The sequence below is a fragment of the Hydrogenophaga sp. genome, from assembly GCF_050250835.1.
Classification (GTDB): domain Bacteria; phylum Pseudomonadota; class Gammaproteobacteria; order Burkholderiales; family Burkholderiaceae_C; genus Hydrogenophaga.
The window spans coordinates 335,034-391,625 of the sequence record NZ_JBFWNX010000002.1; the positions used below are offsets into that span (position 1 = coordinate 335,034).

Genomic DNA, 56,592 nt, shown 5'->3' on the forward strand with positions numbered 1-56,592 from the left:
AGCAGTGCGCCGATGAGCGCACCGGTGGTGGAGCCGAGGCCGCCGATGATGATGACGATGAAGATCAGGACGTTGACCTGCGCGCCCATCTGCGGAATCACGCTCTGCTGGTACAGCCCCCACATCACGCCGCCCAGGCCGGCCAGCGCGCTGCCCACCACAAACACGCCGATGAAAAGCTGCCGGATGCGGTAGCCGAGCGACTCGACCATCTCGCGGTCATGCACGCCGGCGCGCACCAGCAGACCCACCTTGGTTCGGTTCAGCGTCCACACCATGGCGGCGAACACGGCCACGCCCACCAGCACCGCGAGCAGGCGGTATTTCTCAACCGCCGCGTCGCCAAAGATGAACGAGCCGCGCAGCGCCTCGGGCAATGGCAATGCAATCTGCTCGGGGCCCCACACCACCTTGATGAGCTCTTCCCCGATGATCATGCCGCCCATGGTGATGAGGATCTGCTTGAGGTGCATGCCGTACACGGGGCGAATGATCAACCGTTCGAACACCCAGCCCAACGCGCCGGCCACCGCCATGGCCACCAGCATGGCCGGCAACAGCGCCGCCAGGTTGAGCCACAGGCTGTCGGCCGTGGTGAAGCTGTTCATGCTACCCAGCACGGTGGTGGCCACGAAGGCGCCAAGCGCGATGAACACGCCATGGCCGAAGTTCAGCACGTCCATGAGGCCAAACACCAGGGTGAGGCCCGAGGCGATGATGAAGATGATCATGCCCATGGCCAGGCCCGCCACGGTGAGCGTGATCCATGTGGAGCCGCTGCCCACGGCCGGCAGGGCCAGCAACGCGAGCGCTGGCACCAGCGCCAGCGGCTTCCAGTCGAAGTCGGCTTCGAGTTTCATTGATGCGCTCCCAGAGACAGGCCGAGCAGCTTCGATTGCAGGCTCTCGTCGGCCGCCAGTTCGGCCATCGAACCGCTGTGCACCACGCGCCCGTCGTCCATCACCGCCACGGTGTCGCCGAGCTGGCGCGCGAAGTTGAAGTTCTGCTCCACGAGCAGGATGGTGGTCTTCGCTGCCTTCAGTTCGCGGAAGGCAGCGATCATGTTCTGGATGATGGCGGGCGCCAGGCCCTTGCTGGGCTCGTCGATCAACAACAGCTTGCGCGGCTCGACGATGGCGCGCGAGACGGCCAGCATCTGTTTCTGCCCGCCGCTGAGCTTGCCGGCTGGGTGCAGCCAGAATTTCTTCATGGCCGGGAACAGGCCGAAGATCCAATCGAGGCGCTGCGTGTCGATGTCGTCGAGCGTGCGCGCACCGCGCGCGGCCAGCAGCATGTTCTCGCGCACGGAGAGGTCCGCGAAGATGCCCATGCTTTCTGGCACGTACGCCACGCCGCTCTGCGCAATGTCGGGCGTAAGCCGCTTCGTGATGTCCACGCCGTCGAGTGCGAGCGTGCCCTGGCTCGCCTGCCACAGGCCCATGATGGTCCGCAGCGTGGTGGTCTTGCCTGCGCCATTGCGCCCGAGCAGCATGGTCGTCTGGCCTTCGGGCACGGCCAGGTCCACGCCGTGGAGGATGTGGTACGCGCCGATGTGCGTATGCACGCCCTGGAGGGTAAGGAGGTTGCTCATGCGCTCACCTCCTCTTCAGGATTGATGCCCAGGTAAGCCTGCTGCACCACCGGCGATGCGATCACTTCAACCGGATCGCCATCGGCCACCAGTTCACCGTTGTGCAGCACGATGATGCGGTCGGAGAGTTCGCGCACCACGTCCATCTTGTGCTCGACCAGCAGAATGGTCTTGGTCTTGTCGTTCTTGAGTTGCCGGATCAGGTTCAGAATCACCGGCACCTCGTCCACGCTCATGCCGGCGGTGGGTTCGTCGAACATGAACACCTGCGGCTCCAGCGCCATCAGAATGCCCACTTCCAGCTTGCGCTGGTCACCGTGCGGCAGGCTGGACGCCAGCGCGTCGCGCTTGTCGGCCAGGGCCACGGCTTCCAGCACCTCGTCGGCGCGCTCGAGCAGGTCACGCCGGTCGCTCCAGATGCGCCACAGGTTCAAGCCCGCACGCGCCCTGGCCTGCACGGCAAGGCGCACGTTCTCCTGCACCGTGAGGCGTGGAAACAGGTTGGTGAGCTGGAAGGCGCGGCCCAGGCCTGCTTGCGCGCGCGCCGGTGCGCCCAGCGTCGAAATGTCCTTGCCACCCAGCAGCACCCGGCCTGCGCTGGCCTTGATCTGCCCGGAAATCAGGTTGAAATACGTCGTCTTGCCCGCCCCGTTGGGGCCGACGATGGCCGTGAGCGTGCCCGGTGCAAACGCGCACGAGACAGCACTCACCGCCACGTGCCCGCCAAAGCGGACCGTGAGGTCTTGGGTTTCAAGCATGGAGAATCCTCGGAGAGAGGCAATGTCCGTTCGCCCTGAGCCTGTCGAAGGGCCTCCACGCGTGGATGGGCTTCGACAGGCTCAGCCCGAACGGATGCAAGGGGCGCCAGGGAAGAGAATCAGCGCTTGTTCCGGATGGGAATCGCCAGGTCTTCCGGCTTGATCTCCCGCACCAGCTCAGGCACACCCCACGCGAACGCCGGGTCGACCTTGATCTTGAAGTGGTACATGCTCTGCATGGCCTGGTGGTCTTCCTTGCGGAAGGTCATCTTGCCCTTGGGCGTGTCGAAGCTCATGCCCTCCATGGTGGTGATGAGCTTTTCGGTGTTGGTATCGCCGTTGGTCTTCTTGAGCGCGGTCACCACGGCCATGGCGGCACTGAAGCCACCGGCGGTGAAGAAATCTGGCGGCGTCTTGAACTGGCGGTAGTGCTCCGAGACCATGGCGTCGTTCACCGGGTTCTTGGGGATGCCGAAGTAGTAGTACAGCGCGCCTTCCATCCCCGGGAACTGTTTGTAGGCCACCATCGCCGGCAGGATGTTGCCGCCGGTGGCGAGCTTGATGCCGTAGCGCTTGTCCAGCTCCATTTCGGCGATCTTGCCAAATGGCGTGGGCGCACCCGACCAACCCACCGAGATGTACTTGTTGCCCGGCTGGTCCTTGAGCTTGTCGACGATGCGCAGCAGGCCGGCGGTGAAGTCGGTCGTGCCCACGGGCAGGTATTCCTCGTGAACGATCTTGGCCTTCTTGATGAAGTCCTTGGCGGCCTTCACGCCGTCGCGGCCAAAAGCGTTGTCGTTGGCCAGCGTGGCCACCACGTTGCCCGGCTGGTCCAGCGCCACGGCGTTGGCGGCGGCATCCTGGCTGCTGTTGCGGCCGGTGCGGAAGATGTACCTGTTCCACTTGTCGCCGGTGATGGAGTCGGCCACGGCGGGCTCCACCAGCAGGATCTTCTTGTATTCCTCGGCCACCGGCAGCATGGCCAGGGCCACAGGCGAAGCGGTGGGGCCAATGGCCAGGTCCACCTTGTCGTCGGCGTAGGCGGCGGCCAGCAGGCTCTTGCCCACGTCGGGCTTGCCCTGGTCGTCTTTCTCGATCACCACGATCTTCTTTCCGCCGACCATCATGGTGCCGGCGGTGGCGTAGTTCAGGCCCATCATCAAGCCAGCCTGGGTCTGCTTGGCATACGCTTCCAGCGGGCCGGTCTTGCTGTGGATGTGGGCGATGCGGATCTCACCCTTGTTGGCTTGCGCGGATGCGAGGGTGGTGCCGAGCGCAGCGCTGCAGGCGAGGGCAATGACCGCCAGACGGCGGGTGGTGTGGGTCATGTCTTGTCTCCTGGTTGGAACGGTCACAGCGCGATGCGCCGTGCCGTCTGCTTTGCAGGCTTCGTGCCAACAGCAGACACCTTTGATTTCAAAAGATTTTCAGGTGAAGATCACCCGAAACGTCCGATTTTCAGACGATTTGAATCGCCTGGATTTTAGACATACGTCTGATTTTCAGACGATTCACCCATGACGGCCAGGCGGTCGTACAGGCTCGCCCGCGAGATGCCCAGCAGCCTGGCGGCAGCGGTCCGGTTGCCCCGGGTGCGAGCCAGCGCAAGCTGGATGGCGCGCTGCTCCAGCTCGGCGATCTGCTCGGGCAGGGGGCGCAGCACCTCCCCTGTGAGCTGGCGCGACTCCACACGAACCACGGCGCTCGGGGCCAGGTCGGGCAAGCCAGCTTCGCGCAGCACCGAGCTCACTTGCGCGGCCTCGATGTGGTGCGAATCACTGCGCAGCGCCAGTTGTTCCAGCACGTTGCGCAGCTCGCGGATGTTGCCGCGCCAGGGCTGCGCGGCCAACAGCGCCTGAGCGTCGGCCGTCAGCTCCAGTTGAGCGCCGCCGCCGCGCGCGGCGATGTCTTCGCAAAGCGCCTCGATCAGCAGGGTGATGTCGTCCTGCCTTTCGCGCAGCGGCGGCACGCGAATGGGCAGCACGTTGAGGCGGTAGTACAGGTCCTCCCGGAAGCTGCCGTCTCGCACCATCTGCTGCAAATCGCGCGAGGTGGCCGCCACCACGCGCACATCAAAGCGCACCAGCTTGTTCGAGCCCAGCGGCTCGATCTCGCCCTCCTGCAAGGCGCGCAGCAACTTGACCTGCACGGACATCGGCATGTCGCCGAGCTCATCGAGAAACAGGGTGCCGCCGTCGGCCAGTTTGAACTTGCCGTCGCGGCCTCGTCTGTCGGCACCGGTGTAGGCGCCCGGCGCCACGCCGAAGAACTCGGCCTCCAGCAGGGTGTCGGGCACGGCCGCCATGTTCACACTCACGAACGGGCGCCCCGCGCGCGGCGAAGCCGCGTGGATGGCGTGCGCCAGCAATTCCTTGCCAGTGCCGGTTTCGCCCAGCAGCAGCACGGGGCTGGCGGACTGCGCGGCGCGGCGCGCCTGGCGCTTCACCTCGAGTGCGGCGGCACTGCTGCCAACGAAGCTCGCGAAGGTGTACTTGGAGCGCCGCTGGCTGGCGAGTTCTCGGCGGGCCTCGCTCAGGTCCTGCTCCAGCCGCGCGAACTTGCTGATAAGAGGCTGCAGCGTGGTTTCGGGGTGGTCGAACAGCACGATGCCCAGCACGCCAATGACCTCGCCCGCGTCGTCGCGCAGCGGAATGCGACTGACCACGAAGGTGCCGGCGCGGTTGGTGAGCAGGTCAATCAGGATGGGCTTGCCGGTGGCGAGCACCTGGTGCATCTGCGTGTTCTGCACCACGCGTGAAACCGGATGGCCCACGAAGTCCTCCTCGCGCTCGAAGCCCAGCGCGGGCAGGAAACGCCGGTACTGGTCGTTGATCCAGACCACGCGGCCATCCCGGTCCACCAGCATCATGCCTTCGCTGGCATTGGCAAACAGGTCGAACATCGACCTCGCGGCGAGTTCGAGGATGCGCTCGCCGTCGCGTGGCAGGGTCTTCGCGGTGGGCGGTGGGTCCGTTGAGGCCATGGCGCATTATGAGTCGCCGTGCGGCACGTTCGTCGAGGCACACGTCAGTGCCGAATTCCCCCTGGTCCGGCGCAGAAACCGGCTCATTGGTGCCTTGTGGTGCACCAGCCACACACGCCGTGGCACAAAAGAGGCATCCACTGCACCGGGGCCAGATCATGAACCTGAACCTGCTTGACTACTTTCGCAACTGGCAACTGACCAGGCAAGGCGTACCCGAAATCGCCTACATCGACAACACCTGGGACACCTCTCCGAATGCGCCCAGGGTGATGGCGGTCAGGCGCGGTGCGTCAGAGATCTTTCCGGTCGATACCACCTTGTCGGCGGCGGCGCTCAATCAGGCCGTGGGTGTGGACTGGGAACAGGCCGAAGCCCTACAGGCCACGGCCTTCGTTTCGCTACTTCGCCGTTCCGGCGCCCTGTAGCCGGGCCAGCAGGCGCGGCAGCACCAGCACCAGCACCACAACGGCCAGCAGCGTGGCCGACATAGGACGCTGCAGGAACACCATCCAGTTGCCTTCGCCGATGGACACGGCGTTGCGCATCTGTGCCTCGGCCATGGGACCCAGGATCAGGCCCACGATCACCGGCGCGGTGGGAAAGTCGTAGCGGCGCATCACCACACCGAGCAAGCCCAGGCCGTACATCAGGAACAGGTCGAACGCGCTCTGGCGCATGCCGTAAACGCCGACCGTGGCGAAGATGAGGATGCCGGCGTAGAGCTGTGGGCGCGGAATCTTCAGCAGCTTGACCCACAGACCCACCAGCGGCAGGTTGAGCACCAGCAGCATCACGTTGCCAATGTAGAGCGATGCGATGAGCGCCCACACCAGGGCGGACGAGGTCTGGAAGAGTTGTGGCCCGGCGTTGATGCCGTAGTTCTGCAGCGCGCTCAGCAAAATGGCCGCCGTGACCGAGGTGGGGATGCCCAGCGTGAGCAACGGCACCAGCGTGGCCGTGACGGCCGCGTTGTTTGCCGCCTCCGGCCCGGCCACGCCTTCGATGGCGCCGGTGCTGCCGAACTCGGCCTGGTGCTCGGGGGAGGCCAGCTTGCGTTCGGTGGCGTAGCTCAGGAAGGTGGGAATTTCGGTACCGCCGGCCGGGATGGTGCCAAACGGAAAGCCAATGGCGGTGCCGCGCAGCCAGGCCGGCCACGAACGGCGCCACTCGCTGCGCGTCATGTGCGCCTTGGTCATCTTGTTCATGCTGGCCTCGCTGCGGCCTTCGTAGAGCGCGTTGTAGAGAGCCTCGGCCACTGCAAACAGACCCACGGCCACCAGCACCACCTCGATCCCGTCCATGAATTCCAGCACGCCCGCCGTGTAGCGCACCTGCGCGGTGATCTGGTCGATGCCGATGAGCCCGAGCGCGAGGCCGAAGAACAGCGCCGTGAGCCCACGCAGGGTGCTCTGGCCAAGCACCGCGCTGACCGTGGTGAAGGCCAGCAGCATGAGGCAGAAGTATTCGGGCGGACCAAGCTGCACCGCGAACTGCGCCAGCACCGGCGCGAACAGCGTGACCAGGATGGTGGCGATGCTGCCGGCCACGAAGGAGCCAATGGCCGCGCTGGCCAGCGCCGCGCCGGCGCGCCCGCTCTTGGCCATCTTGAAGCCCTCCAGGGCGGTCACCATGGTGCCGGTCTCGCCCGGTGTGTTGAGCAAGATGGAGGTGGTCGAGCCGCCGTACATGGCGCCGTAGTAGATGCCGGCGAAAAAGATCATCGACGCGGTGGGCTCGACCTGGCCAGTGATGGGCAGCAACATGGCCACCGTGACCGCCGGACCCAGACCCGGCAACACGCCAATGGCCGTGCCCAGCGCACAGCCGGCAAAGGCCCACAACAGGTTGATGGGCGTGCCCGCCGTGGCAAAACCACCGAGCAACTGGTTGAGGGTGTCCATCATGGCGTCAGATCCATCCAGAGGCTGTGATGCCAGGCAGGTTGACCGCCAGCACCTTCGTGAACAGCCAGAACACCGGCGCGGAAATGACGATGCCGATGACGCAGTCCTTCAAAGTCTGCTGCGCCCCGCCTGCGGGCTTGCCTTCGCTGGCACGCAGGCCGCGCACCGCGAGCACGAAGCACAGCGAGCAACTGAGGATGAAGCCGATGGTGGTGATGAGCGCTGCGTTGAGCAGCACACCCGCGGACACCCAGGCCAGCGAGCGCCAGTCACCGCGCGCGGCGCCCGAAGGCTCCGGCATGTTGCGGTAGCCACCGCGCCACACCTCCCACAGCAGCATCACACCGCACAGGCCCAGCGCCACGCTGATCACCCAAGGCAGAAAGTTCGGGCCCACACCCGCGTAACCCGAATCCGACGAAATATCGGTTGCGCCATAAGCGAGCACGGCAGCGACCACCAGCGCCCCCACGGCCACGGCCAGCTGGCCGGTCCGATGCGTGTTCTGAGGTTGGGGATCGAGAGTTTCCATGTCAGTGTTCATCGAAAGTCGGCGGGGCCGAGGCCCTCACCCCAACCCTCTCCCGGAGGGAGAGGGAGCGAAGACAAGCAACAAGCGAAGTGTCCCCGTCCAGAGACAGCAAGGGACGGCTACGCCGGCCCAAGCTGTCGTCCCCCCTCCCAGCGCCAAAGGCGCGCCAGAGAGGGAGGAAGCCGCGTCAGGGGCGCAGGGGGAAGACCGAATTCAAACCATGCCGGCGCGCACCATCGTGGCGCGCAGCGAAGAGAAGTCCTTGTCCACGAACTCGTCGAAGGCTTTGCCGGTGAGCAGCGCTGGCGTCCAGTTGTTTTTCTCGATGGCGGCGGCCCAGGCCTTGCTCTGCGTGGCCTTGATCACCATGGCGGTCAACGCGTCGCGCTGGGCCTGTGTGATGCCGGCCGCGCCGTAAACGCCGCGCCAGTTGCCGATCTCCACGTCGATGCCCTGCTCTTTCAGCGTGGGCACGTTGATGCCTTTCACGCGCTGGCCCGAGGTCACCGCGATCGCGCGCATCTTGCCGCTCTCGATGTACTGCTGGAACTCGCTGTAGCCGCTGCCTCCGATGGTGACGTTGCCACCCAGGATGGCTGCCGTGGCCTCGCCGCCGCCACGGAACGGCACGTAGTTGATCTTGGAAGCCGGCACGCCCACCGCCTGGGCGATCTGCGCTGCCGCGATGTGCTCGGTGGCGCCGCGTGATCCGCCCCCCCACTTGACGCTGCCCGGGTCCTTCTTGAGCTGCTCGACCACGTCCTTCATGGTCTTCAGGGGCGAGTTCTCCGGCAGCACGAACACGTTGTATTCGGTGGTCAGCCGCGCAATGGGCGTGAGCTGCGTGACGGACACCGGCGGCTTGCCGGTGATCAGGCCGCCGAGCATCACGGCGCCCATCACCATCAGCGCGTTGGGGTCGCCCTTGCTGGCGTTGTAGAACTGCGCCAGGCCAATCGCACCGGCGGCACCGCCTTTGTTTTCGAAGGTGACCGAAGAGGCCACGCCCGCATCGCGCAGGGCTTCGCCGAGCGCGCGGCCCGTGCCGTCCCAGCCACCACCGGGGTTGGCGGGAATCATCATCTTGATGTTGGCGTTGGCCCAGGCCGCATTCGGCAGGGCACCGGCGGCCGCCAGGGCGGCCAGGGATTTGAGGAAGGTATCGCGACGCATGGCTTGTCTCCTTGGGGGTGAATCGACCAGTCGCATGTTGCGCCTGCACGCTGTCAGTTCGCTGTCCGACGCCTACGGACAAACCCTAGGCCGCAGGCCCGGTCACCCGTTCCACGCCCCCATAATCGCTGCCAGATGAAGCTGCTGCTGATCGAAGACAACCCCACCATGCAGACCACTCTGCGCCGCAGCTTCGAGCGGCGTGGCATGCAGGTGCTGGGCTGTGACGACGGCGCCCGGGCCCTGGCCCTGTGGCAGGCCAGCCTGCCCGACGCGGTGCTGCTGGACCTGAGCCTGCCCGGGCTGGACGGCCTGGAAGTGCTCAGCCAGGCCCGTGCGGCCGGGCTCACCACCCCGGTCATCATCCTCACGGCCCGCGGCACCGTGGGCGACCGCATCCTGGGCCTGAACACCGGGGCCGACGACTACCTGCCCAAGCCTTTCGATCTGGACGAACTCGAAGCCCGGTTGCGCGCCCTGGTGCGCCGCACCGCCAGCACAGCGCCGGCCACGCCGTTGTGGTGCGGCATGCTGGTGGACAAAGACAGTGGCGCCGTGTATTTCGATGGCCAGCCCATGGAACTGGCACCGCGTGAACTGGCCTTGCTGCGAGCGCTGCTCGGCAAGCCCGGGCACGCCATCGCCAAGGAGCGGCTGTTCGAACTGGTGTTTCCTGGTGAAAGCCAGGTTCAGCCCGAAGCCATTGAGGTGGTGGCCTACCGGCTGCGCAAGAAGATCGCGCACACCGGCGCCCAACTGGTCACGCTGCGTGGACTGGGCTATCTGCTGAAGTCCGACCCCTGATGAAACGTCCTGCGACCACCTCGCTGCGCCGCACCCTGTTGCTGGGCATCCTGCTGCCCGTGTTTGCCTTCGTGCTCATCAACACCGTGGTGCTGTACCGCCAGGCGCTGGCCGCCGCCGACACGGCCTACGATCGCACGCTGCTGGCCACGGCCAAGTCGCTGGGCGAGCAGTTGCAGGTGTCGGGCAAGGGCGAAAGCGCGAGCGTGCAGTCCACCCTGCTCTATTCGGCGCTTGAAGCCTTCGAGGCGGACAACCGCAGTCGGTTGTTCTACCGAGTGAGCGGCTTTGACGGTGAAATGGTCTCCGGCTTTGAAGACCTGCCTCCCTGGCGCGGCGACATCCCGGCCAAGAACATCTACGCCGCTCTGGTGAATTTCTACGACGACGAGTACCGAGGCGTTCCAGTGCGCATGGCGGTGCTGCTACAACCCGTGGCCGGTGTCGAAGGGCTGGGCATGGCCACCATCCAGGTGGCCGAAACGCTGGAGCTGCGGCAGACACTGGCCCGCCAGATCCTGATCGACACGCTCTGGCGGCAGGCGGTGCTGGTGATCGTGATCGTGCTGGTGGTGGTGTTCGTGGTGCAGCGCGCGACCAAGCCCGTGCGCGCCGTGAGCCACGCCCTGGGCGCGCGCAGCGAGAACGACCTGTCCCCGTTGCCTACCGATGGTGCGCCACGCGAACTGCGTCCTTTGCTGGATGCCACCAACCAGCACATGCAGCGTCTGGCCCACCTGCTTGATCACCAGAAGCGCTTCGTGCGCGACACCTCGCACCAACTGCGCACGCCGCTGGCGGTGCTCAAGACACAAGTCCAGTCGGCCCGGCGCGGCGACGTCGAGCCCATGCAGGCGCTGGAAGAAATCGGCCACACCGTGGACCGCGCCACCGAGCTGGCCAATCAAATGCTTGCGCTGGCCAAGGTGGAACAGCTGCGACAGGAAAAGAGCACACCGGTGGTGGACTGGTCGGACGTGTTGCGCGCCGTCGCGCTCGACCTCTCTGCGCTGATTGCCGATCGCTCGCTCGATTTCTCGCTCGACGCGCGCGCTGCGCCGGTCCAGGCGCACGAATGGGCCCTGCGCGAACTCAGCCGCAACCTGCTGCACAACGCCATCAAGAACACGCCCGTGGCCTCGCGGCTAGCGGTCTCGCTCATCACCGATGGACAAACCGCCGCCCTCACCGTGAGCGACGACGGGCCAGGCATCTCGCCGGCCCTGCGAGAACGGCTGTTCCAGCCTTTCGCCACCGACCACAGCCGGGGCCCCAGCCTGTCCGGCTCGGGCCTGGGACTCGCCATCTGCCGCGAGATCGTGAATTCGCTGAACGGCAGCATCGACCTGGACAACCGCGTGCAACACGGCCAGGTTCGCGGGCTGGACGCCACCGTTCGCCTGCCCCTGTCGCTCATACCCACCGAGACATGAAGACCTCTCCTGACACCTCCACCAAGGTTCGCCTGGACAAATGGCTCTGGGCCGCCCGCTTCTACAAGACACGCAGCCTCAGCAGCGAAGAGATCGACAAGGGCCGCGTGAAACTCAACGGCGCGAACGTGAAGCCCTCACGCGATGTGAAGACCGGCGACGTGCTGGAACTGCGCATTGGCCACGAAGTGCGCACTGTGGTCGTGCGGGGCTTGAGCGGTGTGCGCGGCCCGGCGCCGGTGGCCGCCCTGCTGTTCGAGGAAACCGCCGAATCGCTGCTGCAGCGCAGCGCGGCCGCCGAGTTGCGCCGCCTGGCCCCCGAACCCGCCCACAGCCAGCCGCTGGGTCGCCCGACCAAGCGCGACCGCCGCCACATACAGGACTTGCGCGACACGCCGCCCGACTGGAACGACCGCTGGAGCGCCTCGGTCGACCCCGAGTAAGGACCAGGCTCAGCCTTTGCGCAAGCCGAGCCACATCACCGTGGCCACCACCACCAGCCCGCCGGCCACCTGCACCAGCGCGATCGACTGGCCAAGAATGGCCCAGGCCAACACCAGCGCAAAGATGGGCTCGATGTTCATGATGGCCGAGTTCCCCACCACGCCCAGCCTGGGCAACACCGTGAACATGATGGTGAAGGCGGTGCCGTAGAGGAAGGTGAGCCCCAGCAAGCCCACCCAGCCCATGGGCGCCTGCGGCAGCGCCAGGCCACCCTGGAAGCTGGTGGCGATGAGCGCCATCACCGCCACGATCGCCATGGTCGTCGTGGTGCGCAGTCGCCCATCGAGATCGGCCGTCTCGTGCTGTGTGACCACCAGCGCCATGCCGAAGGTGGCGGCGGCGGCGAGCGCAAAAGCCACGCCCACGCCGATGCGCGACCAGTGGCCCGATGCACCCAGGCCCGAGGCGGCGCCAGACACATCCAGCGCCAGCGCCAGCCCGATCAGCATCACCGGCATCGCGCGCAGCACGCGTGGCGCGGCGCGCTGGCCATAGACCACGCGCGCCCACAACGCCGTCCACAGAGGGTAGGTGTTGAAGGCGAGCAGCGCCAATGCCACCGGCAGCCGCGCCACCGAGGCGTACAGGCAGAGGCTTTGCATACCCACCAGCAGGCCGATGACCGGCAGCGCCTTGCGGTGCCGCGCCTGCAGGCTCATCGGAACCCGGTAAGCCACCAGAATGAGGCCCACCACCAGCGCGGTGACGCAACTTCGAAAAGCCACTGCCGTGGCCACGCTCACCCCGCTGTCGAATGCCAGCCGAGCTGCAACGTGGTTGGCTCCCATCATGAAAGCGATGAGCACCAGCGTGGCGAAGGCGGTCGTGGAGATGGCGGCGGTGGGGCTGCTTGGCATGCGGGGATTGTGTCAGCAGGGGTTTTCAACGATATTGTTCGCTGGCATTTCACCCTCACAGGAGCATGCAATGGGATTCCATCAGCAGCAACGCGGCGACTCGGAGGGCTACCGTGGCATCCCGACCCGCCCGGCCCAGAGCCTGGACGAAGCCATGGGGCGTGGTGCGGGGCAGGCGCGAAGGGACCAGGAGATTCTCCAGGGCGCCGCTTCCTCCGAAGGCTATGAGTCCATTTCACCCCGGTTCGGCCTCTACCTGGTGGGCGTGTTCGCCCTCTTCGCGATCGCCAGGTGGAGCTTTGGTGCAGCGACCGAAGTCGCTGTGTTGCTGGTGATTGCCTGCGTGGCCTTGCTGCTGACGCGCAAACTGCGCTGGCTGTTGCGCGCGCTCACGCCCCTGTATGTCGGTTTCTGGATTGGCGCAGCCTTCGGTACGCTCTCGCTGGCCATGAACGGAACTCCCCTGAGCCTGGGGAACATCGCGATTCATTTGATTCTGGGCAGCGTGGTCGGCCTGGCTTTCCTGATTGTCCCCCGCCTCAAGCAGCGCACGAACCCGCCCGCCGATTCACCATGAACGCCGGCAGCCTGCGTTCATTCAAAAAAAAAGAAGCACGCTCAGGAGTGCTTCTTTCTGGGATCTGGCGGAGCGAGAGGGATTCGAACCCTCGATGAGGCTCTACACCCCATACTCCCTTAGCAGGGGAGCACCTTCGGCCACTCGGTCATCGCTCCGGAAGCTGCGTATTATGCCTCAGCTTGCAATGGTGTCGGCTGTCTGGTCGAGGTCGAATTCGCGGTGCAGGGAACGCACCGCCAGTTCCATGTATTTCTCGTCGATCACCACCGAAGTCTTGATCTCGGAAGTGGAGATCATCTGGATGTTGATGCCCTCCACGCTCAGGCACTTGAACATGCGGCTGGCCACGCCAACATGGCTGCGCATGCCGATACCCACGATGCTGACCTTGCAAATGCGCGCGTCGCCCACCACCTCGGCCGCGCCCAGCGCCGGCACGACCTTGGCCTTGAGCAAGTCCAGCGTCTTCTGGTAGTCGTTTCTGTGCACCGTGAAACTGAAGTCGGTCTTGCCGTCCTTGCTCAGGTTCTGGATGATCACGTCGACCTCGATGTTGGCATCGGCCACGGCACCGAGGATCTGGTAGGCGATGCCGGGGGTGTCGGGCACGCCGAGCACCGAGATCTTGGCTTCGTCGCGGTTGAATGCAATGCCCGAAACGATGGCTTGTTCCATGTCTTCGTCTTCCTCAAAAGTGATCAGGGTGCCAGAGGCGGCTTCTTCGTTCAGGTCGATGTCCCAAGGCGTGAAACTGGAGAGCACGCGCAACGGCACCTTGTACTTGCCGGCAAATTCCACCGAGCGGATCTGCAGCACCTTGCTGCCCATGCTGGCCATCTCCAGCATCTCTTCAAAGCTCACTCGCTGCAGTCGACGCGCCTCGGGCACGACGCGCGGGTCGGTGGTGTAGACACCGTCCACGTCGGTGTAGATAAGGCACTCGGCGGCCTTGAGCGCTGCCGCCACGGCCACGGCGGAGGTGTCGCTGCCACCACGGCCCAGCGTGGTGATGTGACCGTCAGGGTTCACCCCCTGGAAGCCGGTGACGATGACGACCTTGCCCGCGTTCAGGTCGGCGCGGATGCGGGCATCGTCGATGGATTCGATGCGTGCCTTGGTGAAGGCGCTGTTGGTCTTGATCGGCACTTGCCAGCCTGCATAGCTGACCGCCTCGATGCCTTCGGCTTGCAGGGCGATAGCGAGCAGCGCGGACGAGGCTTGCTCGCCCGTGGCGGCCAGCATGTCGAGTTCGCGCCCGTAGGCGGTGCCGGTTTTGGTGGGGGCCAGTTCCTTGGCCAGGCCCAGCAGGCGGTTGGTTTCGCCGCTCATGGCGCTGGGTACCACCACGAGCTGGTTGCCGGCCCGGTGCCACTTGGCCACACGCCGTGCCACGTTGCGGATGCGCTCGGTCGACCCCATGGAGGTGCCGCCGTACTTGTGAACTATCAAAGCCATCGGGGTTGGATCGAAGTGAAAAGAGAGAGATCGTCTCTGGACGCCCTCTTCATGGGACGCCATCAGGCAAAACCCTGAGATTATAGGGTGGGGGGTTGCAGCGGCGGCAGGTAACGCAGGTGCGCGCCCTGGCGGCTGACGAGACCGAGGGCCACCTTGAGCCGGATGCCATGACCGCGCGTGGTGCAGTCGGCAATCTGGTCGAGCAGCTCGTCAAGTTGCGCCGCACTGGCGGCCACACCTTCCTGTTTCAACCACGCACGCAAGGCATTGCCCTGACGGTCGCGCGAGAGTGCCTGCAAGGCGTCGATGGCCGGAGGCACGCCCGTGCGAGCAAGGTCGATGGCCGCGAGTTCATCCAGCAGTCGCTGCGCCTGTGCGGCATGCCTGGCACTGCGCGCAAGCATGGGCCGAAAGCCTGGGAAGCAGGCGTCCCAGGCGGGCATGAGCACGGCGCGGATGCGGTTGCGGGTGAAGCGTTCGTCGGCGTTGCTGGGATCTTCAACAAACGGATGGCCGTGGTCCAGGAGCCAGCGCCGCAAGGTGGCCGTCGGAGTCGCCAGGAGTGGCCGCCCGAATGCCACGCCATGCCGTTCGAAACGCTCAGACATGGACGCCAGGCCAGGCAACCCAGCGCCCCGGCTCAGCGCGAGCAAAAGTGTCTCGGCCTGGTCGTCTGCGTGCTGGCCCAGCAACACGCAGACCGCCCTCGCCGAATGCGCCATGTCCGCCAATGCGGCGTAGCGCGCCTGCCGCGCGGCGTCTTCCGGACTTTGTCCCGGCTCATGGGAGGCATCTACGTGCATCACCTGCAATGGCACGCCGTGCCGTTCGCTGAATGCGCGTGCATGCGTCTCGAAGGCATGCGCGGCGGCCTGCAAACCGTGGTGCACATGCAGGGCCGTCACACGGCCGGGCCATCGGCTGGCCGCAGCCAGCAGCAATGCAGTCGAATCGGCGCCGGCGCTGTACGCCACCGCCACCCTCCCGCTGGAACTCACAGGGAACCGCTCACACCACGCCGCCAACGCCTGCTCGCAGGGGCTGGCCTCTGCGTGGCCTTCGGATTTCACCTCAGCGCTTGTCCTTGGCGTCGGCCTTGGTGTCGATGAATCGGCCGTAGCTGTTGAGGCGCGCATGGCGGCGCTCCAGCAGTTCCTTGACCTTGAGATCGGCCACCTGGCGCCAGGCATCGCCCAGGGCACGTTTGAGGAACGCCGCCATCTGCTTGTGGTCGCGATGAGCGCCACCCACGGGCTCGTTGACGATCTTGTCCACCAGACCGAGCGCCTTGAGGCGATGAGCAGTAATGCCCAGGGCATCGGCCGCGTCGCTTGCGCGGTCGCTGGTCTTCCACAGGATGGAGGCACAACCCTCGGGGCTGATCACCGAATACACGGAGTACTGCAGCATCAACACCTGATCGGCCACCGAGATGGCCAGCGCGCCGCCGGAACCGCCTTCGCCAATGATGGTGGAGATGATGGGCACCTCGAGTTGCGCCATCTCGAAGATGTTGCGGCCAATGGCCTCGGACTGGCCGCGCTCTTCCGCGTCGATGCCGGGGTAAGCACCTGGCGTGTCCACGAAGGTAAACACCGGCAGCTTGAACTTTTCGGCCAGTTTCATGAGGCGCAACGCCTTGCGGTAGCCCTCGGGCTTGGTCATGCCGAAATTGCGCAGTCCGCGCTCCTTGGTGTCGCGCCCCTTCTGATGGCCCAGCACCATGCAGGGCTGGCCATTGAAGCGCGCCATGCCGCCCACGATGCTCAGGTCATCGGAGAAGTGGCGGTCGCCGTGCAGCTCCACGAAATGCGTGAAGATTTCACGCACGTAGTCCAGCGTGTACGGACGGTCGGCGTGGCGGGCGATCTTGGTGATCTGCCACGGCGTGAGGCTGCTGTAGATGTCTTTGGTGAGTTGCAGGCTCTTGCCGGCAAGCTGTTCGATTTCTTCGGAAATGTCGACCGCTGATTCGGTCTGCACATATCGAAGTTCCTCGATCTTGGTTTCGAGCTCGGCAATGGGCTGCTCGAAATCCAGAAAATTCCTTTTGGCCAAGGTGTGCTCCTTTGGTCTTGTTGCAACGACGTCCCGGTGAGCCCGGAAGACAACTCAATAACTCACCGGCAGCGGATCGAGCGACCGCCAAATATACCAAGTTGCCACGCTGCAGAACGGCGCCCACGAGTTCGCCACTTCACGGATCTCGCTGCGGCTGACTGGCTCGCCCGAGAAGTAACACCGGCTGATGCCGTTCTGCAAGCCGATGTCGTCCAACGGTAATACGTTGGGCCGCATCAAGTGAAAAATGAGGAACATCTCCGCCGTCCATCGGCCAATGCCGCGAATGGCCACCAGCTCGGCAATGATGGCTTCGTCGTCCATCGTGGCCCAACTCTTGACGTGCACCTGGTCGTTGGCGAAATGCAGGGCCAGGTCCACCAGGTATTCCACCTTGCGCGCCGAAAGTCCGGCTGCGCGCATGTCATCCACTTTGAGTTTGAGCACCTGCGCGGGCGTCATCTTCCTGGACAGCAGCGCAAAGCGGTCCCAGACCGACTGTGCGGCCTTCACCGAGATCTGCTGGCCAACGATGCTGCGAGCGAGCGTGCCGAAAGCGTCGCCGCGCGACTGCAGGCAGGCGCTGCCGTGCTGCGGAATGAGTTTTTTCATCACCCGGTCGCGCTTCATCAGATGGCGGCAGGCATCCACCCAGTAGGTCGGCGGTTCGGGCACCACGTCGAGCGCAACGGCGGTGGCCATCAGGCACGCTCCCAGGTGGTGCCGCTCGGGTTGTCCTTGAGCACGATGCCCTGGTCCAGCAAGACCTTGCGAATGCGGTCGGCTTCGGCAAAGTCTCTGGCGGCCTTGGCGGCGGTGCGCTGTTCGATCAAGGTGCGAATCGCCACCTCGTCGTTGTCGCGGCCGCCCTGAAGGAACTGCAAGGGATCGGCCTGCAACAGACCCAGCACACCTCCGAGCGCACGAAGCTGCCCGGCCAGCGCCACGTCTCCGGTGCGGTTGACGTCGCTGGCCAGCTCGAAGAGGACCGCCACCGCCTCGGGCGTGCCAAAGTCCTCGTCCATCGCCGCACGGAACCGCTGCGCGTACGGCTGGGTCCAGTCGATTTTTTCGATGAATGCGGGGGCCGTCTGGGAGAGCGCGGTGTACAGGCGCTTGAGCGCACCACGCGCATCGTCCAGGTGGACGTCGCTGTAGTTGAGGGCGCTGCGGTAGTGCGCTCGCAGCACGAAGAAGCGCACCGTCTCGGGGTCGTACTTCTCCAGCACCTCGCGAATCGTGAAGAAATTGCCCAGACTCTTGGACATCTTTTCGTTGTCCACGCGCACGAAGCCGTTGTGCATCCAGTAACGGGCCAGCGCCTGGCCGGTGGCGCCCTCGCTCTGGGCGATCTCGTTCTCGTGGTGGGGAAACTGCAGGTCGGCACCACCGCCATGGATGTCGAAGGTCTCGCCCAGCATCTCGCAACTCATGGCCGAGCATTCGATGTGCCAGCCCGGGCGGCCCGTACCGTAGGCCCCTTCCCATTTGGCCTCGGCCGGCTCGTCCGCCTTGGCGGCTTTCCAGAGCACGAAATCCAGCGGGTCATGTTTGCCGTCGGTCACCGCCACGCGCTCGCCGGCTCGCAACTCGTCCAGCGATTTGCCCGAGAGCTTGCCGTAGCCTTCAAACCGGCGCACCGCAAAGTTCACATCGCCGCCCTCAGCGCGGTAGGCCAGCCCTTTGGCTTCCAGGCGAGCGATCAGCGAAAGCATTTGCGGCACGTAGCGCGTGGCGCGCGGTTCGTGGGTGGGCCGCTCGATGCCCAGCGCATCGGCGTCCTGGTGCAAGGCCTTCACCATGCGGTCGGTCAGCGATGAGATGGTCTCGCCGTTCTTGATGGCGCGCGCAATGATCTTGTCGTCGATGTCGGTGACGTTGCGCACATAGGTGACGCGGTAACCCGTGGCGCGGAGCCAGCGCTGCACGACGTCAAAGGCCAGCATCGAGCGCGCATGGCCGAGATGGCACAGGTCGTAGACCGTCATGCCGCAGACGTACATGCGCACATGACCGGGCTCGATCGGCTGGAACGCCTCCAGGCGACGCGACAGCGTGTTGTAAATTTTGAGGGTCATGAAAACGGCTGCTGACTCGGGCTTCGGGAGGCGCTTCAGGACCCTGGCACGCAAGCCACGCGCCCTGCATGGCATCCAGCGCGCAGCGGGCCCGGCACACGCCGCTTGTGGTCTGGCGCGGTCAAGGAAACGGGACCCCCTCAGATACAATTCGTCAGTATATCCAGCCCGTGGCCGCGCCCTCTGCGCGGCTTCGCGCGTTCGATCAACGTCCAACTGGCCCCGTCCATCGCCGGACACCCAGATTTCCCCTCTCGAGGTCCCATGATCCACCCCGTGAAACATTTGCCTGGCCGGTTCGGCGCTGCCACCCCTGCATTCTTCTCCGTTCGCGTGCGCCGCCTGTATTGGGCCGCAGTGGCGCTGATGAGCCTGGCCACGCCGCTGGCCTGGGCGCAGTCTGAAGACTACGCCGAAGTGAATCGTCTGGCCCGGTCGGGCCAGTACAACGAGGCGATGTACAAGGTCGATCAATACCTGGCAACCAAGCCCCGCGACCCGCAGATGCGATTCCTCAAGGGCGTGATCCAGACCGAGAGCGGCAAGTCCACCGAAGCGATCACCACCTTTGCCAAGCTCACCGAGGACTACCCCGAGCTGCCCGAGCCCTACAACAATCTGGCTGTCCTGTATGCCAGCCAGAACCAGTTCGACAAGGCCCGCGCCGCGCTGGAAATGGCGATCCGCACCAACCCGAGCTATGCCACCGCGCACGAGAACCTGGGCGATGTCTACGCCAAGATGGCCAGCCAGGCTTACAGCAAGGCCCTGCAACTCGACGCCAGCAACACCGCCGTGGCGCCCAAGCTCAGCCTGATCCGCGACCTGTTCGCCGCTGGCTCTTCGGGTGCCGCGCGCCCAGCCAGCTCGGTGGCGGCCGCGCCCGCTGCAACGCCACCGGCCGTCAAGCCGCCCGTGGCTGCCGCTGCGCCAATGGCCGCGTCCAAGCCTGCCGCTGCACCCGCACCCGCACCTGCGCCGGCAACAACAGCCGACGCTCAGGCGGCGGTCGAGTCCACGATCAAAGCCTGGGCGGAGGCTTGGTCGTCCCGCAAGATGCCGCTGTACCTGGCGGCCTACGGCCCCGACTTCTCCCCGGCGGGCGGACAGTCGCGCAGCGCCTGGGAGGCCGACCGCCGCGCTCGCATCGTGCCGCGCTCGCGCATCAGCGTTGAAGTCAGCGATCTGGCGATCACCGTCAACGCCGATCGCGCCACCGCCCGCTTCCTCCAGGAATACTCGTCAGACACGCTGAACGTCACCAGCCGCAAGACGCTGGAACTGGTCAAGAGCGGGAACCGCTGGTTGATTGTTCGGGAATCCACGGGATCTTGATGACCAGCCGGCGGCTCGCACAACGGGGTCATGCCAGTTTCCCGACCTCCCTGATGGGGCCGGGCATTGGCACCGGATGGCGATCGCCCTGGGGTCGCCTGCTTGCCTTCATGGCTGCGGCCATCTTGTTGGCCGCCATGGCCTCCTACGGCATCAACGACCTGCCTGCCCACAGAGACAGCGAGCTCGCCGCCGCAACGCCGTCCCTCATCGACAACGCCCTGGCGAAACACAGCGATCCCAGCCCTGCACCGGCCGATTCGTTGCGCGCCGGGCTGTTGCCGGTGCGCCTGACCGAGGACCGCCTGAAGCAAGCGCGTCCTCTGATGGGCCAAGCCGAGGCGAGGCTGATCGAGGTCTACCAGCTCATTGGCCAGGCCAGGCATCGCCAGGCGTTGGCACAGGTGGAAGCGCTGGTGCGCGACCACCCCAACTTCCAGTTGGCGCAACTGGTCCACGGCGACCTTCTCAGCCTTCAGGCCCGGCCGGTGCGTCGACTCGGCGATGTGCCCGACACGCAGGCCATGGCCGCCTCGAAGCAACTCGCCACGCTGCGGGAGGAATCCAGCCGCCGGCTGCGAGCGCTCACCGAGCGCCCGCCCGAAGGCAGCGTGCCCAGCCAGTTTCTTCACTTGTCTGCACAGAACCGGCACGCGATCGCGGTCGATGCATCGCGATCGCGCCTCTACCTGTTCGAGAACCTCAACGCCACGCAGCCATCGGAGCATGCAGGCGGCGCGCCTCGGCTCAAGCTGCTGGGTGACTTCTACATTTCCGTTGGCCTCTCAGGCATCGAAAAGTCCATCGAGGGCGACAAGCGCACCCCGATCGGGGTCTACTTCATCACCAGCACGCTCAACCCGGACAAGCTGCCTGACCTGTACGGCGTGGGAGCGTTGCCAATCAACTACCCCAATCCGCTGGACGTGCAACGCGGCAAGACCGGCAGCGGCATCTGGCTGCACGGCACGCCGAGCGAGCAGTTTGCGCGCGCGCCGCTGGCCTCCGATGGCTGTGTGGTGCTGTCCAACCCGGATCTGGAGCGCGTGCTGGCCACGGTGCGGATCCGCACCACGCCGGTGGTGATCGCGCCCGAGCTGCAATGGGTCGAGCCCGCGGCCCTGTCCAGCGAACGCGACCAGTTTGAATCCGCGCTCGAAGCCTGGCGCAGTGCCCGAAGCGGGGGTGATCTTGCCGGCCTCAAAGGGTTTTACTCCGGGCGTTTCAGTACGCAGGGGCGCGATCTGGCCCAATGGTGGCCTCGCGTGGAGAGTGAACTTCGCTCCAGCGGCGCACGTGAGCTGCAGCTCAAGGACGTGTCCATGCTGCGCTGGCGCGACCAGAACGACACCATGGTCGTCACCTTTGGCGAGGTGGCCGCTGGCCAGACCCGCGGCGTCACCAAGCGCCAGTACTGGACACGCGAACACGACCGCTGGACCATCTTTTTCGAAGGAAGCATCTGATGAACGATTCCGCGATCCAACGTGAGTACACCCCAGGACTCACCCGTCGCCGAGCGGGCGCGATCGTCGTGGCCGTCGTGGCCAGCGCGGCCATGTGCTTGCCGCAGACCGCATCGGCCCAGGCGGCAGCTGCCCCCAAGGTCCGCCTGAGCACCTCGATGGGCGACATCGTGGTCGAACTCAACCCCGGCAAGGCCCCCAGAACGGTCGAGAACTTTCTTCAGTACGTGCGCGACAAGCACTACGACGGCACGGTCTTCCACCGCGTCATGAGCGATTTCATGATCCAGGGCGGCGGCTTCTCCCCCGACCTGCAACAAAAGCCGACGAAGGCCCCGATTCCGCTCGAAGCCGGCAATGGACTGAAGAACGATCGCGGCGCCATTGCCATGGCGCGCACGCCCAACCCCAACTCGGCCACGTCCCAGTTCTTCATCAACGTGGTGGACAACCCCAACCTGAATGCCCCCAAGCCCGACGGCTACGGCTATGCCGTCTTCGGCAAGGTCGTCTCGGGTCTTGACGTCGTGGACAAGATCCGCGCCTCCCCCGTCGGCGATCAGGGCATGCACCAGAACGTGCCCACGAAACCCATCACCATCCTCAAAGCCACCCTGGAGAAATAACATGGCCCATCCACAAGTCGAACTGCACATCGCCGGTCACGGCGTCATCACCCTGGAGCTCGACGCCGAGAAAGCCCCCCAGTCCACCGCGAACTTCCTCGCCTATGTGGCCAAAGGGCACTACGACAACACCGTGTTCCATCGCGTGATTCCCGGCTTCATGGTGCAGGGCGGCGGCTTCGAGCCGGGCATGAACCAGAAGCCCACCGACAAGCCGATCGCCAACGAAGCCAACAATGGCCTGAAGAACGAAACCTACACCGTGGCCATGGCACGCACCAGCGATCCGCACTCCGCCACCGCGCAGTTCTTCATCAACGTCGCCAACAACGGCTTTCTCAACCACACCGCCCCCAGCGCGCAGGGCTGGGGTTACGCGGTGTTCGGCAAGGTGGTCTCCGGCACCGAGATCGTCAAGAAGATCGAAGGCCTGCCCACGGGCCGCAAGGGTTTCCACGACGACGTGCCCAAGGACGACGTGGTGATCGAAAAAGCCGTCGCGCTCTGATCGCCGGGGCCCAAGCCCCTGCCCTCCATGATCGACACCCCCCTCGACCGCTTTGCCGAGCTGATCGCACCCGCGAGCTGGCAAGCGGTCGATTTCATTTCCGATCTGCACCTCCAAAGCAGCGAGCCCGAAACCTTCGCCACGTTCCAGCGCTACCTGGACATGCCATCGTATGAGCCGGCCGACGCGCTGTTCATCCTGGGTGATCTGTTCGAGGTGTGGGTGGGCGATGACGTGCTGGACGCCGCAACGCCCGCCACCGATGAGCACCGCTTCCAGCGCGGCTGCGCAGCTGCCCTGCAGGCCCACGGTCAGCACACGCCTGTGTTTTTTCTGCACGGCAACCGCGACTTCCTGCTGGGTCAGCAGGCCATGAACGCCTGCGGCATGCAGGGCCTGGCTGATCCCACCGTGCTGATGTTCCAGAACCAGCGCTGGCTCCTCAGCCACGGCGACGCGCTCTGCCTGGACGACACCGACTACATGCGCTTTCGTGCGCAGGTGCGGCAAACGACGTGGCAACTCGAATTCCTGGCCCAGCCGCTGGATCGACGCGAGGCCATTGCGCGAGAACTGCGCGCTCAAAGCGAGGCACGCAAACGGCTCACCGGACACGACCCGAGCCTGTGGGCCGATGTGGACGCCGCGGCCGCACGCGACTGGCTGGAGCAGGCGCAGGCCAGCACCCTGATTCACGGCCACACGCACCGGCCCACCCAGATCCATCTGGGCGATGGATGTCAGCGCGTGGTGCTCAGTGACTGGGACGCCACCGCCACGCCTCCCCGCGCCGAGGTGTTGCGACTCAACGCAAGTGGCTTGCAACGCCTGCCGCTGATTCGCTGAACGGACGGACGTCGCGCATGATGGGCTTCGTCCAACGCTGGCTGCCGCGCAAGCTGCGCCGACCCACGCCGGTGCCCGATGAACTGTGGCGACGTACGCTGGCAGAGCACCCATTCCTCAACGAGCTGACGGCTCCCGCGCAGGAACGCCTTCGCCTGCTGTGCGCGCACTTCCTGATGGAGAAGGAGTTCCACGGCGCCAACGGGCTGTCGGTGTCTGACGCCATGGCGCTGGCGATCGCGGCCCAGGCTTGCCTGCCGCTGCTGCACATGCACGGCGTCTCCGGCGAGCCGGCGCGTGACCCACGCGACCTGCTGGACTGGTATGGCGACTTCGTAGGCATCGTCGTGCAGCCCTGTGCCGTGGTGGCGCGACGCAGGACGACCGACAGCGCGGGCGTGGTTCACCACTACGACGAGGTGCTTGCGGGCGAAGCCATGGATCGAGGTCCCCTGATGCTGAGCTGGGAAGACGTGTCACATGCCGGCGAGCGGGCACGCCATGGACACAACGTCGTGATCCACGAGTTCGCCCACAAGATGGACATGCTGGGTATGCGGCTGGGCGACTCGCCCGATGGCGCGCCGCCCCTGCCCACGGGTTTCATGGGCACGCGCCAGAGCGCGAGGGCCCAGGCCATCTGGCACGAGACCATGCAAGGTGCCTACGATCGCTTTCGCGAAGCGGTCTTGATGGCCGAGCGTTTCGGCGGCGAAGTGCCATGGCTCGATGACTACGCGGCCAAAGACCCTGCCGAATTCTTCGCAGTGACCTGCGAAGCCTACTTCGTCAACCGCGAGCGCTTCGCCCTGGAATTTCCCGAACTCGTGCCGTTGTACGACGGCTTCTTTCGCGCCGCGACAGACATCAACGCTTGAGGAGCGCCTTCAGCGCGTTCTGAAGCCGGCGCGCGACGGACGCATCGAAGGGTGAAGCGAGCACGGTGGCAACGTCTTCCACCCAGGTGTCGGCCGGTGCAGCGGCGTGGCGGCGTGTGAGCAGCTGCAGTTGCAGCATCCGGCGCTCACTCAGGTGCTCGGCCGGCGTGGGCACCTCAGCCGCCATTTCCAGGCGCAACAGCGTCTCACTGCCCAGCGGCGTGACCGGCCTGGCCAGAGCCGCCACCCAGGCCGCACGGCTCGGGCCATTCACCCGAGCGCCCAGCGCCTGCGCGGTCGGCAGTTGTTCGGCATCGCGCTGTTCCCACGAAGTCATGAGCTGGGTGATCACCTCGCCATGAGCCTGTGCAGCAAGCTTGCGCAGGCTGGTCTGCGCCGCTTCCAGTGCCTGGCGTTGCGCGCGGAACGCCGCGTCGCCCAGACGCGGCCCTCGGGGTTCGCGTTCCTCGCGCCAGGGTGCGGCTGGGCCGCGCGCATCGCGCGGTCCGCCTCGACCATCAGGCCGGCCACCGGGTTTGCCGTCGCGGCGCGCATCGCGGCCTGCCGGCTCGGCCTTTTTCATACCAGGGCGGTCGTCGCCCCGCATCGCCACCAGCTTTTTAGGCGGTGCGGCGGGAACTGGCGCCGGTGCTGCCGCTTCGGTGGCTGGTTCGTCGGTGGTTGCTGCATCGGACACCGCTTCAGCGGCTTCCGGCTTGTGTTTCACGGCCGGGGCCGGTGTCTCGCGCTGCGCACTCAAGGCTGCTTCGAGTGCGGCCATGGCGGCACGAATCTGCTGCGCATCACCTCCAGCACTGGCGTTCTCCAGGGCACGCGAAGCGTCGAGCACACGCTGATCGTGCGCGCTGAGCGCGCTGACGGCCTTTTCGCGCTCGGTGCTCTTGCGGGCAAACGCTTCGTCGATGGGCTGGCGAAACGCCTCCCAGAGCTTTTGCTCGTGCTTTCGCTCCAGCGGCACAGCGTGGGCCTCGGCCTGCCAGCGTTGCTGCAAGGCCTTGACCGCGTCGATGCGCAACGTGGGCGCGGCACCAAGCTGAGTGGCCTCTTCGATCAGGGCCTTGCGCCGTGCCGTGCTCTCGGCCTGCGCTGCTTCCAGACGTGCATGCGCCGTGTGCATGGCTTCTTTCCAAACCGGCTGGATGTCGGCAAATGCCTTCTCGCTCAGGTGGCCAGCCTCGCGCCAGCGTTCGGAAAATCCATGCAGCTCTCGCACCTGGGCTTTCCAGTCGGTGTTCTCTGCGTGCGCCGCCGTCCAGGCGCGCAGCTCTTCAATGATGGACAGGCGCTGCGCTTTGTGCGCCTCGCTCTGCTGGCGCACTTGCACCAGCCAGGCTTCAACCACCTTGTGCGCCTCAGTGCAGGCTTCGTCGAAACGCCTCCACAGCGCGTGGTTGGGCTGGCCGCCCTGGTCGGTGGTTTTCCATTGTTCGCGCAGGGCGCGCAGGGTTTCCTGCATCTTGCGCCCGCCCAGTCGCTGGCCTTCCGGTGCCTGCAACAAGGCTTCTGCCTTGGCCACGAGTTCCTCGCGCAATTGGTCGGCGCGCCAGCGCTGCCAGCCTTCGAGTTCGCCGGCCTGGGCCAGGGCCGCATTGGCTCGTCCCTCCAGTGCCACGCCGACCAGACGTCCGTGGCTCTTGAGCAGCCCGCGCACATCGGCGGCGGCCTTGGGCGTGGCCTTGCCATGGCCTTCTGCGAGCTCCCGTTCCAGCACAACCAGGGCGGCGTCGAGTTCGGCGACTGCCCGGGCGCGCCGCTCCTGCTGCGCCTGCGAGTCCTGTGCGTTTTTCTCTGCGGTGGCCGATGTTTCCTGTCCGCGCGCAGCGCGCAATTCGTCCGCCCAGACGGGAACAGCGGGCAACGGCGCCTGCGGGTTGGCATCGGCAGCCACGGTCTGCGCAAGCGCAGCGTCAAAAGCGTCCCAGACCAGCTGGAGCTGTTGGCGCGAGGCGTCGAGCATCGGCGGGAACTTCACGTCCACGCTGGCCCACTGGGGGTCCAGCATCAGCGCACTGGCCTGTTGCTGCCACTGATCGACGTCGGCGCGCAAGGTTTCGGCGATCTGCTGGGCATCGCGCCAGGGCTTGGTGGAGAGCACCTCGATGCGCTGTGCAATCAGCACGGCGGCCTCGCGTTCGACCTGCACACGGTGTTGCAGGTCTTCAATGGCTTTCACGCGCTCTGCCAGCGATTGCTTGAGCGTGGCCAGTGGTTCGCGCGAGAGCGGTGCACCGGCGCGAGCGGCGTCCCGCTGCCAGGCCAGCGCGTCGGCCAGATTCAGGCGGGGCTGGTCGATCATTGCCTGCGCCTTCTGCGCCCATTCCACCGACATCTGCTCTTGCGATTTCTGGCGCTTGAGTTCGTCGAGCTTTTCCTTCAGTGGCTTGGCCGCGCCCCGGTCGCGGTGCGAGAGCTCCTTGAATACCTCGTTCATCTGGTCCAACGCGGGGTCGGTGGCCAGCCAGGTGCGGATGCGCGCTGCGCGCTCTCCGGACGTGGGTGCGGAGAAGGCACCGCCGGTCACGGCGTCCAGCGGGTGTGAGGCGTTGGCGCCGGTGGACTTGGGTGAGGGGGGCGTGTTCACGGCGGGTTCGGAAACGTTGGACGAAGACGGGGCTTTGCGCAAGGAAAACAGCGACATGGAGAGGAGGACTCGATCGATTCGCGGCCGGCGCCACGGCGGCGCGACCAGCACGTATTGTCACCGCAGTTGGCGCGCGGACTTGCCTGCGCCTGCGGGTTCAGCGCGGGGCCAGCCGAAGCTCTGCCTGTGGGCGCCAGTTCTCGCCCTGCCGCGTGAGCTGGGGAGCGCCGAGAAACAGCCGATCCTCCGGCAGTTCGCGGCTGGCCAGGTAGTCCTTGACAGCCACCGCGCGCGCCACGGCCAGGTCTCGCAAGGCATCGGGCGTGACTGGCACGGCCGCCATCAGCAGGGCCTCCATTTCGGCCTGTGGAATGTCCTTGGCGATGCCGATCACGTTTCGCGGCTTCGGGATGTCGGCGCGCCGGTACACCTCTTTGAGGAGCGCGGGGTATTCCTCGGGCGAGACCACAAGGCCCTTGGTCGGCGGGGTGCCGGTTCTGGCCAGTGCGCGCCGCTTTTCGGCCAGCACCTGCTGGTCCAGCCGAGCGCGCTGGTAGCCGGCGCGCTCGGTCTCCAGATCGGCATGCCCCACCACGGTGACCTGCAGGGCCGGCCGGTTCGCCAGCGCCTTGGCCACGGCGTCCAGCCGTTCGCGCCCGGTGGCATCCAGCGCCTGACCGCCCTCGGAAAATGCCACCTGGCTCATCTCTGGGCCGCCGCCAAAAGCGCTGGCAATGAGCGAAAACGGCGCAGTGATGGCCTTGCCGATGAGGTTGAAGATCAGCCGGAAAATCAGCGGCCCGAGTCGGAACTGAGGGTCGTTGAGCGAACCGCTGACCGGCAGGTTGATGTCGATCACGCCGTTGCGATCGGCCAGCAAGGCCACCGCCAGCTTCACCGGCAGGTTGGGCGCCTCGCTGCCAGCCACCCGGTCACCAAAGCTGAGTTGGTTCAGGATGATCTGGTTGCTCGCCGTCAGTTGCCCGTTGGGCTCGATCTTGTAGGCTACGTCCACGCTGAGCTTGCCGCGTTCGATGCCATGCCCCGCGTACTTCACGCTGTAGGGCGAGAGCGGCGGTAGCTCCAGATTGCGCACCTTGCCGCGGATGTCCAGAGCCAGAGGCTTGGCCAACGGATTGAGCTTGCCGTCGATCTCCAGTGCAGCCGTGCCTTCGGCGCGTCCGCGCAGCGTGAGATCACCGAGCTGGGGCGCACCGCCGGACGCTTGAACACTGGAGAACGCGCTGAGTCCGCCAGTGAGCTCGCTCAGGTTGGCGGAGTAGTTGGGTTTGATGAAGCGGTCCGAGAACAGCACGCGGCCATTGACCAGGCTGACCGGGCCAAAGCGCACATCGGCCGTCGGCTCCGCAGCTGCTGCTGCTGCAACGGGCGCAGATGCGGATGCGGCAGGCGCCGACGCGGCCACGGTCGCCTCGCCTTGCGCCGGCTTGACGAGGCCTTGCAGGTTGATGCGGCCGGCCTCGTCAATGATGATGCGAGCGAAGTAGTCGCTGAGCACCGTCTCCTCCACCACCAGACGGGTGACCTGCCCCGGCACCACGGAGAGGTCGAGGCCTCGCACCTGCAGCGATTTCCATGCCAGCAGATCTTCGGCTGGCGAGAGCGTGTTGGCCCGGAAGTCGTCCAGGGAAGCCTGGCCCGCCAGCGACAGGCGCAGGCCCGCGGCAGGCAATGCCGCCTCCAGCGAACCCCGGTAACTGGCGTCTGCACGCAGCAGTTCAAGGTTGAGGCGGTCGCCGAAGTAAGGTTCGAGTTCGTGCAGAGGCAGGCCATCGGCCTGCACTTTCGCCTTGAGCCGCAGGCCTTTGGCAGCGCCGGGCAGGCGCAGGCTGCCCGCCATGCTCAGCTTGCCTGGCTCACCCCGCGCGGCCTGCGCCGGGCCCAGCCGAAGCTGCAACGACAGGGGCATGTCGGGCGGATTGCTCGCCAGGGGCTGGAGGTTCTTCAACTGCAGCTTGAGCTGGCTCACCGCCACGTTCACCGGGCGAACCGTCCCACGATCGTCCAGTGTCACGCTGCCACCGTCGAGTTCCACGTCGGCCAGGGTGACCTGCCAGGGCGCGGACGGGGAGGAAGCTTCGGCACGCGCAACGGGCGGCGATGATTTCAACCAGTCCTGCGCCTGCCACCGGCCGCCCTGATCTCGCAGCACACTGGCCTGCAAGCGGTTTGCGAGCAGCTTGCCCACCGTGGCGGTGTGAGCGGCCAGATCCAGCCGCACATCCCGCATCTGCAAGGCACCCAGGCTGGCCAGCGGACGTCTGGCCGGGCCCAGCCGCAGGGCGTCCACCTGAAGGGTCGGAACGTCGATCGCCAAGGCCATGGGTTGGCCCCCTTGCCCTGCACGCCACTGCAGCGCCAGGTTTGCGCGCAGCCGTCCGTCAAGTTCGGGGACCAGCACTTCAGCCAGATACGGGGCCAGCGTGTTCAAGGGCAGCTCACCCAGCACCAGTTCGGCGCGGGCTTCGCTGGCGGTGGCGCTGCCCTTCAGGCTGAAGGGCGTGTCGCCCAGCACGGCGCTGGCTTCGAAGGGTGCCGATGCATCCATGGGCCAGCGCACGTTTTGGGCCTGCACTTTCAATGCGGTCACCGCCAGATCGGCCGCCGGCCGCACCGACGCGTCTTTCCAGGGCACGGTGCCACCCTCAAGCAGCACCCTGGCCACGCTCACCCGCCAGGGCGCAGCAGGCGGCGCCGCCTCGGCCGGGGAGGACGCCGGCGATCCCAGCGCGGCCAGCGCAGCACTCATGCGCGCCAGATTCAGGCGCCCCTGCTGGTCGCGCGCCAGCTCCAGGCGCGGCGCCAGAAGCTCCACCGAAGCGAGGTCGGCCACGCGTGCGAAGGGCTCCAGGCGGTTGATGTCCAGTTGCAGCCGCTCCCACGACAACAGCGCGGCATCTGGCGACGTTCCCATGCGCTCGACGACTTGCAGGCCCGACAGCGCGACCTTGCCCGACAGCGCGAGTCGGGGCTGCGCCTGCTGTTCGAAGTCGAGCCTGAGCGCCAGATGCAATGTGCCGGCCCGGGGCTGCATGGGCCACACCGCTGGCCAATACGGCAGATAGGGCGACAGGTCCAGCGCGGGAATGTCCACCTGCGCCACCGTCTCGCGCGTCTGGGCGAAAGGCGTGGTGCTGGCGCGCGAATCGAACGCGCTGCCATTGAGCACGAAAGCCAGGCGCGGTTCGGTCACCACCTCCTGCCGGGAAGGCAGGTTGCTGAGGAATGGCACGCCCAGGTTAAATTGCGTGAGGTGGTGGGTGGTACCCGTGCCGTCGTCGGCCAAGGTGAGCTCTCCGCCTGCGACATCTATATTGAAGAGCGCGAAGTGGCTGGGCTCAGAAGCCGGCGCGTTGTCGCTCGGGCTCAGCCGCTGCAGGATGTCGTCCACGTCGTAGCGGCCTTGTCCCAGGTGCCGCAGCGTCAACCGGGGCTGCTCAAGCGTGAGCGCGGAAATCACCGGCGCCAGGCGGACGAGGGACTGAAGCTCTGCATTGGCATACAGGCGGGCCAACGAAAACTGGGCACTGTTCCCCGAGGCGTCAGCCACCCGGAGCCCTTCGAGGGTCAGGCCGAGCGACCAGGGCCGGAACTCGATGCGCTCAACGGTCACCGCCCGACCCAGAAGATCCGAAGCCTGTTTCTGCAGCTGCCACTTCAGCAGCGGTGGCACGGCAAGCCAGGTCACCGCCCACAGCAGCAGCAACGCTCCCAGTGCGATGAACGATCTCCTCAGCCAGGGCTTGCTGCTCAAAGGACGGGTCAGGGCGTTCATCGGGCGAAGGAAAGCAATGCGATGGCACGAGTGTCGCCGAAGCACCACCCTTGCAGAACACCCCAAAAAGAAACCCCGGCAGACGGAGCCTGCCGGGGTTGACGGCGGGCGAAATGCTCTTGCCGTCGATTTTGGCGGTGGGAGTTGGATGTCCCTCCAGCCTGGAAGCAACAGATTGCTCCCGTTGGTTGCCGACTTGCGGATCCCCGCGTTGCCGACTTGAGCCTGTCATCGAACAGGCCGTCACAGATTACTCGCCTTGTTCGAGGGGATCAAGACACCTGGGGCCTTGCGTTCATGCAGATTTTCAATCACGCGGCAAAACGCCATACGGACGGGTCGAAATGGCGTTTTGGAACATGAAAGGCGGCTGCCAGCCGACAAACGGTCGTTACCAGGCCACCACCCGGCAAGCCCTGTGTTCACTGGAGTCTCCGCTAGCGAACTCCGCTTGTTTACGTTTTCTCACACTTGTTCATAACCAGTGGTTGTTAAAAATTGATTCAAAAACATTGACCGGGTATTTATAAGCACCTACGATCCGCTCGCTTGCCCGTCCAGGGTTAACCCGCACCGCTGCCAGAAAGGCTAACTCGACCACCGCCCCGCGAGGCCATCGGTCGATGGCGACCCCATCCAAGGAGCGATCACATGACCGCGAACAACGCATCGCCACACCAGAGCACCTCAGGTGCCGTGGCATCCCTGAGGACCGCCCTGCGCGACACCTACCAGGGCTTCTTTGACATCACGCACAACGGGCTTGCCCTCCTGGGCACCCTGCTGGCCGTGGCCCTGATCACCCTGAGCGCACGCGCTGACCTGCGCCAGAGCGCCGAACAACAATTGCTGGGCTGGCTGCTGGAACGCCAGGAGGCGCTGGCAGAAGACTCGGTCTATGCCGCAGAACCCAGCGCCGTTGACCGTGTGACCGCTGCCCTGCCCGCCGCTCTGCCCAAAGAGCAGGCCAATGTGGCCTTCTGGCTCAGCCGCAAATACCGCGTCGCAGCCGAACCGCTGGGCGCACTGGTCGCCGAGGCCTACGAAATCGGCGCCAAGGCCAACCTGGATCCCACCTTGATCCTGGCAGTGATGGCGATCGAGTCGCGCTTCAATCCGTTTGCGCAAAGCCCGGTAGGCGCGCAGGGCCTGATGCAGGTGCTCACCCGGGTCCACACGGAAAAATACGAGGACTTCGGCGGTCACCTCGCGGCGTTCGACCCGATGTCCAACCTTCGCGTGGGTGTTCGCGTGCTGCAGGACTGCATCAAACGCGCAGGCTCAGTCGAAGGTGGCCTGCGCCTGTATGTGGGCGCGGTCAGCACCGACGGCAGCTGGTACATCAACAAGGTGATGGCCGAACACCTTCGCATCCTGAGCGTGGCCAAGGGCAAACCGGTCCCGCGCTTTGTTCCGCAAGCCCGCCCGATCCCTGTGGTGGCCCCCGCCGCGCCGCCCGTGGTGACCTTGCCCGCGAAGCCGGGCACCGAGCTGGAAGCCGAAGGCCCGGCCCAGCCACCCATGCCCACGGGCAGCCTGACGCGCTCCTGAGCGAGCCGGCGTTCTGGCGGGCTCGGCTAAACTAACCGGGTACGCAACTGGCGATAGGCGCGCATCCCCGACCCACCGAGGCCGGGGGCTGCCGCTGACGTGGCCCCCCTGACCCCATCGCTCCGGTGGGCGCTGGGACAACCACTGGGAAGCGTACCGCCGGGATCGCGATGGTTCTGGTGTTCAGCCGTTCGCCTGGGCAGCCCTTGCCTTTGTGCAAGGTTTCATGTCTTGAAGGACTGCCATGTACGACCGCCAACACCTGATCGAGCAAACCGATCCCGAAATCTTTGCCGCCATCCAGTCGGAGAACGCGCGCCAGGAACACCACATCGAGCTGATTGCCAGCGAGAACTACGCTTCGCCGGCCGTGATGGCCGCGCAGGGCACCCAGCTCACCAACAAATACGCCGAAGGCTACCCAGGCAAGCGCTACTACGGCGGCTGCGAGTACGTGGACATCGCCGAGCAACTGGCGATTGACCGCGTCAAGCAGATCTTCGGCGCCGAAGCCGCCAACGTGCAACCCCACTGTGGCGCCTCGGCCAACGAGGCGGTGTTCCTGGCTTTTCTCAAGCCGGGCGACACCATCATGGGGATGAGCCTGGCCGAAGGCGGCCACCTCACCCACGGCATGGCACTCAATATGAGCGGCAAGTGGTTCAACGTGGTGTCCTACGGCCTGAACGAACAGGAAGCCATTGACTACGACGCCATGGAGCGCAAGGCGCACGAAACCAGGCCCAAGCTCATCATCGCCGGAGCTTCGGCCTACAGCCTGCGCATCGACTTTGAACGCTTTGCCAAGGTGGCGAAAGACGTGGGCGCCATCTTCATGGTGGACATGGCGCACTACGCCGGCCTGATTGCCGCTGGCATCTACCCCAACCCGGTGCCACATGCCGACGTGGTGACCTCCACCACCCACAAGAGCCTGCGCGGCCCGCGCGGCGGCATCATCCTGATGAAGGCGCAGCACGAGAAGGCGATCAACAGCGCCATTTTTCCGGGCCTGCAGGGCGGCCCCCTGATGCATGTGATCGCCGCCAAGGCGGTGGCCTTCAAGGAAGCGCTGGCGCCCGAATTCAAGGCCTACCAGCAACAAGTGTTGACAAATGCGCGCATCGTCGCCGAAACGCTGGTCTCTCGCGGTCTTCGCATCGTCAGCGGACGCACGGAAAGCCACGTGATGCTGGTGGACCTGCGCGCCAAAGGCATCACCGGCAAGGAAGCCGAAGCCGTTCTGGGCAGCGCGCACATGACGATCAACAAGAACGCCATTCCGAACGACCCGGAAAAGCCCATGGTGACCAGCGGCGTGCGCATCGGCACCCCGGCCCTGACCACACGAGGCTTCAAGGACGAAGAGGCGCGCCTGACCGCCCACCTGATCGCGGACGTCCTGGACAACCCGCGCGACCCTGCCAACATTGACGCCGTCCGCGCCAAAGTCAACGCTCTCACGGCTCGCTTTCCCGTGTACCGATGAAATGCCCCTTCTGCGGTCATCTGGAAACCCAGGTCGTGGAGACCCGGGTTTCCGAGGACGCGGATTTCATCCGGCGCCGGCGCCAATGCGGACATTGCGAAAAACGGTTCACCACCTACGAGCGCCCCGAGGTGAGCTTCCCGGCGGTGGTGAAGAAGGACGGCCGGCGGGTCGACTACGTACCGGCCAAATTGCGCGCCTCATTCGCACTGGCGCTGCGCAAACGCCCAGTGAGCACCGAACAGGTGGACGCAGCCATCGAGCGCATCGAGGAAAAGCTGCTCAACCTGGGCGCGCGCGAGGTACCTGCCACGCGCCTGGGTGAAATGGTGATGCGCGAACTGAAAAAGCTGGACAAGGTGGCTTACATCCGCTTTGCCAGTGTTTACCGCAGTTTCGAAGACATCGACGAATTCCGCGCTCTGGTGGACGAGGTCAAGCGCTAGCCAGGGCCCGTTCGCCCCGTCCGGCACCTCACATTTCGTGACGTCCGGTACGGCCTTGACCGTCCATCCTCTCCAGACGGCACTTCGGCGTCTGTGCAGCGCCAGCGGGTGGCCCCCCGCCCACAATTCGGCCGTGAAACATTCATTTACCTATTGGCCTGGGCGCATGCGCGGCCCGCAGGCGGGCTTCACGCTGATCGAGCTTATGGTCGGCGTGGCGATCATGGCCGTGCTGCTGATGGTGGGGGTGCCCAGTTTCCAGTCGGCAGTGGCTTCCAGCCGTTTGACCACCAGCACCAATGACATGGTCAGCGCGCTGGCGCTGGCCCGAACCGAGGCCATCCGCCGCGGCACGCGGGTGACGGTGTGCAAGAGCACCAACGGCACCGGCTGCACCACTGCCGGCAACTGGGCACAGGGGTGGATCATCTTCATCGACACCACCCGGTCTTCGGCGGACGCAACCGTCGACACCGGCGAAGCGATCCTTGCCAGCAACGCCGCCGCCAGTGGCAACATTGTCATGGCGGGCTCCTCAGGCGTGCCGAATTTCGTGTCGTTCGCCTCCGACGGGCAGGCCAAGCTGATGAATGGCGCCTCGCAGGCAGGCGTCTTGCGGGTATGCAGCACCGCAGCCGCGCTGGCCGACACACGCCGCGCCCGCGACATCGCCATCACTGCGTCCGGGCGCGTCACCACCACCACGCCCGCCTCCGTCGCCGCCACCTGCCCAGCATCATGAGGAATTGCATGCGCCCTGCCCGCACCATCCGATCCTGCCCCGGCGGCGTTCAACGCCAGCGCGGTGTGGGCCTGATTGAAATCCTGGTGGCCGTGCTCATCCTGGCACTGGGCCTTCTGGGCATGGCTGGCCTGCAGGCCAACGCGCTCAAGACCAACCAGAGCAGTTATGCGCGCGGCCAGGCCGTGATGTTGAGCTACTACATTCTCGATGCGATGCGCGCCGATCGTGCGGCAGCCGTTTCCCTGGCCTACAACACGGGCGCGGTGAGTGCAGGCGTCATCGCGCCAATCTGCAGTCCGCTGGCGATCACCGGCGCCACCCTGTCCGACAACAACCGCAGGGATTGGGTTCAGAGCCTGCGAACGAGCCTGGGAAATGAAGACACCACCTGCGGCGCCATCAACTGCGATGTCACGGGCTTGTGCACCATCCAGATCACCTGGGACGACAGCCGGGCCGGCGGCCTGGGCGCCCAACGCTTTGAAACCACGAGCCGTCTATGAGCCGCACCCCCATCTACTCAAAGGCCGGCACCCGCTCGGCGCGCACGCGCCAGGCGGGTTTCAGCATTGTCGAGCTGATGGTCGCGCTGGTGCTGGGCTTGCTGCTCATTGGCGGAGTGATCAACATCTTCATGACGAACCAGCAGACCTTCCGCACCAACGAAAACCTGGGCCGGCTGCAGGAAAACGCCCGCATTTCGTTCGAGCTGATGGCGCGGGAAGTGCGACAAGCCGGTGGCAACCTGTGTGGCGCCAGCCTGATGGCCAACGTGCTCAACAACGCTGGCACGGCATGGACGTCCAATTGGAACGCGGGAGTGCTCCAGGGATTTGACGACGCGCAGGCCGCCACCGGTATCGTGGCCACCGGCACGGCGGTCGGTGAGCGCGTGGCCAACACCGATGCCGTGCGCGTGCTCAGCGGCGGCATGTTCGACGGCGTGACCATCACCGCGCACGATGCAGGCACCGCGCAGATCACGCTGAACACCATCAGCCACGGCTTCGGCACCAACAACATCGTCGTGATCTGCGACGGGCAGTCGGCCGCGCTGGCCAAACTGACCAGCGCCACGTCGGGCACGTCCGCCGTGGTGGCGCACGACGACGGCGCCGGTGTCAATGACAACTGCAGCGAAGGCCTGGGCTATCCGACCGATTGTTCGAGCGAGACCGGCAATTCCCGCGCTTTCCAGCCGGGCGGATTTGTCACGCTCATGACCGCGAGCGGCTGGTACGTCGGCAACAACGCGCGGGGTGGTCGCTCGCTCTTCCGCGTCAATGCCGCCGGTACCGAGGAAATTGCCGAAGGCGTGCGCGACATGCAACTGGACTACCTGCTGCGCAACAGCGCGACCGGCGCACTCGACTCCAACTGGGTCACCGCAGCAGCCATCACCGACTGGACCACGGCGGCTGCCGCACAGGTGGTGGCGGTGCGCCTGAGGCTGACGCTGGAAACGCAGACTGCCGTGGGCACCAACCAGCAACCGGTGGAACGCCAGCTCATCCATGTCGTGAATCTGCGCAACAGGCCTGTCTGATGAACACTCCCCGCCGCCCCCGTTCCCGCCACACCGCATTGCCCCGCCGCCAGGCGGGCGTGGCGTTGGTCGTCGCACTGATCCTGCTGGTGATCATGACCCTGGTGGGCCTGAGCGCGCTGCGCACGGTGACACTGGAAGAAAAGATGACGGCGCAGACCTTCGACCGCAGCCTCTCTTTCCAGGCGGCTGAAGCTGCATTGCGCGAAGCAGAAACACTGGTGGAGACCACCGTGCCCACGCCAGCCGCACTGGCAGCCTGCGTGGCAGGCGTCTGTGGCGCGCCCGACAGCAGCGCCACCGTGCGCTGGGCCGACTCGGGTTTCACAGGATGGCAGAACGCCACCGCCGTGGCCAACGGTCCCATCAGCATCACGCCGCAATACATCGTGGAATACCTGGGCAACACATTTCCCTGCCAGCCGGGCACGCCTTCTGCTGGTACCGACTGCAAGCGCTACCGCATCACCGCACGAAGCAACGCCGGCAACGACCGGGCGGCGGTGATGCTGCAGTCGATCTTTGCAGCCGAATGATTTTCCTCGGAGTCTCGCCATGAAAAGTCTGTCACACCTGAACACCGCGCTGAAAATCGTCGCCATCACGGCCATCGTGTCGGCCACGCTCAGCGTGCAAGCGCTGACCTGGCCGACCAAGCCACTCGGGGCAACCATCAGCGCCAAGCCCATGACCATGCTGGTGGCGGGACGAGACCACAAGTTCTTCTACGAGGCCTACAACGACGCCAGCGACGTAGACGGTGACGGCACGCTCGACACACGCTTCAAGCCCTCCATCACCTACTACGGCCTGTTCGACTCCACGCTGTGCTACGCCTACAGCGGCAGCGGCCTCACCGGCCTGTACAGCCCGGGCGCCACGGCCGACAGCCTGGGCCGCTGCTCGGCGAGCACCACGCATCGGTGGTCTGGCAACTGGCTCAACTATGTCACCACCAGCCGCATCGACGCGTTGCGCAAGGTCCTCTACGGCGGCTTCCGCGAGGTGGATTCGACGACGGAGACCATCTTGCGCCGCGCCTACATTCCACAGGATGCGCACAGCTGGGCCAAGGAATACCACAGCCAGGCCACCGATGGCTACCTGATCAGCGACTACACGCCGCTGGCCCAACCCACGGCCACCAACCGCCGCCACTTCTTCGGTAACCTGACCGCGAACCGGACTGTCAACTGCAGCACGCTCGACACTTGCAGCAACATGGCGCCGCTGCTGCGCCTGCGCACCAATGTGGGCGACGACCGCCGTGTTTGGGAATGGGCCTCCAAGGAGCGCCCCGTGCTGCACAACACCTTGTCCTCGGGCAGCTTCCCGAGCGGCACCGATGCAGAAGTGAACCACACCGTGCGCGTGCTCGTGTGTACCGCCACCTACAACAAGGACTGCAAGCTGTACCCCAACGGCCAGTACAAACCGGTCGGCCTGCTGCACGACTATGGTGAAAACGATTCGATGCTGTTCGGCCTGCTGACCGGGAGCTACGACAACCACATGTCGGGCGGGCGCCTGCGCAAGGTGGTGTCCTCGTTCTCCAACGAGGTGGCCAGCAACACCGGCATTTTCGATGCGAACGCTCGCATCGTGAACACCTTCAACCGCCTGCGCATCCGCGGCTTCAACCAGAGCAGCAATTCCGACGAATACTGGAAGTCAAGCCCCTACACGGACTCGGCCAAGGCGGCGACGGAAGGCCAGCTGGTGGACTGGGGCAACCCGATCGGCGAGATGCTGTACGAGGCCACGCGTTACTTTGCAGGCAAGAAGTCTGCCACCGCAGCCTTCAACACCTCGACCACTTTCGACACCCAGGTGGGCCTGAGCAGCGTGACCTGGGACGATCCGTACGAGAACACCAGTGCGGCCAAGGCGTCCTTCTGCTCGCGCGCCAACTTCCTGACCATCTCCGACATCAACCCCTCGTTCGACTCAAACTCGATTCCAGGCACCCACTTCAACACCTTCACAGGGGACATCACAGGCCTGGACGTGAAGGTGCTTGGCGACACCATGACCGCCGTGGAATCGAACATCACGGGTCAGCGCTTCATCGGTCAGTCGGGCACGGGCACCGGCTCATACGACGCGGCGCCCACGCCCAAGAGCGTGACTTCGCTGGGCACCATTCGCGGCCTGGCGCCGGAAGAGCCCACCAAGCAAGGCAGCTACTACTCCGCTGCCATGTCCTACTATGCCAAGACCACCGACTTGCGCTCGACGCTGCAAGGCAAGCAATCGGTTGACAACTACGTGGTGGCGCTGAGTTCGCCACTTCCGCGCATCGAAGCCAAGCTGCCCAACGGCAAGGTCATCAACCTCGTGCCGTTCTCCAAGTCGGTGGGTGGCTCCGGCATCTCCGCCACCAAAGGCAACTACCAGCCCACCAACCAGATCGTCGATTTCTACGTTGAACAGATCGCAAACTCGGGCGCGGCGGATGCCGATGCCAGCATCAACGGCGGACGCTACTACGCACGCTTCCAGATCAACTTCGAAGACGTGGAGCAAGGCGGCGACCACGACATGGATGCCATCTCCGAGTACACCGTGCTGGCCAATGCCGACAACACACTCTCGGTCACCGTGCGCCCCACCTACCAGGCCGGTGGCATCTACCAGAACATGGGCTACGTCATCTCTGGCAGCACCCAGGACGGCGTCTATCTCGTCGCCCGTGACGAAACCGGATCTGGCTCCTACTTCCTGAACGTGCCGGCTGGTCGCACACCAGGCTACTGCGACGTGACCACGCCGCCGGCCGATTGCGCCACGCTACCCAGCGTGGGCGCAGCGGGCAACACCTTTGTCTTCACACCCAACACGGGCACAGGCGGGGCCACGCTGCTGCGAGATCCCCTTTGGTACGCGGCCAAGTGGGGTGGCTTCGTGGACCGCAACAACAGCAATACACCGGACCTGCCATTGGAATGGGACACCAACAGCGATGGCGTTCCTGACACCTACTTCCTGGTGCAAAACCCACTCAAGCTGCGCGAAGCGCTCAAGAAGGCTTTCGACAACATCATCGAAAAGAGCGGCAGTGGCGGCAACATCATTGCCAACAGCACGGTGCTCTCCACCGATTCGCTGGTCTATCAGGCCACGTTCAACAGCACGAGGTGGTCGGGCGATCTCTCGGCCTATCCCGTCACCGACGCGGGTGTGGGCGCGATCGCGTCCTGGAAGGCCGCCGACCACATTCCTGCCCATGGATCTCGCAAGATCACCTACTGGTCAGACGCGACGGGGCCTGAGAAGGGCAAGCTGTTTACCTGGGCGAACCTCTCGGACCCCGCGGAACGCGCGCACTTCAACAACAGCGAGCCGCTGGTGAACTACTTGCGCGGCGCGCGCACGTTGGAGATCCAGAACGGCGGCACGCTGCGCGACCGTTCGGTCAACACCGTGCTGGGCGACATTTCCCATTCTTCCCCGGCCTATGTCAAGGACACCGAGACGGTGTACGTGGGTGCCAACGACGGCATGCTTCATGCCTTCAACGCCAAGACTGGCGTGGAACTGTTTGCGCACATTCCGAGCAGCATGCTGTCGCGCCTGAAAAACATGGCCTCTCCGGCCTACAACGACCAACACGAATACTTTGTCGATGGTGATATTGCGGTGTCTGCGCGTACCCCGCTGATCACCAACAACTACCTCGTCGCCACGTTGGGCCGCGGCGGCAAGGGCCTGTTCGGCCTGGACGTGACCGACCCCGCCAACTTTGCGCCGTCCAATGTGCTCTGGGAGTACTTTTCCACGAGCGATCCCGACCTGGGCCACATGCTGGGCCGCCCTGTGCTGGCCACCATGAACGACGGCCAGCGCGTGGTCATTGTGGGCAACGGCTACAACAGCACCGACCAGAAGGCGGTTCTGTACATCTTCAATCTCGTCACTGGCGCGCTGGTGAAGAAGATCGACACCGGCGCGGGCAGCGACAACGGGCTGGCCACCCCAGGCCTGTTCGACAGCAACAACGACGGCCGCGTCGACTACATCTACGCGGGCGACCTGCACGGCAACGTCTGGAAGTTTGATGTGTCTGGCAACACCGTGGCGAGCTGGGTCACGGCCAATGGCGGCCTGCCGATGTTCCAGGCCCGGGATGCGATCAACCAGCCACAGCCGATCACCGCGCCGATGCGCATCACCCGCAACGACGCATCCGGCGACGTCAATTTCGGCCAGCGCTTCGTCCATTTCGGCACCGGCGCCTACTTCCGTACGGGCGACCCGAGCTCGACGGCCATCCAGACCTGGTACGGCCTGATCGACAAGGACACCACCATCAATGGCCGCACCAACCTGGTTTCGCGCGCGGTGCAGGCGTCTGGCACCTTCGACGGCAAACCGGTGCGCTCCTTTGCGACCGCCGCCGCGGGAGACATGGCGGGCAAGTCCGGTTTCTACCTCGATTGGCCCATTCCACCCTCGCCCGCCACGGCAGAGCGGGTGGTCACGGCGTCCAACATCTTCCGCCTGGCCGAGCCCACCCTGCTGGTGAGCTCGATCATCCCGGTGGTGGACGACTGCACACCAGGCGGCAACGGCTACCTGAACGCCATCAACCCGTACACTGGCGGCCGCCTGACCAAACCCTTCTTCGATGTCAACGACAATGGTCAGTTCGTCGACGACCTGCTGGGCGGCGCGTACATTGGCTCGATCGACCTTGGCGTGGGCATGCCGGGCGAGGCGATCCTGGTGGGCAACCGCCTTGCAGTCGGCGGCTCCAAAGGGACGGTGGAAGACATCCGCGTCAACACCGGCGCCATTCCGATCAAGGGCCGCCTGACCTGGCGCGAAATCATCCGGGACTGACCCTCCCCCTCACTGGATTCAAGCTCATGAAGACCCGTCACCCAGCCCTTGCGGCACCGCATTCGACACAGCGCGGCTTCACGCTGGTCGAGTTGATGATCGTGGTCGCCATCGTCGGTATCCTCACGGCCATCGCCTATCCCAGCTACGTCAGCCACATGCAGAAGACCCGGCGAGCCACGGCCGCGGGTTGTGTGATGGAGCTGGCGCAGTGGGTGGAGCGCAACTACACCACCTGCCTGGCCTACAACCGCACGGGCGCGGGATGTGCCACCACACTGACATCGGCCGAACTGCCCAACCTGACCTGTCGCACCGACCTCGCAGGCATCTACACGTTCGGCTTCTCAGCCAATCCATCCGCCACCGCCTACGTCCTGCAGGCCGTGCCCGGAGCCCCGCAGGCTGGTGATACTGCCTGCGCCACCCTGACACTGAACCAGGCCGGCGCAAAAGGCGCCACAGGCACGACGCCGGCCGGCTGCTGGAGGTGATGGCGCCTGCGTTGACGGCCAACGGCGCCATGGCCCGGGCGCTGGATCTGGCCCGACTGTCCCTTCGCCTGTCCAATCCCAATCCGCGCGTGGGCTGTGTGCTGGTCGGTGCGGACGGCCGGGTGATCGGAGAAGGACATACACAACAAGCGGGCGGCCCACATGCCGAGGTGATGGCCTTGCGCGACGCCCAGGCTCGTGGCGAAACCACGCAGGGCGCCACCGCGTTCGTCACGCTGGAGCCCTGCTCGCACCACGGCCGCACCCCGCCCTGCTGCGAAGCCCTGATGGCAGCCCGCGTCGGCCAGGTGGTGGTCGCGATCGCCGACCCCAACCCGCTGGTAGCGGGCCAGGGCGTTCAACGGCTTCGCTCGGCTGGCATCGGGGTCGAACTCCTGGCAGACGACGACCCTGCAGCGGTGGCTTCACGCGAACTCAACATCGGCTTCTTCAGCCGCATGACGCGTGGTCAGCCCTGGGTGCGGATGAAGATGGCCTCCTCCCTTGATGGCACCACCGCCCTGGAGAACGGCGCGAGCCAATGGATCACCGGTGAGGCCGCCCGAACCGACGGCCATGCCTGGCGGGCCAGAGCTTGCGCGGTGCTTACCGGTGTGGGAACGGTGCTGGAAGACAACCCACGGCTGGACGTGCGCCTGGTCGACACACCGCGCCAACCGCACCTGATCGTGGTCGACAGCCGTCTCAAGACACCCCCCTCCGCCCGGCTGTTCGCCCCTCCTGGCAATGGCCAGCGGCGCCAGATCTGGATTTACCACGCCAGCCAGGACGCCACGGCCATCGGCGCACTCGAAGCCCAGGGCGCCACGCTGCTGGCGATGCCTGGCGCCCATGGAAAGGTCGAACTTGCCGACATGCTGCGCGATCTGGGTCGCCGCGAGGTCAATGAACTGCACCTGGAAGCCGGGAGCAAGCTCAACGGGTCTTTCCTGCGCGAGGGCCTGGTCGATGAGGTGCTGATCTACCTCGCACCCTGTCTGCTCGGCCATGGCGCCCGAATGGCAGACTTCGGCCCGCTGCAGCACTTGCAGGAGGCCACCCGGCTGGAGATGACCGACACCCGGATGCTCGACGGCGACCTGCGCGTCCTGGCCCGTGTGCCAGGGGGCTTGCCGCAACCACCCGCGCCCACCAGAGGCCCCGACGCCCCGAGGCCGAAAGAATAATTCTTTAGTCTTCCTTTTGCTGTTACAGTGCCGCCCATGAAAAATGTGCGGCCCCCCTTGCAAGCTCCCGGCCGGCACGCCCGTGGCTTCACCCTGGTCGAAATCCTGGTGGCGTTGGGGCTGTTCGCGGTGATCGTCGCCTTTGCAGCGCCGAGCTTTGCCAACATGGCACGCCGCCACCGGGTGGACGCCTTCAAAGACAGCCTCATCGGCACGATCCAGCTGGCCAGGACGGAAGCAATCCGCCTGGGCGAGCCGGTGGTGCTGCGCCGCGTGGAACCCTGTCCCGAAGCCACCTCCAGGGGCGACTGGCGCTGTGGCTGGCTCATGTTCGCCGATCCCAACGGCAACCAGGCCCTCGATCAGAACGAATCCCTGCTTCAGACCTCACCCATCCCTGTCGACACCGTGTTGCGCAAGGCAGGCGCGGTGAACCCGGTTGCGGTCGCCATCGACCGCTTCGGTCAGGTCACTCAAGCCGGCACTCGACTGGAGATCTATCCGGCGGGTAAAGGCTACTCGGCCGTCGATGGCGTGCTGATCTGCTTTCCTGCTGGCAGCCGCATCCGCACCGTCAGGGCTGCAGCGAAATGCTGAGGACCATCGCCATGCGTCCTCGCTGGCAAAGCGGCGTGAGCCTGATTGAAAGCCTCGTGGCGCTGTTGGTTTTCGCCCTGGGCGTACTCGGACTGGCCGGCTTGCAGGCTGGCACATTGGCGCAGGCACGCCATGCCAATGCGCGAGCCGTCTCCGTGCAGATGGCCAACGATCTCCTGGAGCGCATGCAGCTCAACCCGTTGATCGGTCCGTCCACGGCTTCTGCCACATCGCTCTACGAGATCGAGTGGGGCATGCGCATGGATTCAGCACCCGATTGCCACAGCCGTCCCTGCACCGGGGCCGAACTGGCCCGGCACGACCTGTTCCAGTGGAAACAATCGTGGCAGGCGTTGCTGCCGGGCGCGGACGCCCGCGTGTTCCGCTCCCAAACCGACCCCGGGCAGCTTGGCGTGATGCTCGGTTGGTCCGACGTGGGGACGCCCCCCTTCGGCCAATCCCCGCTGCCAGTGATGGAGGGCGACGACCCCCACGCCGTGTGCCCGAGGGATTTCACCTGTCATCTCGTCTACGTGCGGCCCTGATCATGGGCTCCAGGCGGGTTCTCCCAGAATGGCGATCGCACCGCAGAACACGCGGCGTCGGTCTCGTCGAGCTTCTCATCGCTCTGGTCATCGGTCTGCTGATTTCCGTGGCCGCCATCGGCAGCATGGCGCACGCGCGCGCCACTTCGGCCACGCTGGGGGAGGCCCTTCGCCTGCACCAGGACACAGCAACCGCCTTGCGCATCATCGGACATCAGGTTCGGCAGGCGGGCGCACGGGGCCTGATTGATGCGGCCGGCAGCGGCATGGTGGCGTTCAATCCGGGCTCGGCAGCCGACGACGCCGACAACGGTCCAGCGCAGGTGGACGGCACACAAGGGGCGGCCGGGGCGCCCGACACGCTGCGCACGGCCATGGACGCGGACCCCTCGATCGACGCCCGCGACTGCCTGGGCAACGTTCCCCTGGGCGAGCGCATCGTGAACCACTTCGAACTGGTTGCCGGCAACCTGCGTTGCAAGGGCTCCGGACACGAAGATCCCGCCCCGCTCATCGAAGGCGTGGAAGATCTTCAAGTGCGCTACGCGGTTCGAACCGGCGAGCAGGTTCAGTACCTGGAAGCCCCGGACGACTGGGGACGGGTGCAAGGCGTCATGGTCTGCCTGCGGCTGGTCAGTCCGGCTCGCAGCGCGGTGCAACGCCAACTCACCGGATGCCGCAACGAACCCATCGTCGACGACGGCCGCATGCGCCGCGTCGTCGTTCGCGTGATTCACCTTCGCAACGCACATACATGAAACCGATGGCAGCCGGTCAGCGCGGGGTGGCGCTCTTGGTGGTCATGGCCGCATTGCTGCTCGGAAGCATCGCACTGCTGGGCAGCCTTCAGGTGAGTTGGCTGGGCGAGCGCCGAGTGGGCAGCGAGAGCGACGCGCAACGCGCGTACGCCGCCGCGCAGGCGCTGATTCGCGACGCGGAACTTGACATCCTGGGGCTGCGCGCCGATGGCTCGCCCTGCGACAACGATCCGGCCGCACAGTCGGGCTGCCGGGCCCGGGATCCCGCCGCGCCCCACTACCCGCAGGACGACGACGACCTGGACCTTTTGCGCCAGCAGCTGAAGGCAGGCCACCGCAATTGCCTGCGCGGCATCTGCCTGCCCGATACCGTGGACGCACTCCAGGGTGCGTGGTCCGAAGACCTGGCCGCCATGACCTCCGGCAGCGGCGACACCGCCATTGCCGCCACCTATGGGCAGTTCACGATGTCGCGCCCCGACATCACCGACAACGCGCTGCTGGACCCGTCCACGCCTCTCGCCTGGTATTGGGTGGAAGTGTTCCGCTATTCGCAGGCCGCGGGCATTCTGAATCCGTCGGGAGACCTGCCCGTGCCTGACCGCCGCCACCCTTTTGTGTACCGCATCACCGCCTACGCAAAAGGGCTCAAGCCCGGCACCCGCGCGCACCTGCGCTCAGTGTTCGTGCCATACCCGCAAAACCAGAATCCATGAACTGAGAAGACCGTCCGTGCGTAGCATCACCCTCGTCAGCCTGGCCCTGCTCACCTGCGGCACGCCGTACACATCCGCCCACTCGGCGCCGCTCCAGCTGGCGCAGCATCCGGCGCGCATGTCGCGTCAGCCCGCGCCCAACGTCATCGTCTCCGTGGACAACTCGAGCAGCCTCGGTGACACGGGCTTGCAGGTCCTCAAGGCTGGCCTGAAGACCGCCTTCTCCGAGCAACGCCTGGAAGACGGTCGCATCCGGCTCGCGTGGCAAGGCATGCACGGCTGTCGAGGCATTCCGGGCAATACGGTGGCCTGCCAGGGCAGCAACGCTGTGCGCCCGCTCGACACCGGGCACCGCCAGCGGTTCATGGCCTGGGTCGACGGACTGGCACTGGGCCAGGGAACGCCGTCGCACAGCATGCTGGACGCAGCAGGGCAATACCTCAGCGCCACCGGCCTGGGCATCGACAGTCCATGGGCTTCCGCACCGGGGCATCGAGCTGAGCCCTTGCTGGCGTGCCGCAAGGCCTACCACCTCTTTTTGAGCGATGGGGCCTGGGGTCACGCCTCCAGCCTGGGCATTGACACCGCCGGTGCCGATCACCAGCGCGTCGTGCGTGGCGCCAACGCTGACAACAGTCCAGTCCGATTCCCCGACGGCGTGGAATTTCCCGGCCCTGCGAGCCAGACCCGCCTCTATCGGGACGCCTGGGGCAGCGCCGGCTTGAGCACGCTGTCGGACCTGGCTTTTCACTACTGGTCCCGCGACCTGCAACCCGGTCTGCCGAACGAGGTGGCGCCTCGCTGGCACGCGCCTCAAGCGAATGAGAATTTCGGCACCGACGCCGCGCCTGCCACATTGGAGCCCTACTGGAATCCGCGCAACGATCCAGCCACCTGGCAACACCTGGTGAACCACACCATCGGCCTGGGACGAGCCACCGACTGGACAGCGCAGCCCACCTGGTCGGGCGACCACTTCTCGGGCCTGGGGCCGCTCATCCGGGGCGAAGCCGAGTGGCCATCGCCTTTCTGCAACGACTTGCGCACCGGCCCCGGCAACCAGCCCTGCGACGGCGCCGACACCTACCAGTCGCGGCAGGCGTTTCGCAAGCCCGAGCTGTGGCACATGGCGCTCAACAGCCGTGGCCAGTTCACGCCTGCACCCGACGAGGACCGCCTGGTGGAGGCACTCGACCGAACCCTGCAGGACATCAGCCCAACCGACCCACCCCTGAGAACCAGCATCACCAGCAGCACCAGCCGCGTGCGCGCAGACGGCCTGGTCTTCATGGCAGGTTTCGATGCACGGCGCTGGAGTGGCGAGATCAGCGCCCACCGCATTTCGCCGGGCAGCCACACGGTGAGCGAGGCCCCGGTTTGGCGCGCCACCTCCATGCTGGACGCACCCCAACTCACGCTCGCGCAAAGGCTGATCCTCACGCACGATGGGGTGAAGGGTGTGGCCTTCGAATGGCAGCAGTTGTCCGCTGGCCAGAAGGCCCAGTTGCGCGGCGACGATGGCATTCGCCTGGGGCGACAACGTGTGGCGTACCTGCGTGGCGACCGTTTTCTTGAGAGCCAGCACGGTGGCCCCATGCGCCAGCGCAGTTCCCGGCTGGGCGACATCGTCAATGCCAACCTCTGGTACACCGGTGCCCCACAGCGGCCAGCTTTCCCGCAGGCGGGGCACGATGACTTCCGCGCTCGCCACGCCAACCGGATGCCCCTGGTCTACGTGGGCGCCAACGACGGCATGCTGCACGCATTCGACGCCCAGACCGGCGCCGAGCGACTCGCCTACGTGCCGCTGGCGGCCTACAGCACCCTGCACGCCTACACCCAGCCGTCGTACACCCACCGCTACAACGTGGATGGCAGCCCCTTCACTGGCGACGCCGACCTGCGCGCCACCGGCAGCACCCAACCCGACTGGCGCACGGTGCTGGTCAGCGGCCTGGCCGGCGGCGGGCGCGGCTACTTCATCCTCGATGTGACCGACCCCCGGAATTTCTCACCCGGTTCGGTTCTGCTGGATCGCAGTTTCGCCAGCACCGCCAGCGGCAGCTACTCTGGTCACGAGGACGTCGGACACATCTACGCTGCACCTGTGGTGGACGACGCCACCACGGGCCGCAGTGAGCAGATCGTCAAGCTCAACAACGGACGCTGGGCCGTGATCATGGGCAATGGTGTCAACAGCTCGCGCGAGCGCCCGGTCCTGCTGATCCAGTACCTGGACGGCGACCGGCGCCTGGTGCGCCTGATCGCCAGCCCGCAGGAACAACAATCCAACGGCCTGTTCGCACCGCGCCTCATCGACGTCAACAGCGACGGCAAAGTGGACCTGGCCTACGCTGGTGATCTTCAAGGCCAGCTCTGGAAGTTCAACCTGTCCGGCACCAACGAGGCGGATTGGGGCGTGAGCGTGTGGGACGGCAGCGGCAAGACCTGTCGAGATTCCACGCTCTGCGAACCCTTCTTCGTGGCAGTGGACAACACCACGCCAGCAAAGCGGCAACCCATCACCACCGCGCCCTTGTGGCTGGCGCATCCGCTGGGAGGCATCCAACTCATGTTCGGCACCGGCCAGCACCTGCAAACCTCGGACGCCACCGATACCCAGGTGCAGACCATCTACAGCGTCTGGGACAAAAGCGAATTCCTGCAACGCGACGGGCGCCTGAGCGTCCTGGACGCCGAGCCGATCCGCGCCAGGGACACCCGCCAGTCCCTGGTCCAGCAAATGGTGCTGGGCCAGGGGGGAGCGACGTCCACGCCCGAATGGGCCTACACCACCGAACGCACGGTGGCCTACACGCGCGGCGACAGCGCAGTCAACCACCGGGGCTGGTACCTGGACTTGCCACGCGAGCGCGAGCGCGTATTGCAGCCACCAGCGTACTTCGAGGGCCAGAAGGCCCTGATCACCAGCACCGTCCCGGCAGATGTCAGTGCCAGCGAAAGCTGCGAAGGCGGGTCTCTGGAGGACGAGCACTGGCTGACCGTGCTCAACATGATCTCCGGCAGACCGTCCGCCAGGCCGGTCTTTGCCCTGCCCGGCCTCACGGCCAGCCCCCAACTCGTCAGCCGCGTGCGGGTGAAGGCTTCCGAATTCATCACCCTGCCAGGCGCCAGCAACCGCCTGGACCTGATCTCTGCGCGCCAGGGCGAGGGTTGCATGGAACGCGCCTGCACGGACCAGGCCTCGCTGCTCGGTTCGGGTGGCCCCGGCGTGCGGATGGACTGGCGCGAGTTGCAGCGGTGAAGGTTCGCGGCTTCACCCTGATCGAAGTCACCATCGTGGTGGCGCTGATCGCCGTGCTCACCGTGATCGCCTTGCCCAACTACAACCAGTACGTGCTGCGCAGCCATCGGGCCCATGCGCGGGCCGCCCTGATGCGCCTGGCACAGTGGATGGAGCGCGAAGCCACGGTGCGCGGCAGCTATCCGCTGGCCATCGAAGTGCCGGCTGGCGTGCTCGGGGTGGAAGGCGGCCGCTATACCCTGTCGGTCAGTTCGGAAACGGGCTGGAGTCACCGCCTGAGCGCACTTCCCACCGGCGCCCAGACCGCCGATCCATGCGGCAGCTTCCACCTCGACCACACGGGCCAGCGCAGCCAGGGAGCCACCGCGCAGGTGCCCGAACCGCTGGACGCCCGCAGCTGCTGGGAACGCTGATTCGGTGTCGGCGATCGGCCGGAAAGTGAGGCGGTGAAAACCCTGCGAAAATACGCCGATGTTTACCGGCATCATCACCGGCGTGGGGCGCATCGCCGCCCTCCACGACCTGGGCAGCTCTTTGGAACACGGCAAGCGACTCACCATCGAGGCGCCCGCCGGGTACCTTGACGACGTGGGCCTGGGCGACAGCATCGCGCTCAATGGTGCCTGCATGACAGTCACCTCCCTCGACCTGCCCCGCCACCACTTCACCATCGACGTTTCGGCCGAATCCCTGGCCCGCACCACCGGCCTGTCCGCCCCCGGCCACCGGCTCAATCTGGAAAAGGCGCTGCGCGCCCATGACCGCCTGGGGGGTCACATCGTCTCCGGGCATGTCGATGGCGTCGGCACGGTCACGCGTTTTGCCCAGGTGGGCGAGAGCTGGGAACTGCGCGTGATGGCGCCCACCGACCTGGGCAGATACCTCGCCTACAAGGGCTCGATCACGGTCAATGGCGTGAGCCTCACCGTCAACCAGATCACCGACAGTCCGCAGGGCTGCGAGTTCAGCATCAACCTCATTCCCCACACGGTTCAGAACACCGCTCTGGGCCAACTGACCGAGGGCAACCCGGTCAATCTCGAAATCGACACCGTCGCCCGCTACGTGGAACGCATGCTGAGCGCCGGCAACCTCACACCCAAGGAAACCCCATGAACGCCCGCGAAAACCTCGTCCCGGTGGCCATATCGCCTGTCGAAGACATCGTCGCCGAGATGCGCGCGGGTCGCATGGTGATCCTGATCGACGAAGAAGACCGGGAGAACGAAGGCGACCTGGTCCTGGCCGCCGATCACGTGACGCCCGAAGCCATCAACTTCATGGCGCGCTTTGGTCGCGGCCTGATCTGCCTCACGCTCACGCGCGAGCGCTGCGAGCGCCTGCGCCTGCCGCCCATGGTGCCGCGCAATGGCACCAAGATGGGCACCGCCTTCACCGTCTCGATCGAAGCCGCCGAGGGCGTGACCACCGGTATCTCGGCCGCCGACCGCTCCCGCACCGTGCAGGTGGCCGTGGCGCCCAACGCTCAGGCTGCCGATCTCGTGCAACCAGGTCACATCTTTCCCCTGCAGGCGGTCGAAGGCGGCGTGCTCATGCGCGCGGGCCACACCGAGGCCGGCTGCGACCTCGCCGGCATGGCCGGCTGCAGCCCGGCTGCGGTGATCTGCGAGATCATGAAGGACGACGGCACCATGGCCCGCCTGCCCGACCTGCAGATCTTCGCCGCCGAGCACGGCCTGAAGATCGGCACGATCGCCGACCTGATCGAACACCGCAGCCGCCACGAAAGCCTGGTTCGCAAACTCGGCACACGCTTGCTCAACACCGCCTTCGGCGAATTCAGCGTCACCGCCTTCAGCGATGAACCCAGTGGTGCCCTGCACCTGGCACTGGTCAAGGGCCAGTGGAAGCCGGACGACAGCATCGCGGTGCGCGTGCACGAGCCGCTCTCGGTGCTCGACGCGCTGGAGGTGGGCCGCGCCATGCATTCATGGAGCCTGGAGGCCAGCCTGCGCCACATCGCTCAGGCTGGCGCCGGTGTGGCGGTGCTGCTCAACTGCGGCGAGACCGCTGCCCAACTGCTGGCCCAGTTTGAGGGCACGGCGCGCTCCGCGCAGGCGCCCGAGCGCGGCCGGATGGATCTGCGCACCTATGGCGTGGGCGCACAGATCCTTCGCGAATGCGGCGTGCTCAGGATGCAACTCATGGGCAACCCGCGCCGCATGCCCAGCATGGCCGGCTATGGGCTTGAAATCACCGGCTACCTCGGCCACAACGACTGACCCCTCCTACAGAAACGGAACCGCACATGTTCGGCGCAGACAAAGGCAACCCCAGCCAGCTCGATGGCAAGAAATTCAGCATCGGGATCGTCCAGGCGCGATTCAATGAAGCCATCACAGATGCGCTCTTCAACGCCTGCCTGAGCGAGCTGCTGGCGCTGGGCGTCCAGGAAAAGAACATCGCGCACGTCAAGGTGCCTGGCGCACTGGAAGTGCCGGTGGCTTTGCAGGCCATGGCCGAGCGCGACGATTTCGATGCCCTGATCGCCCTGGGCTGCATCATCCGCGGCGAAACCTACCACTTCGAGCTGGTGGCCAACGAGTCGGGCGCGGGCGTGACCCGCCTCGCCCTGGACTACCAGATCCCCATTGCCAACGCCATCCTGACCACAGAGAACCTGGAGCAGGCCGTGGCCCGTCAGGTCGACAAGGGACGCGACGCGGCCCGCGTGGCGGTCGAAATGGTCCACCTGCTTCAAGAGATCGGTTGAACATGCCCCAGGACACCTCCTCCGCCCCAGCCGAAAAAAGCGCCAAGAGTGGCACCACCGGCCGCAAGGCCGCAGACAAGTCGGCTCGCACACGCTCGCGAGAATTCGCCCTGCAGGCGCTCTACCAGCATCTTGTGGGTCGCAACGCCTCGGTCGACATCGACAGCTTCACGCGCGACCTGGCCGGCTTTCACAAAGCAGACAGCGTCCACTTCGATGCCCTCATGCACGGCTGCATCGCCGAAGCCGACGCACTCGACACGCTGATTTCCCCGCGGCTGGATCGCCCGCTCGCCGAACTCTCGCCCATCGAACACGGTGTGCTCTGGATTGGCGCCTACGAATTCCAGCACTGCCCGGACGTGCCCTGGCGCGTGGTGCTCAACGAGTGCATCGAACTGGCCAAATCCTTTGGTGGCACGGATGGCCACAAGTACGTCAATGGCGTGCTGCACCAGCTCGCCGCCCAGCTGCGGCCGGCCGAGGTCAGCGCATCGCCGGTGCGCAGCGGCTCGCGCAAGTCCGCTCCATGAGGATCGCGCAACGCGCCCAGCGCATTGAACCCTTCTACGTGATGGAGCTGGCCAAGGCCGCTGCTTCCATGGCCGCAGGCGCTCACCCTGGCGAACGGCCGATGATCTACCTCAACATCGGCGAGCCCGACTTCACCGCACCGCCGCTGGTGGCCGCCGCTGCCGAACGCGCCATTCGCGACGGTTGCAGCCAGTACACCGCGGCCACGGGCCTGCCCGCGCTGCGCCAGGCCATCAGCGGCTGGTACGCGTCGCGCTTCGGCCTGACCATCGACCCGGGCCGCATCGTCGTCACTGCCGGTGCATCTGCTGCGCTGCAACTGGCCTGCCTGGCACTCATCGAGGCGGGAGACGAAGTCCTCATGCCGGACCCCAGCTACCCCTGCAACCGCCAGTTCGTGCAAGCCGCGGAAGGCCGGGCGGTGCTGGTGCCCAGCACTGCGGCGCAGCGCTTCCAGCTCAGCGCGGCGCAGGTCGAGGCACACTGGACACCGGCCACGCGCGGCGTGCTGCTGGCCTCGCCATCCAATCCAACGGGCACCTCCATCGCGCGCGACGAACTCGAACGCATTGCGCGCCGTGTGCGCGAACGCGGCGGCATCACCCTGGTCGACGAAATCTACCTCGGCCTGAGCTACGACGAAGACTATGGCCACACCGCGCTGGGCCTGCCCGACGGCCTGGGCGACGAGATCATCAGCATCAACAGCTTCTCCAAGTACTTCAGCATGACCGGCTGGCGCCTGGGCTGGCTGGTGTTGCCGCCGGCCATGGTGCCGGCCGTTGAACGGCTGGCGCAGAACCTTTTCATCTGCCCCAGCACCATCGCCCAGCACGCTGCACTGGCCTGCTTCGAGGCCGAGAGCCTGGCCGAGTACGAGCGCCGCCGCGCGGCCTTCAAGGCGCGGCGCGACTACTTCATCCCTGAGCTCAACCGCCTGGGCCTGTCGGTGCCGGTGATGCCCGACGGGGCCTTCTACGCCTGGACCGACGTGAGCGCCCTGTGCCAGCGTTGGGGTATTCCTCCCACTCAGGAACGGGCGGACGAAGGCGGCAGTTGGGCACTGGCCTTCGAACTCATGAAACGCTGCCAGCTCGCCACCACCCCGGGAAGAGATTTCGGTACCGCCGAGCCTGGTCGCTACCTGCGCTTCTCCACCGCCAATGCCATGGCCCAGCTCCAGGAAGCCGTGGCCCGCCTGGAACAGGCACTGTGAACGAAATCAACCAAGGCATGTCGTTCAGTTGGCCGGTGCGCGTCTACTGGGAAGACACGGACGCAGGTGGCATCGTTTTTTACGCCAACTACCTCAAGTTCTTTGAACGCGCGCGCACCGAATGGCTGCGTGAACTCGGCATCGGCCAGCAGGCCCTGCGCGACGAGGTGGGTGGCATGTTCATCGTGAGTGCCACCCAGGTGCAATACCACCGTCCAGCGCGGCTGGATGATTTGCTTCTGGTTACAGCCCGTGTACTGGAAGCGGGCCGTGCGTCCCTGACAATCGAGCAGCGTGCGCTCCTCCACCCCCCGGACGAAGGTATGCCCCCCCTGTTGCTTTGCGAGGGGACCATCCGCATCGGCTGGGTCGATGTCCGCAGCCTGCGCCCACAGCGCATTCCCGCCCCGGTGCTGGAGGCGCTGCAAGGCCGGGCCTGACCCCCTTCCCTCAGAAACTTTCTTCCGTCCAACCGCATCCGAGAACCCATGACCCAAGATCTCTCCATCGTTCAATTGATGCTCAATGCGAGCTGGGTGGTGCAGGCCGTGGTGGTGCTGCTGGTGGTCGTCTCCGTGATCAGCTGGGCCGCTATCTTCCGCAAGGTCTTTGCCATTCGCCGCGTGCGCAACCACAACGATGAATTCGAGCGCGAGTTCTGGTCGGGCACCAACCTCAATGAGCTTTACGCTGCTGCCGCCCAGAGCGCCCGCCACGGCGGACCCATGGAACGGATCTTCGCCAGCGGCATGCGCGAGTACCAGAAGCTGCGGGAGCGCCGCATCACCGACAACGGCGCCCTGCTCGACGGCGCACGGCGTGCCATGCGCGCAAGTTTCCAGCGCGAGCTCGATGCGCTGGAGGCCAACCTCTCCTTCCTCGGCACGGTGGGCTCGGTGGCGCCGTACGTGGGTCTCTTCGGCACGGTCTGGGGCATCATGCATGCCTTCACCGGACTGGCCGCCCTGGCGCAGGTCACCCTGGCCACGGTGGCGCCGGGCATCGCCGAGGCGCTGGTGGCCACTGCCATCGGCCTGTTCGCCGCGATTCCCGCCGTGGTGTTCTACAACCGCTTCGCGCACGACATCGACCGCGTGGCCAACGGCATGGAGACCTTCATGGAAGAGTTCTCCAACATCCTGCAGCGCAACCTCGGCGCGCAATCCCAGACAGCGTCAGGACACTGAACATGCCCGCCGTCTCCTCTCGCGGCCGGGGTCGCCGCACCATCAACGAGATCAACATGGTCCCGTTCATCGACGTGATGCTGGTCCTGCTGATCATCTTCATGGTCACCGCGCCCTTGATCACGCCCAGCCAGATTGCCCTGCCCAGCGTGGGCCAGGCCGGTCGCCAGCCCGACCGCTTTGTGGCGGTGATGATCGACAAGGACGAGCAGATCACGGCACGGGAAGGCTCGGCCAGTGGTGAGGCGCAACCCGTCGCCCTGGGTCAGCTGGTCGCGCGCGTGCAGCAGTTGCAAATGGCCAAGGGCAGCATGCCCGAAGGTGGCGTGCCGGTGGTGATCAGCGCCGACAAGAACGTGAAATACGAAGCCGTTGTTCGCGTCATGGATACCTTGCAGCGCGCCGGTGTTGCACGCGTCGGCCTGTCCGTGCAAACCTCTCGCTGAGCAACCTGACAACCGCATGCAATCCACCGCCGATCACCTCGACCTCACACCGCCGCGCAATGGTCGCTGGCTGGGCCCCCTGGGGCTGGCGCTGGTGGCGCACGGGCTGCTGGTGATCGCGCTCACCATGGGCGTTCAGTGGAATCACGACGCCGAGCCGATGGCGGTCGAGGCCGAACTCTGGTCGCGCAACCCGCAGCAAGCAGCACCGCGCGAAGTGGCACCACCGCCGCCCCCACCGCAGGTCCAGCAGGCCCCCACGCCGCCGCCCAAACCGGTGCCTGCACCCACGCCCGCGCCGCCACCCCCTGGACCCACCCAGGCCGAGATCGCCACCGCACAGGCCAAGAAAAAGGCCGAGGCCGAGAAGCGCGAGCGCGCGGAAGAAGCGAAGAAGCTGGCCGCCCAGAAGGCCGCTGCTGAAAAGGTGGCGGCAGAGAAGAAAGCCGCCGCTGAAAAGGCTGCTGCGGAAAAGGAACGCCAGCAAAAGCTCGCGGACCAGAAACGCGAGCAACAGCGCAAGGAAGCAGCCGAAGAGAAACGCATGGCCCAGCTTCACGAGGACCAGATCAAACGCATGATGGGTCAGGCCGGCGCCACGGGCGGCCCCCAAAGCACCGGGTCCGCTCAACAGTCGAGCGGCCCGACGCCTGGCTACGCCGGGCGCGTGGCCGCGCGCATTCGCCCTAACGTGGTGTTCACCGACATCGCGCCGGGCAACCCACGTGCTGAAGTCGAAGTTCGCACCCAGCCCGACGGCACCATCATCTCGCGCAAGCTCGTCAAGAGCAGCGGCAACGCGTCCTGGGACGAGGCTGTGCTGCGAGCCATCGACCGCACCGCGTCCTTGCCGAAGGACACCAACGGAACCATTCCGCAACCCCTGACGATCAGCCTGCGACCGCTGGATTAAGAGGCCACCCCCAGCGCCACTGCGCGGCGCGGGTGGGGTCAGTCAAAGACGATTTCCGCCCGCTGTTCGTGCGCCTGCGCCATCCAGCTCGCCAGCGCGGCGTCGGTGGGGAAGAACAGGGCCCGGTCATCCAGATGCAGTTCGCATTGCGCGCCCTCGCGCAACAGCGCCAGCCGCACCGGCAACCCGCGCACCAGTTCGCCCTGCTCGGTGATCTCGCGCTTGGGAGGAAACTCGCGCACCAGTTGCGCCACCGCCGGTGCATGGCCATTTACAGCCACACGCAGGTACTTGCCAAAGCGGCAGCGCGCCGCAGCCAGGTCCCAGACCTGCTGGATCTTCAGGCGCACACCGCCTGAGAAGCGGTCGGGCTGCGCCACCGCCTGCACGATGATCAGTTCATCGTCCTTGAGCAAGTGGCGGTGGGCGTTGATGAGGTTCTCGTCGGCGCTGGTCTCGAACACGCCGGTCTTGTCGTCGAGCTTGAAAAGCGCGAGCTTGCCGCGCTGGCCGTTGATGACGCGAAAGTCGGTCACGATACCTGCAAGGATCTGCGGGTCGCGGCTTTCCACGACATCGCCCAGCGGCGTGCGCGCAAAGCGTCG

General features: G+C 65.8%; 53 protein-coding genes, 1 tRNA gene and 1 pseudogene (2 of these 55 running past the window's edge). 37 read left to right on the plus strand and 18 right to left on the minus strand.

The window, feature by feature from the left end; all coding sequences use genetic code 11:
* The 5 genes from AB7F11_RS04785 to AB7F11_RS04805 all read right to left on the minus strand — a co-directional run.
* Nucleotides 1-860 carry the 5' portion of a branched-chain amino acid ABC transporter permease gene (locus tag AB7F11_RS04785; RefSeq protein ID WP_428289665.1) on the minus strand. 127 nt of this gene lie to the left of the window's left edge, so 860 of the gene's 987 nt are visible here — the first part of the coding sequence; it begins with the start codon at nucleotides 858-860; the stop codon falls past the left edge of the window.
* Nucleotides 857-1,591, minus strand: a complete 735-nt coding sequence (locus tag AB7F11_RS04790; protein WP_428289666.1) for an ABC transporter ATP-binding protein — start codon at nucleotides 1,589-1,591, stop codon at nucleotides 857-859. The genes AB7F11_RS04785 and AB7F11_RS04790 overlap by 4 nt, the downstream gene beginning before the upstream one ends.
* Complete coding sequence (locus AB7F11_RS04795; RefSeq protein WP_428289667.1) at nucleotides 1,588-2,349, minus strand: ABC transporter ATP-binding protein; 762 nt, start codon at nucleotides 2,347-2,349, stop codon at nucleotides 1,588-1,590. The genes AB7F11_RS04790 and AB7F11_RS04795 overlap by 4 nt, the downstream gene beginning before the upstream one ends.
* Before the next feature lie 119 nt (nucleotides 2,350-2,468).
* Entirely contained in the window at nucleotides 2,469-3,677 is a 1,209-nt protein-coding gene (locus tag AB7F11_RS04800; RefSeq protein WP_428289668.1) for a substrate-binding domain-containing protein, read from the minus strand.
* A gap of 155 nt (nucleotides 3,678-3,832) precedes the next feature.
* A complete protein-coding gene (locus AB7F11_RS04805; RefSeq protein ID WP_428289669.1) occupies nucleotides 3,833-5,332 on the minus strand; it encodes a sigma-54 interaction domain-containing protein in 1,500 nt (499 codons plus the stop codon).
* A 158-nt stretch (nucleotides 5,333-5,490) separates the two neighbouring features.
* Between AB7F11_RS04805 and AB7F11_RS04810 the strand changes: the two genes are divergently transcribed.
* Nucleotides 5,491-5,760 (plus strand): hypothetical protein, encoded by a 270-nt coding sequence (locus AB7F11_RS04810; RefSeq protein ID WP_428299863.1) that lies wholly within the window; start codon nucleotides 5,491-5,493, stop codon nucleotides 5,758-5,760.
* Here the strand turns inward: AB7F11_RS04810 and AB7F11_RS04815 are convergent.
* The 3 genes from AB7F11_RS04815 to AB7F11_RS04825 all read right to left on the minus strand — a co-directional run bounded on the left by AB7F11_RS04815 (nucleotide 5,734) and on the right by AB7F11_RS04825 (nucleotide 8,944).
* The gene (locus AB7F11_RS04815) at nucleotides 5,734-7,236 is read right to left on the minus strand and encodes a tripartite tricarboxylate transporter permease (protein ID WP_428289726.1); all 1,503 of its coding nucleotides are present in this window, start codon (nucleotides 7,234-7,236) and stop codon (nucleotides 5,734-5,736) included. The genes AB7F11_RS04810 and AB7F11_RS04815 overlap by 27 nt on opposite strands.
* 7 nt (nucleotides 7,237-7,243) lie before the next feature.
* Nucleotides 7,244-7,771, minus strand: coding sequence for a tripartite tricarboxylate transporter TctB family protein (locus AB7F11_RS04820; RefSeq protein WP_428289671.1), 528 nt, complete (start codon nucleotides 7,769-7,771; stop codon nucleotides 7,244-7,246).
* Between the two features lie 213 nt (nucleotides 7,772-7,984).
* Nucleotides 7,985-8,944, minus strand: a complete 960-nt coding sequence (locus tag AB7F11_RS04825; protein WP_428289672.1) for a Bug family tripartite tricarboxylate transporter substrate binding protein — start codon at nucleotides 8,942-8,944, stop codon at nucleotides 7,985-7,987.
* Between the two features lie 135 nt (nucleotides 8,945-9,079).
* On the opposite strand from AB7F11_RS04825, the gene AB7F11_RS04830 reads away from it, so the two are divergent.
* From AB7F11_RS04830 to AB7F11_RS04840, 3 genes are read left to right on the plus strand one after another with little or no spacing between them, the layout of a single operon-like run.
* Nucleotides 9,080-9,748 (plus strand): response regulator transcription factor, encoded by a 669-nt coding sequence (locus tag AB7F11_RS04830; protein ID WP_428289673.1) that lies wholly within the window; start codon nucleotides 9,080-9,082, stop codon nucleotides 9,746-9,748.
* Complete coding sequence (locus AB7F11_RS04835; protein WP_428289674.1) at nucleotides 9,748-11,181, plus strand: sensor histidine kinase; 1,434 nt, start codon at nucleotides 9,748-9,750, stop codon at nucleotides 11,179-11,181. The genes AB7F11_RS04830 and AB7F11_RS04835 overlap by 1 nt, the downstream gene beginning before the upstream one ends.
* The gene (locus AB7F11_RS04840; protein WP_428289675.1) at nucleotides 11,178-11,624 is read left to right on the plus strand and encodes an RNA-binding S4 domain-containing protein; all 447 of its coding nucleotides are present in this window, start codon (nucleotides 11,178-11,180) and stop codon (nucleotides 11,622-11,624) included. The genes AB7F11_RS04835 and AB7F11_RS04840 overlap by 4 nt, the downstream gene beginning before the upstream one ends.
* Before the next feature lie 9 nt (nucleotides 11,625-11,633).
* Here the strand turns inward: AB7F11_RS04840 and AB7F11_RS04845 are convergent, their stop codons facing one another.
* The gene (locus AB7F11_RS04845; protein WP_428289676.1) at nucleotides 11,634-12,542 is read right to left on the minus strand and encodes an EamA family transporter; all 909 of its coding nucleotides are present in this window, start codon (nucleotides 12,540-12,542) and stop codon (nucleotides 11,634-11,636) included.
* A gap of 70 nt (nucleotides 12,543-12,612) precedes the next feature.
* Between AB7F11_RS04845 and AB7F11_RS04850 the strand changes: the two genes are divergently transcribed.
* Complete coding sequence (locus AB7F11_RS04850; protein ID WP_428289677.1) at nucleotides 12,613-13,119, plus strand: hypothetical protein; 507 nt, start codon at nucleotides 12,613-12,615, stop codon at nucleotides 13,117-13,119.
* Nucleotides 13,120-13,184: 65 nt separating this feature from the next.
* Here AB7F11_RS04850 and AB7F11_RS04855 read toward each other — a convergent pair.
* From AB7F11_RS04855 to cysS, 6 genes are all read right to left on the minus strand, one after another.
* Nucleotides 13,185-13,277: transfer RNA gene (locus tag AB7F11_RS04855), tRNA-Ser, on the minus strand.
* Between the two features lie 19 nt (nucleotides 13,278-13,296).
* Complete coding sequence (locus tag AB7F11_RS04860) at nucleotides 13,297-14,577, minus strand: aspartate kinase (protein ID WP_428289678.1); 1,281 nt, start codon at nucleotides 14,575-14,577, stop codon at nucleotides 13,297-13,299.
* Nucleotides 14,578-14,657: 80 nt separating this feature from the next.
* Nucleotides 14,658-15,650, minus strand: a complete 993-nt coding sequence (gene tilS, locus AB7F11_RS04865; protein ID WP_428289679.1) for a tRNA lysidine(34) synthetase TilS — start codon at nucleotides 15,648-15,650, stop codon at nucleotides 14,658-14,660.
* Between the two features lies 1 nt (nucleotide 15,651).
* Nucleotides 15,652-16,638 carry an acetyl-CoA carboxylase carboxyltransferase subunit alpha gene (locus AB7F11_RS04870; RefSeq protein WP_428289680.1) on the minus strand — a complete coding sequence of 329 codons (987 nt, stop codon included), beginning with the start codon at nucleotides 16,636-16,638 and terminating at the stop codon, nucleotides 15,652-15,654.
* Between the two features lie 54 nt (nucleotides 16,639-16,692).
* Nucleotides 16,693-17,343 carry a DNA-3-methyladenine glycosylase family protein gene (locus AB7F11_RS04875; protein ID WP_428289681.1) on the minus strand — a complete coding sequence of 217 codons (651 nt, stop codon included), beginning with the start codon at nucleotides 17,341-17,343 and terminating at the stop codon, nucleotides 16,693-16,695.
* On the minus strand, nucleotides 17,343-18,719 hold the full coding sequence (cysS, locus tag AB7F11_RS04880; RefSeq protein ID WP_428289682.1) for a cysteine--tRNA ligase: 1,377 nt from the start codon (nucleotides 18,717-18,719) through the stop codon (nucleotides 17,343-17,345). Before cysS ends, AB7F11_RS04875 begins: the two co-directional genes overlap by 1 nt.
* Nucleotides 18,720-19,085: 366 nt before the next feature.
* Between cysS and AB7F11_RS04885 the strand changes: the two genes are divergently transcribed.
* From AB7F11_RS04885 to AB7F11_RS04910, 6 genes are all read left to right on the plus strand, one after another.
* The gene (locus AB7F11_RS04885) at nucleotides 19,086-20,054 is read left to right on the plus strand and encodes a tetratricopeptide repeat protein (protein ID WP_428289727.1); all 969 of its coding nucleotides are present in this window, start codon (nucleotides 19,086-19,088) and stop codon (nucleotides 20,052-20,054) included.
* Between the two features lie 110 nt (nucleotides 20,055-20,164).
* Entirely contained in the window at nucleotides 20,165-21,520 is a 1,356-nt protein-coding gene (locus tag AB7F11_RS04890; RefSeq protein ID WP_428289683.1) for a L,D-transpeptidase family protein, read from the plus strand.
* A gap of 92 nt (nucleotides 21,521-21,612) precedes the next feature.
* On the plus strand, nucleotides 21,613-22,146 hold the full coding sequence (locus AB7F11_RS04895) for a peptidylprolyl isomerase (RefSeq protein ID WP_428289728.1): 534 nt from the start codon (nucleotides 21,613-21,615) through the stop codon (nucleotides 22,144-22,146).
* 1 nt (nucleotide 22,147) lies between these two features.
* Nucleotides 22,148-22,654: a peptidylprolyl isomerase gene (locus AB7F11_RS04900; RefSeq protein ID WP_428289684.1), complete on the plus strand. Its 507-nt coding sequence runs from the start codon at nucleotides 22,148-22,150 to the stop codon at nucleotides 22,652-22,654.
* Nucleotides 22,655-22,681: 27 nt separating this feature from the next.
* Nucleotides 22,682-23,500 (plus strand): UDP-2,3-diacylglucosamine diphosphatase, encoded by an 819-nt coding sequence (locus AB7F11_RS04905; protein WP_428289685.1) that lies wholly within the window; start codon nucleotides 22,682-22,684, stop codon nucleotides 23,498-23,500.
* A gap of 17 nt (nucleotides 23,501-23,517) precedes the next feature.
* Complete coding sequence (locus AB7F11_RS04910) at nucleotides 23,518-24,378, plus strand: zinc-dependent peptidase (RefSeq protein ID WP_428289686.1); 861 nt, start codon at nucleotides 23,518-23,520, stop codon at nucleotides 24,376-24,378.
* On the opposite strand, the gene AB7F11_RS04915 is transcribed toward AB7F11_RS04910, so the two are convergent.
* Nucleotides 24,368-27,037 (minus strand): DUF349 domain-containing protein, encoded by a 2,670-nt coding sequence (locus AB7F11_RS04915; protein WP_428289687.1) that lies wholly within the window; start codon nucleotides 27,035-27,037, stop codon nucleotides 24,368-24,370. The two genes, AB7F11_RS04910 and AB7F11_RS04915, sit on opposite strands and share 11 nt — an antisense overlap.
* A 100-nt stretch (nucleotides 27,038-27,137) precedes the next feature.
* Nucleotides 27,138-30,776, minus strand: coding sequence for a DUF748 domain-containing protein (locus tag AB7F11_RS04920; protein ID WP_428289688.1), 3,639 nt, complete (start codon nucleotides 30,774-30,776; stop codon nucleotides 27,138-27,140).
* Nucleotides 30,777-31,427: 651 nt separating this feature from the next.
* On the opposite strand from AB7F11_RS04920, the gene AB7F11_RS04925 reads away from it, so the two are divergent.
* From AB7F11_RS04925 to tolA, 26 genes and pseudogenes are all read left to right on the plus strand, one after another.
* Nucleotides 31,428-32,327, plus strand: a complete 900-nt coding sequence (locus AB7F11_RS04925; protein ID WP_428289689.1) for a transglycosylase SLT domain-containing protein — start codon at nucleotides 31,428-31,430, stop codon at nucleotides 32,325-32,327.
* A 244-nt stretch (nucleotides 32,328-32,571) separates the two neighbouring features.
* Complete coding sequence (glyA, locus tag AB7F11_RS04930) at nucleotides 32,572-33,816, plus strand: serine hydroxymethyltransferase (protein ID WP_428289690.1); 1,245 nt, start codon at nucleotides 32,572-32,574, stop codon at nucleotides 33,814-33,816.
* On the plus strand, nucleotides 33,813-34,262 hold the full coding sequence (gene nrdR / locus AB7F11_RS04935) for a transcriptional regulator NrdR (RefSeq protein WP_428289691.1): 450 nt from the start codon (nucleotides 33,813-33,815) through the stop codon (nucleotides 34,260-34,262). The genes glyA and nrdR overlap by 4 nt, the downstream gene beginning before the upstream one ends.
* 133 nt (nucleotides 34,263-34,395) lie before the next feature.
* The gene (locus AB7F11_RS04940) at nucleotides 34,396-35,004 is read left to right on the plus strand and encodes a GspH/FimT family pseudopilin (RefSeq protein ID WP_428289692.1); all 609 of its coding nucleotides are present in this window, start codon (nucleotides 34,396-34,398) and stop codon (nucleotides 35,002-35,004) included.
* A gap of 8 nt (nucleotides 35,005-35,012) precedes the next feature.
* Entirely contained in the window at nucleotides 35,013-35,510 is a 498-nt protein-coding gene (gene pilV, locus AB7F11_RS04945) for a type IV pilus modification protein PilV (RefSeq protein WP_428289693.1), read from the plus strand.
* Nucleotides 35,507-36,553, plus strand: coding sequence for a PilW family protein (locus AB7F11_RS04950; protein ID WP_428289694.1), 1,047 nt, complete (start codon nucleotides 35,507-35,509; stop codon nucleotides 36,551-36,553). The genes pilV (AB7F11_RS04945) and AB7F11_RS04950 overlap by 4 nt, the downstream gene beginning before the upstream one ends.
* On the plus strand, nucleotides 36,553-37,089 hold the full coding sequence (locus tag AB7F11_RS04955) for a pilus assembly PilX family protein (protein WP_428289695.1): 537 nt from the start codon (nucleotides 36,553-36,555) through the stop codon (nucleotides 37,087-37,089). The genes AB7F11_RS04950 and AB7F11_RS04955 overlap by 1 nt, the downstream gene beginning before the upstream one ends.
* Nucleotides 37,090-37,108: 19 nt before the next feature.
* The gene (locus AB7F11_RS04960) at nucleotides 37,109-41,395 is read left to right on the plus strand and encodes a pilus assembly protein (RefSeq protein ID WP_428289696.1); all 4,287 of its coding nucleotides are present in this window, start codon (nucleotides 37,109-37,111) and stop codon (nucleotides 41,393-41,395) included.
* A 26-nt stretch (nucleotides 41,396-41,421) separates the two neighbouring features.
* A complete protein-coding gene (locus AB7F11_RS04965) occupies nucleotides 41,422-41,889 on the plus strand; it encodes a type IV pilin protein (RefSeq protein ID WP_428289697.1) in 468 nt (155 codons plus the stop codon).
* The gene (gene ribD, locus AB7F11_RS04970; protein WP_428289698.1) at nucleotides 41,889-43,076 is read left to right on the plus strand and encodes a bifunctional diaminohydroxyphosphoribosylaminopyrimidine deaminase/5-amino-6-(5-phosphoribosylamino)uracil reductase RibD; all 1,188 of its coding nucleotides are present in this window, start codon (nucleotides 41,889-41,891) and stop codon (nucleotides 43,074-43,076) included. The genes AB7F11_RS04965 and ribD overlap by 1 nt, the downstream gene beginning before the upstream one ends.
* Before the next feature lie 36 nt (nucleotides 43,077-43,112).
* On the plus strand, nucleotides 43,113-43,673 hold the full coding sequence (locus AB7F11_RS04975) for a GspH/FimT family pseudopilin (RefSeq protein ID WP_428300725.1): 561 nt from the start codon (nucleotides 43,113-43,115) through the stop codon (nucleotides 43,671-43,673).
* Between the two features lie 11 nt (nucleotides 43,674-43,684).
* Nucleotides 43,685-44,218: a type IV pilus modification protein PilV gene (pilV, locus tag AB7F11_RS04980; RefSeq protein ID WP_428289700.1), complete on the plus strand. Its 534-nt coding sequence runs from the start codon at nucleotides 43,685-43,687 to the stop codon at nucleotides 44,216-44,218.
* Nucleotides 44,219-44,220: 2 nt separating this feature from the next.
* Nucleotides 44,221-44,325: pseudogene (locus tag AB7F11_RS04985) on the plus strand (prepilin-type N-terminal cleavage/methylation domain-containing protein); the annotation flags it as partial.
* Nucleotides 44,326-44,976: a PilW family protein gene (locus AB7F11_RS04990; RefSeq protein ID WP_428289729.1), complete on the plus strand. Its 651-nt coding sequence runs from the start codon at nucleotides 44,326-44,328 to the stop codon at nucleotides 44,974-44,976.
* Nucleotides 44,977-44,981: 5 nt separating this feature from the next.
* Nucleotides 44,982-45,692: a pilus assembly protein gene (locus AB7F11_RS04995; protein ID WP_428300726.1), complete on the plus strand. Its 711-nt coding sequence runs from the start codon at nucleotides 44,982-44,984 to the stop codon at nucleotides 45,690-45,692.
* 16 nt (nucleotides 45,693-45,708) lie between these two features.
* Nucleotides 45,709-48,957, plus strand: coding sequence for a pilus assembly protein (locus tag AB7F11_RS05000; protein WP_428289702.1), 3,249 nt, complete (start codon nucleotides 45,709-45,711; stop codon nucleotides 48,955-48,957).
* Nucleotides 48,954-49,370, plus strand: coding sequence for a type IV pilin protein (locus AB7F11_RS05005; protein ID WP_428289703.1), 417 nt, complete (start codon nucleotides 48,954-48,956; stop codon nucleotides 49,368-49,370). The genes AB7F11_RS05000 and AB7F11_RS05005 overlap by 4 nt, the downstream gene beginning before the upstream one ends.
* 58 nt (nucleotides 49,371-49,428) lie before the next feature.
* On the plus strand, nucleotides 49,429-50,073 hold the full coding sequence (locus AB7F11_RS05010) for a riboflavin synthase (RefSeq protein ID WP_428289704.1): 645 nt from the start codon (nucleotides 49,429-49,431) through the stop codon (nucleotides 50,071-50,073).
* Entirely contained in the window at nucleotides 50,070-51,200 is a 1,131-nt protein-coding gene (gene ribBA / locus AB7F11_RS05015; RefSeq protein ID WP_428289705.1) for a bifunctional 3,4-dihydroxy-2-butanone-4-phosphate synthase/GTP cyclohydrolase II, read from the plus strand. Before AB7F11_RS05010 ends, ribBA begins: the two co-directional genes overlap by 4 nt.
* Nucleotides 51,201-51,226: 26 nt before the next feature.
* Entirely contained in the window at nucleotides 51,227-51,691 is a 465-nt protein-coding gene (gene ribH / locus AB7F11_RS05020; protein WP_428289706.1) for a 6,7-dimethyl-8-ribityllumazine synthase, read from the plus strand.
* Between the two features lie 2 nt (nucleotides 51,692-51,693).
* Entirely contained in the window at nucleotides 51,694-52,224 is a 531-nt protein-coding gene (gene nusB, locus AB7F11_RS05025; protein WP_428289707.1) for a transcription antitermination factor NusB, read from the plus strand.
* On the plus strand, nucleotides 52,221-53,441 hold the full coding sequence (locus tag AB7F11_RS05030; protein WP_428289708.1) for a pyridoxal phosphate-dependent aminotransferase: 1,221 nt from the start codon (nucleotides 52,221-52,223) through the stop codon (nucleotides 53,439-53,441). The genes nusB and AB7F11_RS05030 overlap by 4 nt, the downstream gene beginning before the upstream one ends.
* Before the next feature lie 17 nt (nucleotides 53,442-53,458).
* A complete protein-coding gene (gene ybgC / locus AB7F11_RS05035; protein WP_428289730.1) occupies nucleotides 53,459-53,881 on the plus strand; it encodes a tol-pal system-associated acyl-CoA thioesterase in 423 nt (140 codons plus the stop codon).
* Nucleotides 53,882-53,929: 48 nt separating this feature from the next.
* Nucleotides 53,930-54,628, plus strand: a complete 699-nt coding sequence (gene tolQ, locus AB7F11_RS05040) for a protein TolQ (protein ID WP_428289709.1) — start codon at nucleotides 53,930-53,932, stop codon at nucleotides 54,626-54,628.
* Between the two features lie 2 nt (nucleotides 54,629-54,630).
* Nucleotides 54,631-55,074, plus strand: coding sequence for a biopolymer transporter ExbD (locus AB7F11_RS05045; protein ID WP_428289710.1), 444 nt, complete (start codon nucleotides 54,631-54,633; stop codon nucleotides 55,072-55,074).
* 16 nt (nucleotides 55,075-55,090) lie between these two features.
* Nucleotides 55,091-55,987 carry a cell envelope integrity protein TolA gene (gene tolA / locus AB7F11_RS05050; RefSeq protein ID WP_428289711.1) on the plus strand — a complete coding sequence of 299 codons (897 nt, stop codon included), beginning with the start codon at nucleotides 55,091-55,093 and terminating at the stop codon, nucleotides 55,985-55,987.
* Nucleotides 55,988-56,025: 38 nt separating this feature from the next.
* Here the strand turns inward: tolA and dnaE are convergent, their stop codons facing one another.
* Nucleotides 56,026-56,592 carry the end of a DNA polymerase III subunit alpha gene (gene dnaE, locus AB7F11_RS05055; RefSeq protein ID WP_428289712.1) on the minus strand. 3,006 nt of this gene lie beyond the right edge of the window, so only the last 567 of its 3,573 coding nucleotides appear in the window; the start codon falls outside the window, past its right edge; it ends in the stop codon at nucleotides 56,026-56,028.

Coding starts and splice junctions, on each gene's coding strand:
- AB7F11_RS04790 (WP_428289666.1), bottom strand. CDS start 1,591: ATGAGCAACCTCCTTACCCTCCAGGGCGTGCATACGCACATCGGCGCG.
- AB7F11_RS04795 (WP_428289667.1), bottom strand. CDS start 2,349: ATGCTTGAAACCCAAGACCTCACGGTCCGCTTTGGCGGGCACGTGGCG.
- AB7F11_RS04800 (WP_428289668.1), bottom strand. CDS start 3,677: ATGACCCACACCACCCGCCGTCTGGCGGTCATTGCCCTCGCCTGCAGC.
- AB7F11_RS04805 (WP_428289669.1), bottom strand. CDS start 5,332: ATGGCCTCAACGGACCCACCGCCCACCGCGAAGACCCTGCCACGCGAC.
- AB7F11_RS04810 (WP_428299863.1), top strand. CDS start 5,491: ATGAACCTGAACCTGCTTGACTACTTTCGCAACTGGCAACTGACCAGG.
- AB7F11_RS04815 (WP_428289726.1), bottom strand. CDS start 7,236: ATGGACACCCTCAACCAGTTGCTCGGTGGTTTTGCCACGGCGGGCACG.
- AB7F11_RS04820 (WP_428289671.1), bottom strand. CDS start 7,771: ATGGAAACTCTCGATCCCCAACCTCAGAACACGCATCGGACCGGCCAG.
- AB7F11_RS04825 (WP_428289672.1), bottom strand. CDS start 8,944: ATGCGTCGCGATACCTTCCTCAAATCCCTGGCCGCCCTGGCGGCCGCC.
- AB7F11_RS04830 (WP_428289673.1), top strand. CDS start 9,080: ATGAAGCTGCTGCTGATCGAAGACAACCCCACCATGCAGACCACTCTG.
- AB7F11_RS04835 (WP_428289674.1), top strand. CDS start 9,748: ATGAAACGTCCTGCGACCACCTCGCTGCGCCGCACCCTGTTGCTGGGC.
- AB7F11_RS04840 (WP_428289675.1), top strand. CDS start 11,178: ATGAAGACCTCTCCTGACACCTCCACCAAGGTTCGCCTGGACAAATGG.
- AB7F11_RS04845 (WP_428289676.1), bottom strand. CDS start 12,542: ATGCCAAGCAGCCCCACCGCCGCCATCTCCACGACCGCCTTCGCCACG.
- AB7F11_RS04850 (WP_428289677.1), top strand. CDS start 12,613: ATGGGATTCCATCAGCAGCAACGCGGCGACTCGGAGGGCTACCGTGGC.
- AB7F11_RS04860 (WP_428289678.1), bottom strand. CDS start 14,577: ATGGCTTTGATAGTTCACAAGTACGGCGGCACCTCCATGGGGTCGACC.
- AB7F11_RS04875 (WP_428289681.1), bottom strand. CDS start 17,343: ATGGCCACCGCCGTTGCGCTCGACGTGGTGCCCGAACCGCCGACCTAC.
- cysS (WP_428289682.1), bottom strand. CDS start 18,719: ATGACCCTCAAAATTTACAACACGCTGTCGCGTCGCCTGGAGGCGTTC.
- AB7F11_RS04885 (WP_428289727.1), top strand. CDS start 19,086: ATGAGCCTGGCCACGCCGCTGGCCTGGGCGCAGTCTGAAGACTACGCC.
- AB7F11_RS04890 (WP_428289683.1), top strand. CDS start 20,165: ATGGCTGCGGCCATCTTGTTGGCCGCCATGGCCTCCTACGGCATCAAC.
- AB7F11_RS04895 (WP_428289728.1), top strand. CDS start 21,613: ATGTGCTTGCCGCAGACCGCATCGGCCCAGGCGGCAGCTGCCCCCAAG.
- AB7F11_RS04900 (WP_428289684.1), top strand. CDS start 22,148: ATGGCCCATCCACAAGTCGAACTGCACATCGCCGGTCACGGCGTCATC.
- AB7F11_RS04905 (WP_428289685.1), top strand. CDS start 22,682: ATGATCGACACCCCCCTCGACCGCTTTGCCGAGCTGATCGCACCCGCG.
- AB7F11_RS04910 (WP_428289686.1), top strand. CDS start 23,518: ATGATGGGCTTCGTCCAACGCTGGCTGCCGCGCAAGCTGCGCCGACCC.
- AB7F11_RS04915 (WP_428289687.1), bottom strand. CDS start 27,037: ATGTCGCTGTTTTCCTTGCGCAAAGCCCCGTCTTCGTCCAACGTTTCC.
- AB7F11_RS04920 (WP_428289688.1), bottom strand. CDS start 30,776: ATGAACGCCCTGACCCGTCCTTTGAGCAGCAAGCCCTGGCTGAGGAGA.
- AB7F11_RS04925 (WP_428289689.1), top strand. CDS start 31,428: ATGACCGCGAACAACGCATCGCCACACCAGAGCACCTCAGGTGCCGTG.
- glyA (WP_428289690.1), top strand. CDS start 32,572: ATGTACGACCGCCAACACCTGATCGAGCAAACCGATCCCGAAATCTTT.
- nrdR (WP_428289691.1), top strand. CDS start 33,813: ATGAAATGCCCCTTCTGCGGTCATCTGGAAACCCAGGTCGTGGAGACC.
- pilV (WP_428289693.1), top strand. CDS start 35,013: ATGCGCCCTGCCCGCACCATCCGATCCTGCCCCGGCGGCGTTCAACGC.
- AB7F11_RS04950 (WP_428289694.1), top strand. CDS start 35,507: ATGAGCCGCACCCCCATCTACTCAAAGGCCGGCACCCGCTCGGCGCGC.
- AB7F11_RS04955 (WP_428289695.1), top strand. CDS start 36,553: ATGAACACTCCCCGCCGCCCCCGTTCCCGCCACACCGCATTGCCCCGC.
- AB7F11_RS04960 (WP_428289696.1), top strand. CDS start 37,109: ATGAAAAGTCTGTCACACCTGAACACCGCGCTGAAAATCGTCGCCATC.
- AB7F11_RS04965 (WP_428289697.1), top strand. CDS start 41,422: ATGAAGACCCGTCACCCAGCCCTTGCGGCACCGCATTCGACACAGCGC.
- ribD (WP_428289698.1), top strand. CDS start 41,889: ATGGCGCCTGCGTTGACGGCCAACGGCGCCATGGCCCGGGCGCTGGAT.
- AB7F11_RS04975 (WP_428300725.1), top strand. CDS start 43,113: ATGAAAAATGTGCGGCCCCCCTTGCAAGCTCCCGGCCGGCACGCCCGT.
- pilV (WP_428289700.1), top strand. CDS start 43,685: ATGCGTCCTCGCTGGCAAAGCGGCGTGAGCCTGATTGAAAGCCTCGTG.
- AB7F11_RS04995 (WP_428300726.1), top strand. CDS start 44,982: ATGGCAGCCGGTCAGCGCGGGGTGGCGCTCTTGGTGGTCATGGCCGCA.
- AB7F11_RS05010 (WP_428289704.1), top strand. CDS start 49,429: ATGTTTACCGGCATCATCACCGGCGTGGGGCGCATCGCCGCCCTCCAC.
- ribBA (WP_428289705.1), top strand. CDS start 50,070: ATGAACGCCCGCGAAAACCTCGTCCCGGTGGCCATATCGCCTGTCGAA.
- ribH (WP_428289706.1), top strand. CDS start 51,227: ATGTTCGGCGCAGACAAAGGCAACCCCAGCCAGCTCGATGGCAAGAAA.
- nusB (WP_428289707.1), top strand. CDS start 51,694: ATGCCCCAGGACACCTCCTCCGCCCCAGCCGAAAAAAGCGCCAAGAGT.
- AB7F11_RS05030 (WP_428289708.1), top strand. CDS start 52,221: ATGAGGATCGCGCAACGCGCCCAGCGCATTGAACCCTTCTACGTGATG.
- ybgC (WP_428289730.1), top strand. CDS start 53,459: ATGTCGTTCAGTTGGCCGGTGCGCGTCTACTGGGAAGACACGGACGCA.
- tolQ (WP_428289709.1), top strand. CDS start 53,930: ATGACCCAAGATCTCTCCATCGTTCAATTGATGCTCAATGCGAGCTGG.
- AB7F11_RS05045 (WP_428289710.1), top strand. CDS start 54,631: ATGCCCGCCGTCTCCTCTCGCGGCCGGGGTCGCCGCACCATCAACGAG.
- tolA (WP_428289711.1), top strand. CDS start 55,091: ATGCAATCCACCGCCGATCACCTCGACCTCACACCGCCGCGCAATGGT.